The following is a 57,671-nucleotide window of genomic DNA, read 5'->3' as shown; positions in this document are numbered from 1 at the left end:
TCGAAGACCGCTTCCCGGAAGTCGACGCCGGCCAGGTCGGCATCGGAGAAATCCAGTTGTTGCAGGGTGGCTTTGCGAAACGACAGGCCGCGCAGGTGCGCGCCGACCAGCAGCGTTTCGACGAAGCTCAAACCCAGCGCCGTGCACGCCTCGAAATTGGCGCCGGTCAGCTTGCAGCTATGAAACGACGCCGAAGCCAGCTTGGCGCGCCGCCAGCCGGTATTGTTGAGATCGCTCGACTGAAACGCCGCGTCGACCAGATCGGCCGACGCGAAATCCGCCTCGCGGCCACGGCAACGGACCCAGCGGGTATGCGAGAGCGTCGCGCCGAAAAACGACGTCTCGACGATCGAGCAGCGGTGAAACTCGGCGCCGCGCAGATCGAGACGCGACAGGTCGACGCCTTCGAAATCGCAGTCTGTGAAATGAAGCGGCGCTTTATTGCCGGCAAGGCTTGCCGCGATGAGCCGTTCCACCTCCGCGCGCGTCAGCGCGGCGTCGGTCACGACGTGAGGTTGCGCGGCCGAAGCCGGCGCCGTTGAATCCATTGACATGAAGGTTCAGAATGAATTTCGCAGGACCCATAGCCTACCGGAACGCGCGCCCCGCTGGCGACCCGCGCCGATGGTTTATAGTAACGGCCCCGCCGGAACCCCCTTACGATGACTTCCAACGACGCCACCCATAGCCCGCTGTACGCCAAGTTGCTTGCCGAAACCGCCAAGATCGGCTGGATCGAACTCGAACGCTTCTTTGCGCGCGGCATTCTGCTGCGCGTCGCGCGCGACCTCGATCTGGTGAGCGTTGCCGAAGCCATCGCCAGCGACGACACCACGCAGGTCGCGCAATGGCTGTCCGCCGGGCTCGTCGAGCGCGTGCAGGCGGAAACCGCCGCCGACTTCGCCGAGCGCGACCCGAATCTGTGGGCCGTCGTCGTCTCTCCCTGGGTGTGCGTGCAGGAACGCAGTTGAGCGAGGCCGCGCGCGACGCCGACACGTCGGCAGCGGCACCCGCTGTTCCCGGGCACTGGCACCGCCGGGTGCTGGCGCTGGCGTTTCCCATCGTTCTCGCCAATCTGACACAGCCGATTCTCGGCGCGGTCGACACCGCTGTGGCGGGCCATCTGGACGGCGCGTCGTATCTTGGCGGCGTGGCGCTCGGCGGCCTGTTCTTCAACTTCGTGTTCTGGGGCTTCGGGTTTCTGCGCATGGGCACGACCGGTCTGGTCGCGCAATCGCACGGTGCGGATAACCACGTCGAGCTACGCAACAACGTCGTCCGCGCGCTGTTGCTGGCGGCCGCGATCGGCGCCGCGGTGCTGGCGCTGCAAATGCCGCTGATCGATTACGGGCTGCGCGTGATCGGCGGCAGCGACGCGGTGCAGCGCAACGCACGGCTGTACTGTCACGCGCGCATCTGGGCCGCGCCGGTCGCCCTCGGCAATTACGTCGTGCTCGGCTGGCTGCTCGGCACGCAACAGGTGCGGCTCGCGCTGCTCTCGCAGGTGTTCATCAACAGCGTGAACATCGTGGCCGTGCTCCTGTATGTGCACGGCTTCGATTGGGGCGTGGCCGGGATCGGCGCGGCCACGGCCACCGCCGACGCGCTCGGCTTCGTGCTCGGCGCCGCCCTGCTCTGGCACGGCAGGCCGCGCGGCCTGCCCGCGTTGAATCGCGCCGCCCTGTTCGACGCGGCGGCGCTCAAGCGGCTCGTGGTGCTCAATCGCGATATCTTCGTGCGGACCTTGTGCCTGCTCTCATCGTTTGGCTGGTTTGCGCACCTGGGCGCGAAGCAAGGTGACGCCACGCTCGCGGCCAACGCGCTGCTGCTCAATTTTCAGACGTTCATGGCCTACGGACTCGATGGTTTCGCGCACGCCGCCGAAGCGCTGGTCGGCGCAGCGATCGGCGCGCGCGACCGGCACGCGTTCACGCAAGCGATCAAGGTGACGGCGTTGTGGTCCACGCTTGGCGCGCTGGGGTTTTCGCTGGTGTACTGGGGCGCGGGCTCGTGGATCGTCGAACGTCTGACGGATCAGGCCGCCGTGCGCGCCACCGCCGAACTGTATCTGCCGTGGGCCGAGCTCTCGCCGGTGGTGTCCGTGTGGGGCTTTCTGCTGGACGGCGTGTTCATCGGCGCGACTCGCACGCGTGAACTCATGATGTCGATGGCGGTGTCGTTCGCGCTGTTCGTGGCGGCGTCGTGGGCCTTGTTGGCGCTGTACGGCAATCACGGCTTGTGGGCCGCGATGCTGCTCCTCATGGCGCTGCGCGGCCTCACGCTCGCGCGTTATGTGCCGGGCGTCGTGCGCGGCATGGCGGGCGCGGCGGCTTGAGCGCGCGGGCTTGCCCATTTCGCATCGCGGCACCCGGTTACGGCTTGAAACAAGCGCACACAAGTCACGCACGACGCTCGCCCTAGAATGACTTCAGCCCGCGCTCTCCGCGCGAACAGTCTGCGCGGGTCAGAAGCGCCGGCGTGCCCGCGCCGGTGCTTCGCCTCTGTTTTTCGTCACCGTTGCCGGAGCCGTTATCAGCCGCTGCTCAAGGCGAGACCGGTGGAGGCACCATCGTGGGCGGACGGCTGTCGGTGGGCACGCCGTGGTAGTCGGCCGGGTCTTGCGGCGGCGGACCGCCGTGATGGCCCGACGGACCATTCGCACAACCGGCAACGCCGGCAACCAGCAGCAACGCAATCATCGAAACGCGGATCATAAAAGAGTCTCTCGAAACAGAATGAAAGAGCGGCTTACCCGCGGTGAGCGGGCAAGCGCGAGCGCCCGGAGTCTAACCGCAAAGCGCATTCCGCGCCGCCGCGCCGACCCGCGTAACCCCTCCCCCATTTGGTTGCGCGTGACCTACTATAAAGTCACGGTCGCGTCTCATAGGAGGCTGCCATGGATGCTGAAACGATCGCGGGTCTGATCGGACTTGCAATAGGTCTGCTCGTGTTGCTCGTGTTGTCGATCTACGAATCGAGAACCTATCGGCGCGAACACGATGGCGAAGGCATGGTGCACCACTGGCTGACTCACCAGCACATGCCGCATTGGATGCGTCGCCGGCACTGACGGAAATGCAGGTGCCGACGGCGCCTGCACACAGTCCGAGTAGTTGAAGGATTGATGCGCCGCATCTCACGTGCGAGTCTGCGCTCGCACATCGACTCCTTGCGCGGTGACGCCTACGGCTGTCCACTATAGCCGCGCAAGTTTCTGCTGGCTGCCCTTTTCCTGACGCGTCGCTGGTCGCGATCGAAGCATCGAGTCGCCCGCCATTTTCCCTTCCGCCCAAGTTTGCTTTAGGCACATGCCTTGCTGATCGTAGGCGTGCAGGAAGCGCGCAGCTTGCGCGTCGAGCGTCCCGGCGCGTATGCGCCGGACCAACCAGACTAACTGGCTCAGGCCAGACAGGGAGAACTCGAATGACCATTGGAACCATACTGCTTATCGTGCTCATTCTTCTGCTGATCGGCGCGTTGCCGAGCTGGCCGTACAGCAGCGGCTGGGGCTATCGGCCGACCGGCGTGGTGGGCGTCGTGCTGATCATCGTGATCGTGTTGCTGCTGATGGGTCGCATATAACGCGGCCGACTCGCGCATTCGACCCGCCGTTTTGCTCCGGTGCAATTCGTGATTGACTCTGGCACCCAATGCCACGTAGAATCTCGGATTCGTCGGAGCGTAGCGCAGCCTGGTAGCGCATCTGATTTGGGATCAGAGGGTCGAAGGTTCGAATCCTTTCGCTCCGACCACGAAAAGCAACACGAAACCCGCGTAGCCTCCGGCTTCGCGGGTTTTTGCTTTTTGGGCTTTTTCAGGCTCGCGGGCTCTAGCCTGCGATATACCGGCGTGCTTATACGGTTACCCCGAGCCATTGCCTTGCGGCCCAACGAGTCCACGTGCGACAGTGACTGAAACCTGGCGCAGGCCTGATCGGGCTCAAGCGCCGCAAGCACAGTGAAGGAGACACGCATGGATCTGATTCTCTGGCGTCACGCCGAAGCCGAAGACTTCGCCAGCACCGACCTGGCGCGAGCGCTCACCACCCGAGGCCGCAAGCAGGCGCAAAACGTCGCCAAATGGCTGCGCACCCGCCTGCCCGACGACGCCGTCGTGCTCGCAAGCCCTGCTGTGCGTACCATCCAGACTGCCGAGACGCTGAGTGACCAATATCGCGTAGTGCGCGAACTCGCGCCCAACGCAAGCGCGGACGACGTGCTCAACGCCGCGGGCTGGCCCAAAGGCATCGCGCAAACGGTGGTGATCGTCGGCCATCAACCGACGCTCGGCCACGTCGCCGCGCGGCTGCTCGGCAATAGCGACGCGAGCTGGCCGCTGAAGAAAGCGGGCGTCTGGTGGATCGCAAGCCGCGAGCGCGACGGCGACGACCAGGCCGTGCTGCGAGCCGCCATGACTCCCGATCTCGTCTGAGCCGGATTCGCTTTAACCAGGCGGGGGTTGCGCCCATAAAAACCCACGCGTCACACGAAACGGCGCCGAAGCAGCCAAACCCATCACACGCGTCACCCACAGCGCCGGGACCTCACCATCCCGGCGCTTGACTCGCCCCCACCCGCTTCCTCAATCTCCCACGTTTCGCGCGGAAACAACACTCGTCGTCCCCACTTGCGATATTACAAGCCGCGGGCACGCAGCTTACGGGCAGTCATCCAATCGTCATGGGTTTGCCATGCGAGCGTCACCAGGCGTTACTACATTGGCGAAAAAAGAAATCTCCCTTTTTTCGACCAGGACCCCCCATGCGAGAACTGCCGACGCCTACCCTGCCCCTCGCTTCGATCTTCGAGTCGCGCCGTCTGCCGCGCGCCGAGGAAACGGTCACCGCCCAGCATCGCCTGCAAGTCACGTGGGCTCGCACCGACGAAGAACTGCGCGAAGCCCAGCGTCTGCGCTACCGCGTGTTCGCCGACGAAATGGGCGCGCGGCTGACGGGCCCCGCGGGTCTCGACGTCGATTCGTTCGACGCCTACTGCGATCACCTGCTGGTGCGCGATCTCGACACGTTGAAAGTGGTCGGCACGTACCGCGCGTTGCCACCGCATCAGGCCGCGCGTATCGGCCGTCTGTATGCGGAAAGCGAATTCGACGTGTCGCGTCTGACGCACCTGCGCGCCAAGATGGTCGAAGTGGGCCGTTCGTGCGTGCACCCCGACTATCGCAGCGGCTCGGTGATCATGTCGCTGTGGGCCGGCCTTGCCGCCTACATGAAGCACAACGGCTATGAAACGATGCTCGGCTGCGCGAGCGTGGCAATGGTCGACGGCGGCCACTACGCGGCGAATCTGTATTGCTCGCTGCGCGACAGCGCGCTGACCGCGCCGGAATATCGCGCGTTTGCGCACACGCCGCTGCCGGTCGATGAACTGCAAACGGGCGCCGAGGTGGCGCCGCCGCCGCTGGTGAAGGGTTATCTGCGTCTCGGCGCGAAGATTTGCGGCGCGCCGGCATGGGATCCCGATTTCAACACCGCGGACTTTCTGACGCTGTTCCGCTTGTCCGATATCAATGCACGTTACGCTCGCCACTTCCTCGGCGATGCGCTGCCGCGCTGAGCGGATTCGCGCGCAAGACGCGCTGTGACGCGCGTCGGCGAAGCAAAAACAAGCGGCCACAAAAAAGCCCGGCACCGGCCGGGCTTTCTCATTCATCCGCAGTGCGCCATGCGCAAGGCTTCATTCGTCCGTATAAACCACGCGATACGGAATGCCGACCTTCTCCCACTCCGCGGCTTCCTGAATCAGGCTGTAGTCCGTCAACGGATTGTTGGCCACCCACTCGTTCGGCAACCGCACCTCGTAACCGCCGTTGACCTGCGTCACCGAGATGCCCGGCAAGCCAACGTCGGCACGCCGGCGGCACAGCAGCGCCGCGAGCCGCAGACAGAACAGCAGCGGCCACTCCACTTCGCGCGTTTGCGATAGCTTGCCGAGCTTGCCCGCATGACCGAGCACAAGCGCGGCAAGCCGCGCCTGATCGGTGCGTGAAAAGCCCGGCATGTCCGCGTTGCTGGCGATGTAAGCCGAATGCTTGTGATACGCGCTGTGCGAGATCGACAAACCGATTTCGTGCAGCGCAGCCGCCCAGCCGAGAAACATGCGGTTCTCGACGCGGCGTTCTTCGTCGGGTTCCTCGAACTGTTCGTAGAAGCGCACCGCGAGTTCGCCGATGCGCCCCGCCTGCGCGCGATCCACGCCATAGCGGCGCATGAAGCCTTCCACCGTGACCGTACGCATGTCTTCGTGCTGCGAACGGCCTAGCAGGTCGTACAGCACGCCAAGGCGCAGCGCGCCGTCCGTCGTGTCGACGTAATCGACACCGAGTTCGTCGAACACTGCGATCATGATCGACAGGCCGCCGGCCAGCACCGGAATGCGATCGCCCTTCAACGCGACGAGCTTCAGCCGGTTGACGTTCTCCGCCTTGATCAGCGCGCGCTTGAGGCGTTCGAGCCCGCCGCGCGAGATGCCATGCGTGACGCCTGGATCGTTGAAGTTATTGGCCTCCACCAACTCGGCCAATGCGCGCGCGGTGCCCGACGAGCCGATCGCCTGCTCCCAGCCGGTCTTCTTGTACTCGGCGGAAATGATCTGGATTTCGCGGCCCGCGGCGAGTTCGGCCTGGCGCATCGTGTATTCGTCGACGTTGCCGGCAGGGAAAAACGCCCGGCTATGACTCACGCAGCCGATATACAGGCTCTCCATCTTGATGGGCGTGTAATGCGAGCCAATGATAAATTCCGTCGAGCCGCCGCCGATATCGACCACCAGACGTTTGCCCGGACTCGCGGGCACGGAGTGTGCAGCGCCCGCGTAAATCAGGCGCGCCTCTTCACGCCCGGCGATCACTTCGATCGGGAAACCGAGCGCGGCTTGCGCCTCACCGAGAAATTCGCCGGCATTCTTGGCGATGCGCAATGTATTGGTAGCGACCGCGCGAACGTGATCGGGATGAAAGTCGCGAAGACGCTCGCCGAAACGCTTGAGCGCGTCCCAGCCGCGCACCTGCGAAGCTCGGTCGAGCATCTTGTCGCGCGACAGACCAGCAGCCAGACGCACGGGCTCACGCAAGGCATCGACCTGGTAGATCTGGCTGCCCGCGTCGGTTTCCTCGACCCGGCCGACAATCAGCCGGAAGCTGTTCGAGCCGAGATCGACGGCGGCGAGGAGTTGCGGAGTATTGACCATCGAGTAAGCGGACTCCATGCGCACAAGCGCGGCGGCGTTGGATGCGGGAAACGCTCCGTGTCCATCGGGAGCCCTGGGCGCCTGACGGCCGGCCGCGCGGTTCAAAGACGCCATTCTAAGCGTACCGGGCCTCACGATGTCACCTCGCAGCAATGGGGGTGGCCGATGGTCCCATACAGACTGCGTCATATTGACGACACGAGGCGATTACGGCGTAGAATAAAAAATCGAGAATGTCATAACAACGTCATCATACTGTGAGAATTTCCGAGCGTCTTTCCGCCTCTCTTCCTGACATTCCATTCTCGCTGCCGATGTCCATCCGCTACCCCTTATTGAATCGCGAGCTGGGCATTCTGGGTTTCAACGAGCGTGTGTTGGCACAAGCTGCCGACCCAGCCGTCCCTTTGCTCGAACGCCTGCGTTTCATCTGCATCACCAGTAGCAATCTCGACGAATTCTTCGAAGTCCGCATGGCCGGACTGCAGGAGCAGATGCGCGACAACCCCGGCGCGCTATCGCCGGACGGCATGTCACTGCAGCACGTGTACGACCTCGTGGTCGAACGCGCGCAGAAGCTCGTGCATCGCCAGTACACCATGCTGCACGACACGGTGCTCACCGCGCTCGAAGCAGAAGGCATCTATTTTCACGGCACGGAAGCGTGGAACGAAGCGCAGACCGAATGGGCGCGCAACTACTTCTTCGACGAACTGCTGCCCGTGCTCACGCCCATCGGCCTCGATCCGGCGCATCCGTTTCCACGCGTGCTCAACAAGAGCCTGAACTTCGTCGTGGAACTGGAAGGCAAGGACGCGTTCGGCCGTCAGGCGATGATGGGCATCGTGCAGGCGCCGCGCGCGTTACCGCGGCTCGTGCGCATGCCGCAGGAACTGTCGGGCTACCCGCATGGCTTCGTGCTCCTGAGCTCGCTGTTGCAACGCTTTGTCGGCGAACTGTTTCCGAACCTGGTAGTGCGCAGTTGCAATCAGTTTCGCATCACGCGCAATAGCGAACTGTTCGTCGACGAAGATGAAATCACCAACCTGCGCGTCGCGTTGCAGGGCGAATTGCCGGCGCGGCATCTGGGCAACGCGGTGCGGCTCGAAGTGTCGGCGGAAACGCCCACGCATGTCGTGCGGCGCCTGCTCGACGAAAGCGGCCTGTCCGACAAGGATTGCTATTACGCCGACGGTCCCGTCAATCTGGTGCGGCTGATGCAGTTGCCCGAGATGGTGGACCGCCCCGATCTCAAGTTCGTGCCGCACATCCCCGCGATTCCGCCGCAGGTCGCCAACAGCGCCAGCATGTTCGACGTGATCGATCAAGGCGACGTGCTGCTGCATCATCCGTACGAAAGTTTTCAGCCGGTGCTCGAATTGCTGCTGCAGGCGGCCAAAGATCCGAACGTGGTCGCGATCAAGCAGACCATCTATCGCACGGGCACCGATTCGCCGCTGATGGACGCGCTGATGCAAGCGGCGCGCAACGGCAAGGAAGTCACGGTCGTAGTCGAACTGCTCGCGCGTTTCGATGAAGAAACCAACATCAACTGGGCCTCGCAGCTCGAAGCGGTCGGCGCGCACGTGGTGTACGGCGTGGTGGGCCACAAATGCCATGCGAAGATGATGCTGATCGTGCGGCGCGTGTCGGTAGGCGGCAAGACCACCCTCAAGCGCTATGTGCACCTCGGCACCGGCAACTACCATCCGCGCACAGCGCGTCTTTACACCGACTTCGGTTTGATGACCGCCGACCAGAAAATCTGCGAAGACGTTCATCACGTGTTCCAGCAACTGACCGGCATTGGCGGAGAACTGAAGCTGCACGAGTTGTGGCAATCGCCATTCACGCTGCATCCGAAACTCGTCGAAGCGATCCGCGCCGAAGCCGAGCATGCGCGCGCCGGCAAGAAGGCCCGCATTGTCGCGAAGATGAATGCGCTGCTCGAACCCACGGTGATCGCCGAGTTGTACGAGGCCGCGCAGGCAGGCGTCAAAATCGATCTGATCGTGCGTGGCGTGTGTTCGTTGCAGCCAGGCGTCGCGGGGCTTTCGGAGAACATCACCGTACGCTCGATCGTTGGGCGCTTTCTCGAACACCACCGCATCTTCTATTTCTACGACGGTGGCAAGGAACAGGTCTATCTGTCGAGCGCCGACTGGATGGACCGCAATTTCTTCCGGCGTGTTGAAGTTGCCTTTCCGATCAACAACCGGCGCTTGAAGCGGCGTGTGATCGCTGAAGGTCTGTCCGCGTTTCTCGGCGACAATCAATCCGCGTGGCTGATGCAAAGCGACGGCCATTACCGGCGCCGCCGGCCGGGCAAGTCCTCGCGCAACGCGCAGATGAGTCTGTTGGGGAAATTCTGTTCGTAGCGTGAGTGACTGCGCTCGCCTCGGCGGGCCGCCAACAAAAGTGGCACGCGTAAAAAAGCCCGCTATGTGCGGGCTTTTCTTCATGCCGATGCAGCCACGCTCAAGCCGGCGCCGGTTGCCGGCGCGCCGTGCGATACACCGGAAAACGCACGGTGAACGTGCTGCCTCGCCCTTCCTCGCTCTTCACATCAAGTTGTGCATCGTGACGTTGCAGCACATGCTTGACGATCGCAAGGCCGAGGCCCGTGCCGCCGGTATCTCGCGAACGGCTGCGATCGACGCGATAGAAACGCTCCGTCAGCCGCGGTATGTCCGCAGAGGGAATGCCGAGTCCGCTGTCCGTCACCGAAAATATCGCATTGCCGCCCTGCGCGTGCCAAACCACTCTGATCGCGCCACCGTCCGGCGTATAGCGGATCGCGTTCGTGACGAGGTTGCCGAGCGCGCTGAGAATTTCCGTCTCGACGCCGGTGACCGTGAGCCCTTCGTCTGCATCGAATGTGATCTTGTGATGATCGCTCGACAAGCTTTCCGCGTCGTCGTGCAAATGCCGCAACACCGCGCGCATATCGATCATCTGATCGCTCGGCGGCTTGTTGTCGCCTTCGAGTTTGGCGAGCACGAGCAAATCGTTGACGATGTGGCGCATGCGCGAAGCCTGCTGCTCCATCAGTTCGAGATAGCGCGAACGTTCGCCTTCGCTCAACGGCAACTCGCGCATAGTCTCGAGAAAACCCGACAGCACCGTGAGCGGCGTTTTCAGTTCATGCGACACATTGGCGACGAAGTCGCGCCGCATCGCATCCGTGCGTTCGAGTTCGGTGATGTCTTGCGACAGCACCAGTTTGCGATTCTCGCCGTACGGAAACACCTGCACCGACAGCACGTTCTGCCGCTTGTCGCCCATGCCGCGCATGATCAGCATTTCTTCGTAGCGATGCGAATTCAGATAGCGAACGAAGTCCGGCTGGCGCACCAGATGCGTGATGTGCTGGCGCAGATCGCGCTTCGCATCCAGGCCGAAATGGAGTTCGGAGATCGCGTTGCACCACTCGATCTGGTCGTGATCGTCGAGCATCGCCACACCGTTAGGCGAGGCCTGGATCGCCTGAATAAAGCGCGAGTGCTGTTGCTCGACCGAGCGCACCTGGGCGTGCCAGCGCTTCGCGAGCTTGTGCAGACGGTAGTAGATTTCGCCCCAGATGCCGGGGGCGCTCGGCACTTCGCCGTAGACCGGCGCGTCGAGCAGACGCCACAGGCGCTGCTTATGAAAGGTGCTGAAAAGGCTCTGCGCGAGCAGCATGACGATCGCGAGGACGAGCGCTGCCTTGACGTTCACGAGTGCGCCGACCACCGCGCACAGAACAGCCAGCAGCACGACCGACACGATGGAGCGCGCCCAGATGATGTTCATGGTCTAGCGATCGAAGAGAAAAGCCTATGCGCCGGGATGAAAATCGCGGCGCCTATGGTTGCGAACAGACGTACCCGACGCGGGCGGCGGGAACGCCGCCAATGCGCGCCTCAGGCGCTCTTCGCAAGCCGGTAGCCGCTGCCGCGTACCGTCTCAATCATAGCATCGCACCCGGCGGGCTTGAGCGCCGCGCGCAAGCGCTTGATATGCACATCGACCGTGCGCTCTTCGACGAACACGTGATCGCCCCACACCTGATCGAGCAGTTGCGTGCGGCTGTGCACGCGCTCCGGGTGCGTCATGAAGAAATGCAGCAGACGGAATTCCGTCGGACCGAGATCGAGCTTGATCTCGCTACCTTCCGCATGCGCGGCCACGCGGTGTGTGGCCGGATCGAGCTTGAGGCCGTTGATCGCGACCACGTCTTCGGTCAACTGCGGGGCGCGACGGCGCAACACCGCCTTGATGCGCGCCATCAGTTCCTTCGGCGAGAACGGCTTGGTGACGTAGTCGTCGGCGCCGATTTCGAGGCCGAGCACCTTGTCCTGCTCGTCGCCGCGCGCGGTCAGCATGATGATCGGGATATGCTTCGTGCGCTCGTTGTTGCGCAGATCGCGCGCGAACGCAATGCCCGATTTACCCGGCAACATCCAGTCGAGCAGGACAAGGTCCGGCAATACGTCGCTGATCAGGTTCTGCGCCTGCTCCGCGTTGTACGCGCGAATCGGGCAGTGTCCGGCGTGTTGAAGATTGACCGAAATCAATTCGGAAATGGCGGGCTCATCTTCAATGACGAGAATGCTGCTGGGCATCGGCACCTCTTGTCCTTATATCTGGATTAACTGAGTGCTTCGCGTTCGAGCGCGTCGCGCGACTTGTGCCGCACGTCCGTACCCTTCACGATGTAAATGATGAACTCGGCGATGTTCTTCGCGTGGTCGCCGATCCGCTCGATCGCCTTGGCGATAAACAGGAAGTCGAGGCCCACCGAGATCGAACGCGGATCTTCGGTCATGTACGAAATCAGCTTGCGCACGAAAGCGCGGAATTCTTCGTCGATCGCTTTATCGTCACGCACGATCTGCGCGGCGGCGACCGTATCGAGGCGCGCGAACGCATCCAATGCGCGGCGCAGAATCGACACCGCCATCTCGCCCGACAACTTGATTTCAGCGATGTTGATGGTGCGCGACGCGCCGTCTTCCATCAAACGCTTGGTGCGCTTGGCGATCTTTTCGGCTTCGTCGCCGGCGCGCTCGAGATTCGTGATGGTCTTCGAAATCGCGATCAACAGACGCAGGTCACGCGCGGCCGGCTGACGGCGCGCGATGATGTTGCTGCACTCTTCGTCGATGTCCACTTCCATCTTGTTCAGACGCTCTTCCGCGGCGATCACCTGTTCGGCGATGTCGAGATCGAATTCGTTGAGCGCCTGCATGGCCTTGACGATCTGCGATTCGACCAGGCCACCCATTTCGAGCACTTTGGAGGAAACCAGATTCAGGTCGGCGTCGAACTGGCTGGACAGGTGTTTGTCGGACATGTCGTACTCCCTTGTTTGTTCGGCGTGTTAACCGAAGCGGCCAGTGATGTAATCCTCGGTTTCCTTGCGGACAGGCTTGATGAAGATCTTTTCGGTGTCGCCGAATTCGATCAACTCACCGAGGTACATATAGGCAGTGTAGTCCGAACAGCGGGCCGCCTGTTGCATGTTGTGCGTGACGATTACCACCGTGTAATCGCTCTTCAATTCGGCGATCAGTTCTTCGATACGGCCCGTCGAAATCGGGTCCAGCGCCGAACACGGCTCGTCGAGCAGGAGCACTTCCGGACGGATCGCGATACCGCGCGCGATACACAGACGCTGCTGCTGGCCGCCCGACAAACCGTAGCCGCTCTGGCCGAGCTTGTCCTTCACTTCGTTCCACAGCGCGGCCTTGGTCAGCGCCCATTCCACGCGGTCGTCCATCTCCGAGCGCGGCAGCGTTTCGAACATCTTCACACCGAACGCGATGTTGTCGTAGATCGACATGGGAAACGGCGTCGGCTTCTGGAACACCATGCCGATCCGTGCGCGCAGCAGCGAAATATCGCGCTTGGAGGTCAGCAGGTTTTCGCCGTCCATCAGGATCTCGCCTTCAGCGCGTTGTTCCGGATAGAGCGCGTACATCTTGTTCAGCGTACGCAGCAGCGTGGACTTGCCGCAACCCGACGGGCCGATGAATGCGGTCACCTTGCCTTCGGGAATCTGCAGATTGATGTTCTTCAACGCGTGATACTTGCCGTAGAAGAAGTTCAGGTCGTTGATCTCGATCTTCGGGCGCGACGGCGCCTGCGACTGGCCGCTTTGGGCGGGATCGAAACCGGCGGGCGCGGTAGGACGCGCGATCGGATTGAGTTGAGTTTCTGCCATATTCATCGGATTACACTCCGCCCTTACTTGTTCGAGAAGATCGTGCGCGCGAGGATGTTCAGTCCCAGCACCGCGAGCGTGATCAGGAAGACGCCGGCCCACGCGAGCGATTGCCACTGCGCGAACGGGCTCATCGCAAACTTGTAGATCGTGACCGGCAGGTTCGCGACCGGCTGGCCCATGTCCATCGAGAAGAACTGATTCGACAGCGCCGTAAAGAGCAGCGGCGCGGTTTCGCCTGCGATACGCGCCACGCCGAGCAGCACGCCGGTGACGATACCCGCGATGGAAGCCTTCAGCGTGATCGACAGCACCATCTTCCACTTCGGCGTGCCGAGTGCGAAGGCTGCTTCACGCAGTGCGTTCGGCACCAGTTTCAGCATGTTTTCCGTGGTGCGGATCACGATCGGGATCTGCAGCAAGGCAAGCGCGAATACGCCGGCCCAGCCGCTGAAGTGGCCCATCTTCGCGACGACCAGCGCGTAAACGAAGAGACCCACCACGATCGACGGCGCCGACAACAGAATGTCGTTGATGAAACGCGTGACGCTCGCGAGCCAGCCCTTCTGGCCGTATTCGGCGAGATAGACGCCAGCCAGAATACCGATCGGCGTGCCGACGAAAGTCGCGAGTGCGACCAGCATCAGACTGCCGACGATCGCGTTGGCGAGACCGCCGCCATCGGTGTTCGGCGGCGGCGTCGATTGCGTGAACAGTTCGACCGACAAGCCGCCGATACCCAGGCGCAAGGTCGTGTACAGAATCCAGATCAGCCACAGCAGACCGAACGCCATCGCGGCGAGCGACATGGTCAGAGCAACCGCGTTCTTCATGCGGCGGCGGCCTTGCAGACGCACGCGCATTGCTTCGAGCGCGACGGCGTCGTTCGAACCCGGCATATTCAAAGTGGGCTGGCTCATTTCGCGCCCTCCCCTTTTTCGAGGCGAAGCAGCATGACCTTGGAGATCGCCAGCACGATGAAGGTAATCACGAACAGAATGAGGCCGAGTTCCATCAGCGCCGACGTATGCAGGCCCGGATCCGCTTCGGCGAATTCATTGGCGAGCGCCGACGTGATGCTGTTGCCCGGCGAAAAGAGCGACACGTTATCGAGCAGATTGGTGTTGCCGATCACGAAGGTGACAGCCATGGTCTCGCCGAGCGCGCGGCCCAGACCCAGCATCACGCCGCCGATCACGCCGCTCTTCGTAAAGGGCAGCACGATCTTCCACATCACTTCCCACGTCGTGCAGCCGATGCCGTATGCCGATTCCTTCAACAGGACCGGCGTGACTTCGAACACGTCGCGCATCACCGAGGCGATATACGGAATGATCATGATCGCGAGAATCACGCCCGCGCACAGGATGCCGATGCCGATCGGCGCGCCCTGAAACAACGCCCCGACAAACGGAATGCCGCCGAGCACGACGCCGAGCGGTTTTTCGAAGTACGTCGCGAAGATCGGCGCGAACACCAGCAGACCCCACATGCCGTACACGATCGACGGAATTGCGGCGAGCAGTTCGATCGCGATGCCGAGCGGACGGCGCAGCCACGCGGGCGCGAGTTCGGTCAGGAAAAGCGCGATGCCGAAGCTGACGGGCACCGCGATGATAAGAGCAATGATCGAGGTGGCGATCGTGCCGTAGATTGGCACCAGCGCGCCGAATTGCTTGCTGGGTGGATCCCAGTCGGCGGTCCACAGGAAGCTGAGGCCGAATTGCTTGATCGACGGCATGGACGCGACGATCAGCGAAACGATGATGCCGCCGAGCAGCAGCAAAGTGATGATGGCGGCGAAGCGCGCGAGACCGCCGAAGATCACGTCGCCGGCGCGGCTGGGCGCTTTCTGCTGCGACGCGCTGCCGGGCGGGGTCGACCTGCTCGCGCCGGACGCTAATTGGATATCGGACATGAGAGCCTGATGGACCTGTTTCCAGTTGCCGTACGACACGTGTCATGCGGCCGGTAATGCCGGGGGTCAAAGCCATTGGCCGTCCTCACAGGAGGACGGCCAACGTGTTACGTACTGCCGATGCCGGGCGCTTTGCTCATTGCCGCACCCGTTGCTTCGCTTACTCGGCGATTGCCTTGCCCGAAGCGTCCTTCACCTTCGCCTTCCATTGCGTGCGGATTTCCGCCACGACCGAATCCGGCAGCGAGATGTAGTCCAGATCGTTTGCGGCTTGCGTGCCGTTCTTGAACGCCCAGTCGAAGAACTTCAGCGTTTCTGCGCCTTGCGCCGGCTTGTCCTGCGCCGTGTGCAACAGCACGAAGGTCGCGCCGACGATCGGCCATGCATTCTTGCCCGGCTCGTTCGTCAGGATCTGATAGAACGACTTCGACCAGTCCGCGCCTGCTGCCGCTGCCTTGAAGGTCTCCGTCTTCGGCTCGACAACCGTGCCCGTCGAGTTCTTCAGCGCGACATACGTCATGTGGTTCTGCTTCGCGTACGCCCATTCCACGTAGCCGATTGCGCCCGGCAGACGTTGCACGAAGGCTGCGACGCCGTCGTTGCCCTTGCCGCCCGTGCCCGTCGGCCAGTTGACCGTGGAACCTTCACCGACCTTCGACTTCCAGTCTGCGTTGACCTTCGACAGATAGTTCGTCCAGATGAAGCTGGTGCCCGAGCCATCAGCGCGGCGAACCACGGCGATGTCGGTATCCGGCAGCTTGACCTTCGGGTTCAGCGCAACGATCGCCGGATCGTTCCACTTCTTGATCTTGCCCAGATAGATGTCGCCGAGCACTTCGCCCGACAGCGTCAGTTCAGCCGGCTTCACGCCCGGCACATTGACGACCGGCACCACGCCGCCGACCACCGTCGGGAACTGGAACAGGCCGTCCTTGGCGAGTTCGTCGTCCTTCAGCGGAGCGTCCGAACCGGCGAAGTCGACGGTCTTCGCGACGATCTGCTTCACGCCGCCCGACGAGCCGATGCCTTGATAGTTAACCTTGCCGCCGCCCGACTTCTGATACGAATCGGCCCACTTCGTGTAGATCGGTGCTGCGAAGGTGCTGCCCGCGCCGGTGATGTCTGCGGCTTGCGCTGCGATCGCGAAAAGCGCGCCAGCGACGCCAGCGAACACGGTTTGCATCAATTTCATGAGACCTCCAAAGGTGTGAGCGGTGTGAGCGTGTAAGACGAACACCGCGAAGCTTAGGGTCTCTTTGTGACAGTAACGTGACTTAACGTGAAACGGGTGTGACAGTAGGATTACACGGCTGAAAGCAGATTTGTCAGGGAAAACTTGGACTTCCGGCGAAAGCCGTGACGTTCTCTAGATTAGGCGAAGAAAGATGGGGCGCGAACGTTTGCGAGTGCGCGTTCGGGAAAAAGATGCGGCGTGGGTCGTGCGGCAATGGGCCGCGGGTGAGAGGGTCGTTCGGGCGTGGCTGTGAGCGTTGGGACTGGCTTTTGATTTTGTGTTTTTCGGCGCTGACCTACTTTGCGATGTGCCTTTTGTGCGGTTCGCCGAATGAGTCGGCGAAGCGTGTCACGTGGGGCGTGACGCGCTGCGGGCCATAGGTGCAAGTTGACGCGTGGTGATTGCGGAGCCGAACGCAGACTAAGCGCAGCGAGCGAGGGCGTCAGGACACGATACGCATCGTCCCAGCGTCCCGCCCGCCGCAAGCGCGTGTGGCTTACGCCGTGGCCTCTTTGACCGCGCCGGCAATCGATTCCGCATGATGAAGTGCGTCGGCGGCACTTTCCGCTTCCACCATCACGCGCAGCACCGGCTCCGTGCCGGACGCACGGATCAGCACACGGCCGCGGCCGTTCAGCGCGCTCTCCGCCTTGGCGATGGCGCGGCGGATCGCGTCGCTACTCTTCCAGTCCGCGCCAGGCTTCATGCGCACGTTGATCAGCTTCTGCGGGAACAGCGTGACGCCGTCGAGCAGGTCGGCGAGCGTTTTCTCGCTGCGCTTCATGGCTGCCAGCACCAGCAACGCCGAGACGATGCCGTCGCCCGTGGAATGACGGTCGAGCGAAAGAATATGGCCGGAGCCCTCGGCTCCCAGTTGCCAGCCGTGTTCGCGCAACTGTTCGAGCACGTAGCGATCGCCGACCGCCGCGCGCACGAACTTCACGCCGGCTTCCTGCAACGCCACTTCCACCGCCATATTCGTCATCAGGGTGCCGACTGCGCCGTCCACTTTGCCGTCGGTCGCGACACGATCCTTGACCAGGATGTAGAGCAGTTCGTCGCCGTTGTAGAGGCGCCCTGTCGCGTCGACCACCTGTAGACGGTCGGCGTCGCCATCGAGCGCGATACCCAGATCCGCATGATTCGCGCGCACGGCACGCACCAGCGCATCCGGCGCGGTCGCGCCGACACCGTCGTTGATGTTGAAGCCGTTCGGCGCGACGCCGATCGGAATCACTTCGGCGCCGAGTTCGTGGAACACGTGCGGCGCGACGTCATACGCGGCGCCATGCGCGCAGTCGACCACCAGCTTCAGGCCGTGCAGGTCGAACGCCGCCGGAAACGTGCTCTTGCAGAACTCGATGTAGCGGCCAGCCGCGTCGTCGAGACGCCGCGCCTTGCCGAGTTGCTCGGATGCCGCGCAGGCGAGCGGCAGATCGAGTTGCTCCTCGATCTGCGCTTCCACTTCGTCCGGCAACTTGTTGCCGTCGGCGGAGAAAAATTTGATGCCGTTGTCGTAGTACGGGTTATGCGATGCACTGATCACCACGCCCGCGGCGAGCCTCAACGCGCGCGTCAGGTAGGCGATGCCGGGAGTCGGCATCGGACCGGCCAGCATCACGTCCACACCCGCTGCGGAGAAACCTGACTCGAGCGCGGCTTCGAGCATGTAGCCCGACACCCGCGTGTCTTTGCCGATCAACACGGTTGGCCGCGTGCCACTTTTGGCCCAGCGGTCCGCGCCTGCCAACACCTTGCCGGCCGCATAGCCGAGCCGCAATACAAACTCCGGCGTGATAGGTCCTTCGCCGACTTTGCCCCGAATGCCGTCCGTTCCGAAATAACGACGTGCCATGTTTTATCTTCCTCCTTGGCTTGTGGGTTCAACCGCGCGCGCGGCTGTGCTTCGCCGCGTCGCGCATGGCTGCCCATACTTTCAATGCATCTACAGTTTGCGCGACGTCGTGTACACGCAGAATCGCAGCGCCCCGTTCAGCGGCGCACACGGCCGCCGCAATACTGCCCGCGACGCGTTCCGGCGCCGGGCGTTCCACCACCGCGCCGACCATCGACTTGCGCGACATGCCGGCAAGAATGGGATAAGGCGGCTCAGCTCGCGGCGCCGTGTCCGGCAGATGCGCGAGCAGCGTGTAATTATGCTCGACTACGGTCTTGCCGAAACCGAAACCTGGGTCCACGCTGATACGAGCACGCGCAATGCCCGCCTGCTTCAGCGCCGCGACCCGCTCCTCGAGAAAATCGCGAACCTCGCTCACCACATCGTCATAGACGGGCTCACCGACCTGCATGGTCTGCGGCTCGCCGAGCATGTGCATGAGGCACACGCCGCATTGACTGTCGCGCACCGCGTCGATTGCGCCCGGCATGCGGAAGCCCCAGATGTCGTTGATCAGATCGGCGCCGGCGGCCAGCGTATGGCGCATCACTTCAGGCTTGTAGGTGTCGATCGACAACGGCACATTCGCACCACGCAGTTGCTCGACGAGCGGGATCACTCGATCCAGTTCTTCGTCGAGCGACACCGGCGGCGCGCCCGGACGCGTCGATTCGCCGCCGATATCGATAATGTCCGCGCCGTCGAGCATCATACGCTCGGCCTGGCGCAACGCATCGCCGCGCATAGCGTATTTGCCGCCGTCGGAAAAAGAATCGGGAGTGACGTTCAGAATGCCCATGACCAACGGGCGTTCAAAGGTCAGCTTGAAACGGCCGCACTGCAGCGGCTCGGGAATAGGCAAAAAAGGGAATTCGACTTTCGACACGTGGAAGTGCTTCACGCAAACGGATAAATGCAAAACGGGCCGGTGTGAAAACACACCGGCCCGCACTTTCTACTGGTCGCCTATCAGGCCGGCGCGGTCGCGCTGCCCGGTTTGACCTCGGTGCCCGGGCTGCCGCCCGACGAGGCGTCGGTTGCCGACGGCGGCGAACTCTTCGGCGAACGCGGCGGACGGCCTGCCATGATGTCGTTGATCTGATCGGCGTCGATCGTTTCCCACTCCATCAGCGCGGCGGTCATCGCTTCGACCTTGTCGCGGTTTTCGTCCAGCAGGCGCTTCGCGAGATTGTATTGCTCGTCCAGCACGCGACGGATTTCGGCATCGACCTTCTGCTGCGTCGCTTCCGAAATGGTGCGCGTGAAACCGCGGCCAAACGGCGTGGCGTCGTTTTCGTCGTCGACGTAGACCATCGGTCCAAGTGCGTCCGTCATGCCGAAGCGGGCCACCATGGCGCGCGCGGTTTGCGTGGCCTTGTTGAAGTCGTCCGACGCGCCGGTGCTGAGCAGGTTCAGGAACAACTCTTCCGCGACGCGGCCACCGAACAGGATCGCCAGGCGATCCAGCAGGTAGTCCTTCGAATACGTTTCGTTGTCATGCTCCGGCAACTGCCAGGTCACACCCAGTGCGCGGCCACGCGGAATGATCGTGACCTTGTGCACCGGATCGGCCTTCGGCAACAGCTTGGCGATCACCGCATGGCCCGACTCGTGGTACGCCGTGGCACGCTTCGATTCTTCGCGGATCACGGCCGACTTGCGCTCCGGACCCATGAAGATCTTGTCTTTCGCGTCTTCGAAGTCGTTCATTTCAACGATGCGCTTGCCGCGGCGAGCCGCGAACAAAGCCGCTTCGTTCACGAGATTCGCCAGATCGGCGCCCGAGAAGCCCGGCGTGCCGCGTGCGATCACCGCTGCGTCGACGTCGTTCGAAATCGGCACCTTGCGCAGGTGAACCTTCATGATGTGCTCACGGCCGCGAATGTCCGGCAGACCGACGTACACCTGACGGTCGAAACGGCCCGGACGCAGCAGCGCCTTGTCGAGCACGTCCGAACGGTTCGTCGCGGCGATCACGATCACGCCCGAGTTCGCTTCGAAGCCGTCCATCTCGACCAGCATCTGGTTCAACGTCTGCTCGCGTTCGTCATTACCGCCGCCCATGCCGGCGCCGCGATGACGACCGACCGCGTCGATTTCGTCGATGAACACGATGCAAGGCGCATGCTTCTTGGCCTGCTCGAACATGTCGCGCACACGAGCCGCGCCGACACCGACGAACATTTCGACGAAATCCGAACCCGAGATGCTGAAGAACGGCACTTTCGCTTCACCCGCGATAGCACGCGCGAGCAGCGTCTTACCCGTTCCCGGCGGCCCGACCAGCAGCACGCCGCGCGGAATGCGTCCGCCCAGCTTCTGAAATTTCTGCGGATCGCGCAGGAAATCGACCAATTCGGAAACTTCTTCCTTGGCTTCGTCGCAACCGGCGACGTCGGTGAAATTGATTGCGTTGTTATTTTCGTCGATCAGACGTGCACGGGATTTGCCAAACGAGAACGCACCGCCTTTCCCGCCCCCCTGCATCTGTCGCATCATGTAGAACCAGAAGCCGATGATCAGGATCGTCGGTCCGAGGTAGTACAGCGCGGACACCAGCGCATTGGGTTCGTCATCAGCCTTGCCGCTCACCTGAACGCCATACTTCATCAGATCGCCGACCATCCAGATGTCGCCGGGCGACACGATCTGGTACTTCTGGCCGTCTGCTGGAGTGACCGTGAGGTTCCGCCCCTGGACAATGACGTTCTTGACTTTGCCGTTCTTCGCGTCGTCCATGAACTGCGAATAGGAAACGCCTTCCTGGACACGGGGCTTGTCGAACTGCTTGAACACCGTAAACAGCACCAGTGCGATAACCAGCCACACTGCTGCTTTCGAAAACATATTGTTGTTCAAAGCACCACTCCTTCACTTAGACGGGCGCCTACATTTGCCTTGCGGCACCACGAAAGCATTCTAATCCAGTCCGCAGACCCCTGCCATAAGGTTTCACTACCACAGAAATAGGACAGCAGGTCAGTGCCGCACCCATTTCCGAGGCCATGATCGCATTATCGGCAGATGCGGAACCGTCCTGCAGCGTCCTATGCGGGCCGCTTGAGATGCTTACCCAAAATAAACGTTTCTGACGATTTGTCCCGCGACGCTTTCGGCTTACGGGCCGCCACCACCTTAAATTGATGCTTGAACTTTTCGACAATCTGGCTGTAACCACTGCCGTGAAAGCATTTGACTAAAAGGGCACCATCCTGCTTGAGGTGATTTTGTGAGAATTCCAGCGCGAGATCGCACAGATGCTCGATTCGCGCGGCATCCGCCACCGCCACTCCCGACAGGTTGGGCGCCATATCCGAAATTACAAGATCAACCTGGCGTTCGCCGACCAATTCTTCCAGTTGACCGACCACGCTGTCTTCGCGGAAGTCGCCCTGAATGAAAGTGACGTCGGCAATCGGCTCCATCGGCAGCATGTCCAGCGCGATGATCGTGCCGTCGATGCCGCCTTCGCGCTCGGCGTCGCGCTGCGAACCCTTGGCAAGCTTATTACGCGCGTACTGACTCCAACTGCCGGGCACTGAACCGAGGTCGACGATCACCTGGCCGGGACGGATCAGCTTGTCCTGTTCGTCGATTTCCTTGAGCTTGTAGGCCGCGCGGGCACGATAGCCCTCCCGCTGCGCCATTTTTACGTACGGGTCGTTGATGTGATCATGCAACCACGCCGTGTTGAATTTGTTTTTTGCCATTAAGCGTTGAACTCTTGCTGCGTTATGACACGCTTTAGGGGATAATACGCGGTTAATTCGCGCGGACGCCGCCAAAACTGGCAGTCATCCGCGATTCTGTTGTTCTGACGCGCCGCCCTGCGCGATTGGCCGAATCTCTCGGTTATGCAGGTGCCGCCATTTTAGTCGAGTCTCCCACTTTCCATGCCCGCCCTCAAAGTCTCTTCCGACCAACGCGCCGAGTTGCGCTCCCAGGCACATGCGCTCAAACCGGTCGTGCTCGTCGGCGCCGAAGGCTTGACCGACGCTGTGCTCTCCGAGATCAAGGTGCACCTTGGCGCTCATCAGCTCATCAAAATCCGCGTGTTCGGTGACGAACGCGAAGAGCGCATCGCGATCTATGAAGAAATCTGTGACAAGCTGAACGCCGCGCCGATCCAGCATATCGGCAAGCTGCTGGTGATCTGGAAGCCGGAAGCCGCCCAACCGGCGGTGAAGACCAAACGCGGCGCCCTGCCGAGCGCCCGCGAAGCCGCTGTCGAAGCCAAACCGGGCAAGGGCCGCGCGCCGCGCGTCGTGACGGTCGTGAAGCCCAGCGAAATCCCGATGCGCAAACCCAAGGCCAAAGCCGTCGTGGTGCGTGGCAATGAACGCGTGACGCAAGGCGGCAACATCAAGCGCGCCAAGAAACGCCAGGCCAGCGCGAAGCGCTCGCATCAGTCGTCGAAATAAGCGAATGATGAAAGGTGCGGGCGGCGTCCGCACCTCGACGTGGGGCGGCTTGATCACGACTTCAAAACTTGAGATCGCTCAGCAAGCTCATCGCCTTCTGGCTCGCATACTCAGCGGCTGAAAGGAAAGCACCATGGTCGCCGGTGTCAGCCGGCCACGTTCCCTGCCGTGCCGCGAGCACCCTGCTCAGCCGACGCCACACCTGCGCCCGCAGGCAATTTCCACACTAGCGCCACACCAAGCAGGCTTTCGATCAGGTAAAACAGACTCGACACGCCGTGCAAAATGCCGAAGCGTGTTGCATACGCAGAATGTCCGACATCGCTGCCCGCTTCGAGCGCGGCAATGCGCATTGCATTCATAAACGGCTGCAACGCGAAGTAACCCACCAGCACGCACACCAGCATCCCCGCGATCAGCCAGCGCAAACGACGATACGCATCGCTGCCGCGCCGAACCAGCACGTTCGCGAGACCGAGTAGCAAAATGCCGCACACCGCACCCAGTACGCCTTCAATGCGGAACAGTTGCGCGGCCACCGCGCCAGCGGTCATCCGGTCGAGCGAGGTGAACAGCACAGGCGCGACCGCGTAGCCGATAGTCAGCAGACTACCGACCCACACCACCGTCAACAAGCGGAAAAAACGATGCGGCATCAGGGACACCGGAGCCGCCTTCAAACGTAGCTAACCGCGATGATTTCGTATTCGCGCACGCCGCCTGGTGCCTGCACCGACGCAACGTCGCCTTCCGACTTGCCGATCAGGGCGCGCGCAATCGGCGAGCTGATCGAGATCAAACCATGGTCGATGTCGGCCTCGTCGTCGCCGACGATCTGATATTTGACCGACGCTCCCGAATCCAGGTCTTCCAGTTCCACGGTCGCACCGAACACCACGCGCCCGTCCGCTTCCACTGCCGCCGGGTCGATCACCTGCGCGCCGGCCAGCTTCGATTCGATTTCAGCAATCCGGCCTTCGATAAAGCCCTGCTTTTCCTTCGCCGCGTCGTATTCCGCGTTTTCCGACAGATCGCCCTGGGCACGCGCCTCCGCGATCGAATTGATCACCGAAGGACGCTCAACCGATTTCAGGCGCTGCAATTCATCGCGCAACATTTCCGCGCCGCGCTTCGTCAATGGAACAGTGCTCATAAACAACTCTATGCAAAAAACAGCCGTAAAAAAAATCACCGCGGTTAAGTGCATTCCGCGGGGGCCAGAGCGCCGGGAAAAACCCGGCGCCAAGCACCTGCGGAACGCCGCTTAACCGCGGCACTTACATCTTGGACAGGTATTCGAAGCCTTAGTTTAGGCGAGCGTGCAGGCCTTGTAAATCATAGACTTCCAGATCCTTCAAATAGCGCAACCCTTCCACTGCGGCGCGCGCGCCGGACATGGTCGTGTAGTACGTGACCTTGTTCGCCTGCGCGCTCATGCGGATCGAACGCGAGTCGGCGATCGCGGCGCGGGTTTCGTCGACGGTCGTAAAGACCAGCGCGATCTCGCCGTTCTTGATCATGTCGACGATGTGCGGACGGCCGTCCTTCACCTTGTTGACGACCTTCACCGGCACGCCGGCCGCTTCGATCGCAGCAGCCGTGCCCTTGGTCGCGACGATCGGATAGCCGAGTTCGTGCAGCATGCGTGCGACTTCGACAGCCTTCGGCTTGTCGGCGTCCATCACGGTCAGCAGCACCGTGCCCGACTCCGGCAGACGCGAACCCGCCGCGAGCTGCGACTTGAACAGCGCTTCGCCGAAAGTCTGACCCACGCCCATCACTTCGCCGGTTGAACGCATTTCCGGTCCGAGCACCGGATCGACTGCCGGGAACTTGACGAACGGGAACACGGCTTCCTTCACGCTGAAGTATGGCGGATCGATTTCCTTCGTCACGCCTTGTTCAGCGAGCTTCTGACCGACCATGGCGCGCGCCGCGATCTTCGCGAGCGGCAGGCTGGTCGCCTTCGACACGTACGGCACCGTGCGCGAGGCGCGCGGGTTCACTTCGAGCACATAGATGACGTCTTCTTTCGAGCCGTCCGCCTGCGGCACCTGCTGGATCGCGAACTGCACGTTCATCAGGCCGATCACGTTCAGCGCCTTCGCCATCGCGCCGGTTTGACGCTTCAACTCAGCCACGGTTTCCTTCGACAGCGAATACGGCGGCAGCGAACACGCCGAGTCGCCCGAGTGCACGCCCGCCTGTTCGATGTGTTCCATCACGCCGCCGATGAACACGGCTTCGCCGTCGGAGATGCAATCCACGTCGCATTCGATCGCGTCGTTCAGGAAGCGATCGAGCAGCACCGGCGAGTCGTTCGACACCTTCACGGCCTCACGCATATAGCGTTCGAGGTCGCGCGGCTCGTGGACGATTTCCATCGCGCGGCCGCCGAGCACGTACGACGGACGCACCACCAGCGGATAGCCGATTTCGTCGGCGAGCTTGAGCGCTTCGTCTTCGGCGCGCGCGGTGCGGTTCGGCGGCTGACGCAGACCGAGGTCCTGCAGCAGCTTCTGGAAACGCTCGCGGTCTTCCGCGGCATCGATCATGTCCGGCGACGTGCCGACGATCGGCACACCGTTCGCTTCGAGATCCAGCGCGAGCTTCAGCGGCGTTTGACCGCCGTATTGCACGATCACCCCAACCGGCTTTTCCTTGTCGACGATTTCGAGCACGTCTTCGAGCGTGAGCGATTCGAAGTACAGACGATCGGACGTGTCGTAGTCGGTCGAAACGGTTTCAGGGTTGCAGTTGACCATGATCGTTTCGTAGCCGTCTTCGCGCATGGCGAGCGCGGCGTGCACGCAGCAGTAATCGAACTCGATGCCCTGGCCGATCCGGTTCGGGCCGCCGCCCAGCACCATGATCTTCTTGTTGCTGGTCGGGTTCGCTTCGCACTCTTCCTCGTAGGTCGAGTACATGTAGGCGGTTTTCGTGGCGAACTCGGCCGCGCACGTATCGACGCGCTTGTACACCGGGCGCACGTTCAACTCGATACGGCGTTGGCGCACTTCCGCCGGCTTCGCGCCGAGCAACTTTGCCAGACGACGATCCGAGAAGCCGCTCTGCTTCAGATACTTCAGCTCTTCCTTCGAGATGCTTGCGAGCGTGCGGCCCGCCAGCGCCTTTTCCTTCAGGATGATCTGTTCGATCTGCGCGAGGAACCACGGGTCGATCGAGGTTTCTTCGAAAATTTCCTGAGCCGTCATGCCGATACGGAATGCGTCGCCCACGTACCAAATACGGTCCGGACCGGCTTCGCCGATCTCGCGGATGATCTCGTCGCGGTTATCGGTCTTTTCGTCCAGACCGTCCACGCCGACTTCCAGTCCGCGCAGCGCCTTCTGGAACGATTCCTGGAAGGTGCGGCCAATCGCCATCACTTCGCCGACCGACTTCATCTGCGTGGTCAGGCGCGAATCGGCTTCGCGGAATTTTTCGAACGCGAAACGCGGGATCTTGGTGACGACGTAGTCGATGGTCGGTTCGAACGATGCGGGGGTCTGGCCGCCGGTAATTTCGTTCTTGAGCTCGTCGAGCGAGTAGCCGACCGCCAGCTTCGCGGCGATCTTCGCGATCGGGAAGCCGGTCGCCTTCGACGCCAGCGCCGACGAGCGCGACACGCGCGGATTCATTTCGATCACGACCATGCGGCCGTCTTTCGGATTGATCGAGAACTGCACATTCGAACCGCCCGTGTCGACGCCAATCTCGCGCAGCACCGCAAGCGATGCGTTACGCAGGATCTGATATTCCTTGTCCGTGAGCGTTTGCGCCGGCGCGACGGTGATCGAGTCGCCGGTGTGGATGCCCATCGGGTCCAGGTTTTCGATCGAGCAGACGATGATGCAGTTGTCCTTCTTGTCGCGGACCACTTCCATCTCGTACTCTTTCCAGCCGAGCAGCGACTCTTCGATCAGCAGTTCGCGCGTGGGCGACAGGTCGAGACCGCGCTTGCAGATCTCTTCGAACTCGTCGCGGTTATACGCGATGCCGCCGCCCGAGCCGCCCAAGGTGAACGACGGACGGATCACGACCGGATAGCCGCCGCTGCCCGTTTGCGACGCGATGTCCGCTTGCACCGCCAGCGCTTCTTCCATGGAATGCGCGGTGCCCGATTTGGCCGAACCGAGGCCGATCTTGGTCATCGCGTCCTTGAACTTCTGACGGTCTTCCGCCTTGTCGATCGCTTCCGGCGACGCGCCGATCAGCTCGACCTTGTACTTCTCCAGCACGCCGTGCGCGTGCAGGTCGAGCGCGCAGTTCAGCGCGGTCTGGCCGCCCATCGTCGGCAGGATCGCGTCGGGGCGCTCCTTGGCAATGATGCGCTCGACGACTTCCCACGTGATCGGCTCGATGTAGGTCACGTCGGCCGTGTTCGGGTCGGTCATGATCGTCGCCGGATTGCTGTTGACGAGAATGACCTTGTAGCCTTCCTCACGCAGCGCCTTGCATGCCTGCGCGCCCGAGTAATCGAACTCGCACGCCTGGCCGATGATGATCGGACCCGCGCCGATGATGAGGATGCTCTTGATGTCTGTCCGCTTGGGCATAACGCTCTCGCTAATGTATTCCTGTGTCCACCGGAATTGGCGCTTTAGCGCCTTACTCCGGTGCCATGCAACCTGGTTGCTATTCTTTCCGTCGGCGCGCGCCGCCGTGGCGTTGCGCGCGCTCTACTCTGTCCGGTGCGGCTCGCCGCGTGTGCGTCGCTTTACGCCATGTACGTCGCGTATGCGCCGGTCACGCGCGGCGCGGCGTGAGCCGTGCGCCGCCGGGACTTGTCTGCCGCTTTATGCCGCTGCGGTCTTGCCAGCCTTCTTCGTGTCCATCAACGCCGTGAAGCGGTCGAACAGATAGGCGATGTCATGCGGACCAGGCGACGCTTCCGGGTGACCCTGGAAGCAGAACGCCGGCTTGTCGGTCAGCGCGAAGCCCTGCAGCGTGCCGTCGAACAGCGAAACGTGCGTGGCGCGGGCGTTGGCAGGCAGCGTGTCGGCATCGACCGCGAAACCGTGGTTCTGCGACGTGATCACCACGCGGCCGTCTTCCAGATCTTTCACCGGATGGTTCGCACCGTGGTGGCCGGTCTTCATCTTCATGGTTTTGGCGCCGACCGCGAGACCCATGATCTGATGGCCGAGGCAGATGCCGAAGGTCGGAATGCCGCGCTCGATCAGTTCCTTGGTCGCCGTGATTGCGTAATCGCACGGCTCGGGGTCGCCAGGACCGTTCGACAGGAAAATGCCGTCCGGATTGAGAGCGAGCGCGTCAGCAGCGCTGGCTTGCGCCGGCAGCACGGTGACGTGGCAACCGCGTTCGGCCAGCATGCGCAGGATGTTGTACTTGACGCCGTAGTCGAACGCCACGACGCGGTACTTCGGCGCCTTTTGCGTGCCGTAGCCCTCGCCCAGACGCCATTCGGTCTGGGTCCACTCGTAGGTGTCCTTCGTCGACACGACCTTCGCGAGGTCCATGCCCGAGAGGCCCGGGAACGAGCGTGCGAGTTCGATGGCTTTGGCTTCGTCGTCCGAACCGGCGAGGATCGCGCCGTTCTGCGCGCCCTTGTCGCGCAGAACGCGAGTCAGCATGCGAGTATCGAGACCGGCGATGGCAACCACGCCTTCGTCCTTGAGGTATTGCGGAAGCGTGCGCTCCATGCGGAAGTTCGACGCGAGAACCGGCAGATCGCGAATGATCAGGCCGGCGGCATGGACTTTCGTAGCTTCGACGTCTTCGGCGTTCACGCCGACGTTGCCGATATGCGGATACGTGAGGGTCACGATCTGGCGCGCGTAGCTCGGGTCAGTCAGGATTTCCTGATAGCCGGTGATAGCGGTGTTGAACACGACTTCGCCGATGGTATGCCCGGGGGCGCCGATCGAGTAACCACGAAAGACCGTGCCGTCGGCGAGCGCGAGCAGAGCGGGAGAAAATGACGGCAACACGGGAGACTCCTTGGGGGAACACCCTGTTGCCGACCTGTCTATCCGACTGCGAGCCGCAGCGAAACGCATCCGGGATGCGCGCGCAGACTCGCTCGCGAACAGCCGTTGACGTTGCAAGGGGCGCGATGGGTCCATTGTGTGGACGGATCGGCTCGGGGCGTGGCCCTGCTTGCTACGCCGGTGGCGCGCGGCGGATGAACGGTATGGGAGAGGTAGGCGCTAGGGTGCGGGTTGATAAGCTCAAACCTCGGAATTATAGCGTGAAACTGCCCTTCCCTCCAAATCCGAGATGGCGTCGGCATATGGCGCAGTGCGGCTCGAAATCGCTGAAAGCGCTGTCGTGTCTGGCGCGGACGGTGATCTGGAGCGTTTCCGCCGGCGCAAATCAGGACAGTGCCGGGAGATGGGGCACCACCAGCGAATCAGCCGGCGCCAAGCGCCGTGACGACCGGCGAATGGGCGTGCCCGGCGGCAGACTGCAGGCTCGATTTTCCTTCAAGCGTCCTGTTCAGCGCGGACCTCGGCTGGATGAACCAGCTTACGGCCCGGCAACACGTACCAGATCGCGCTCGCCACCTGCAACGCCACGAGAATGCCCCAAGCCGTCAGATGCGCGGCCGCCGGATAATGGCCGCCGCTCGCCGGCCAATGCGACAGCACCGCGCCGACGCCGATCTGGAAGCCGAAAATCAGCAGGAAGATGATCAGCGTCAGCGTGGTATTCACGCGGCCGATCATCTGCGCCGGGAAGTGCCGCGCCATGACCGCGTAGCTGAGAATGCCGGTGCCGCCAAATATGCCGTACGCCGCCCACAACAGGCCCGCGGGCAGCGGCGCCTTGAACATGATGAGCAACTGGGTCACCACGTACAGCGCCATGCCGATACCGCAAAACGCGTAAAGCGAGATGCCGCGCCGTTCGAGACCGCGCGCCGCCGCGCCGAAGCCCACGCAGCCGGCCATCATCGCGAAGCCGAGAATCGAAACAAGCGCCGCGGCTTCGCGCGGCTCGAAGCCCTGCACGTCACGCAGCCATGCACCGACCCAAAGCGACTGCATCGCGTAGAAGACGCCTTGCGTGACCACCGAGAACGACGCGATCTTCCAGAACGCCGCGCTGCGCAGAATATGCAGCGTGCCTTTGAACTGGGCACCCAGACTCGCCTGATGATGCGATTCCTTCGTGTCCGGCGCGAGCGTCCATTGCGCCAGCGCGACTAGCACTGTCAAGATACCGAGCCCGACGCAGACGGTGCGCCAGCTGGCGAACGTCAGCGCCCACGTCAGCGGCGAGCCGACCATCACGCCGCCGAAGCCGCCGATCGCCATCACGAGGCCGTTCATCAGCGGCAGGCGCGCGGCGGCGAAGTGTTGCGCCAATGCCTTGAACGCGGCGCCAAGACACACGGAGACGCCGACGCCGATCAGCAGCCGCCCCACCATCATCACGCCGACGCTATGAGCGGCGCCGAACACCCAGATGCCGAGCGCGGCAAATAGCAGCGTGACGGCCGTGACTCGCCGCGCGCCGAAGTGATCGAGCAGGACGCCGGCCGGAATCTGAGCGCCCGCAAAGCCGAGAAAATAAAGACTCGTGAGCAAGCCCAGATCCGCAGCCGACAGACCGAGATCATGCGTAATGAACGGCGCAAAGCCGAGATTGACGCCGCGGAACACATAGGAAACGAAATAGCCGGCGGAGAACAGCAAGAAGACACGCAACTGGGTCGACGACATGAGTTTTGAGTTAGGCGGCTGGCCGAATGGGTTTGACCGAAGCACGAAAGATAAAGGAAAAGCGCCGGCTTTGCGCGAAACGATCTGCGGAATGAAAAACGCCGTCACCAGAGGTGACGGCGTTCGAAAAAGCGCGGTGTGCGTGATCGGAGCGCAGTTCATGCGCTGCCCCGCAGCGCGTGTGGTCACTACCGTGTGAGCCGCTATTGGTCTACTTACTCTTCTTCGCGCTGGCCGCGGTCTTCGGGCGGCCCTCTGCCGCAGCCTTCGACGCCTTGCTGGACGAGGAAGCCGACACCTTGGTCACCTTGCCCTTGCTGGCGCTGGACGCCGACGGCTTGGCGACCCTACCTGCCGGCTCGGAAACTCTCACTACCTCTGCCCGGCCACGACCCTTCTTTTTGTCGTAGCGCGATTCGCTTCGGGTGTCCGCGACGCGGGTGCCGATCTTCTGAACGCCGCCGCCTTGCACATCGGTCGCGATGCGTTCCGGACCCGGCTCGCTAGGCATGGCCTTGCCGACCGGCACGTGCAGCACGATCACCTGACCGCGCGAAACGGCGTCGCGATGCGTACGGTTCCATGCCTTCAACTGCCCGACCGATACGCCATAACGTACAGCGATGGCTGCCATCGACTGATTGCGGCGTACGCGGATCAGCATCTTGCGCGTATCGGGGACGTCGGGCTCCATAGCCAGCACGGCGCTTTCGGCGACGTCGGCGCTAATGTCCTCGTCGTCGTCCGAGCCGCGCGGCACCACGATCGTGGAGCCGGGTTTCAACCGCATGCCGACCGGAATCTTGTTCACTTCCATCAGCGTGTCGGCGTCGACACTGATCTTTTGCGCGATTGCCGCGGGTGTCGCGCGCTCGGTGACCGTGTACGTGGTCCACGACGAAAGCGAGCCGGAGTAAGTCTTCAGATTGCGCTCGAAGGCGCTGGCGTTGTCGAATGGCAGCAGGATCTGCGGCTGCGTGGCGCCGAGAATCACCGGTTTCCTGAACGACGGGTTCAGCGAGCGGAATTCGTCAATGGACAGATTGGATAGCTTGGCGGCCATGTCCACGTCGATGTCGTGCGAGGTGGTCACGGTCACGAAATACGGGTGGTTCGGAATGGTCGGCAGCGTGAGCCCGTACATTTGCGGGTTCATCACGATGTTCTTCACCGCCTGCAGCTTTGGCACGTAGTTACGCGTCTCGTTCGGCATGCGCAGGCTGAGGTAGTCGGTGGGCAAGCCCGCCGCCTCGTTGCGCGCAATCGCGCGCTGCACGTTGCCCTCGCCCCAGTTGTACGCCGCGAGCGCCAACTGCCAGTCGCCGAACATGTCATGCAGACGCGACAGATAGTCGAGCGCGGCGCTGGTCGACGCCAGCACGTCGCGGCGCTCGTCCTGCCACATGTTCTGCTTGAGGTTGTAGGTGCGGCCCGTGCCCGGCATGAACTGCCACATGCCGGCCGCCTTCGCCACCGACAACGCCTGCGGGCTATACGCCGATTCGATGAACGGCAGCAACGCGAGCTCGGTCGGCATATGGCGCGCCTCGAGCTCTTCGACGATGTGGTACAGGTACTTTTGCGAGCGCTCGGTCATGCGCTGCACGTAATCAGGACGCTGCGCGTACCAGTTCACCTGCATGTCGACGAGGTCGGTTTGCAGGTCCGGCATCTGGAAACCACGGCGAATACGGCCCCAAAGGTCGGCGTCGGCGCTCGTCAACTGAGTGACGGAGCCTTGATCGACGTTGATCGTCTCTTTGGCGGTGGCTGACTTGCGAAGGGCGTCTGCTACGGCTTGCTGACTGGCGGGGTTGGTTGCGGTGTTCGGAATGCTCGTCGTCGGTCCCTGGCTCGCGCAGGCGGCGAGCGTCAGGACCAGCAACGCACTAAAGATAAATCGCATGAAAATCTCGGCTTCCACAAGGGCTGGAATTTGCAGCCGATAGTACGAAACGGCAACGTTTACGTCAATCGGAAAATTACGAAAAAATCAAGTAAATCTTGGGCTTGGCGAATTTTTCCGATTCTTCGCGTGAGGATTGCCTTGCTTGGAGGCGGGTCAACGGAAGCGGTTTTTCCATTCGCGCATCAAGGTAAAGGCCGTTAATCGATCCGGCACCTTCTCGTGCAACTGCTCCTGCAAGGTCGCCTGAACCGCCGCAACGCCGGCGCGCAAAAACGGATTTACGGCGCGTTCATGGGCGATCGTGGTGGGCAGCGTGGGCACGTCGCGCGCGCGCAGTTCGCTCGCTTTGTCCCGCCAGGCTTGCAGTTCGGCGTTGCCGGGCTCGCAGGCGAGCGCGAAGCGGATATTCGACAGCGTGTATTCGTGGGCGCAGTGAACCTCGGTCGCGCCGGGCAGCGCGGCCAGCGCGTCCAGCGAGGCGAGCATCTGCTTCGGCGTACCTTCGAACAGCCGGCCGCAACCACAGGCGAACAGCGTGTCGCCGCAAAACACGTGCGGCGTGCCTTGCGGGTCGGCCGCCTGGAAATAGGCGATGTGGCCGCTCGTGTGGCCCGGCACGTCGAGCACGCTCAATTCGAGCGCGGGCGCGGCAATCGACACGTGATCGCCATTTTTGAGACGATGCGTGAGATGCTCGATCGCTTCACCAGCGGGGCCGTAGACGGGCACGGCCTGGCCATTCAGCAGATCGGCCACCCCGCCGACGTGGTCTTGATGATGGTGCGTGAGTAAAATAGCGCTCAGCCGCCAACCCCGTTTCGCCAGATAGGCTTTTACGGGGGCGGCCTCACCCGGATCGACGACCGCCGCGTGGTGTCCGTCGGAAACGACCCAGATGTAATTGTCATCAAACGCCGGGACCGGTACGTACTCGAGCGCATTCATAGGCGACGCATTCTTTGATATGACTGACCGAGCGATTATAGACTGGCCCGCCTGGACCGACTCGCCACCTGGCCGATACGTACTCGAGTGGGAGCAGACCCAACTCGACCGCGTGGTGTCGGACGTGTTCGGTTACCATGCGCTGCAACTTGGCTTGCCGCAACTCGACGCCTTGCGCGAGAACCGCATGCCGTGCCGCGGGCTCGTGCTCGACGCCGCGAGCGGAGCGAGCGCGCCGTACACGTATCCGCGCGGCGCGGGGCGTGCCGGCAATGGCGATCGCAACGGTTTGAACAACGGCGCCGCACAGAGCGGACTTGTGGGCCAGCCGGCACCGGCTGGACGGAGCGCCGTCTGGTGCGACCTGCTGGACCTGCCGTTCGAAGCGCAAAGCGTCGATCTGATCGTCATGCCGCACACGCTGGAATTCACGAGCGACCCGCACCGTCTGTTGCGCGAAGCCGAGCGCGTGTTGATGCCTGAAGGCCAGTTGATCATTCTCGGCTTCAATTCGCTGTCGCTGTGGGGCGCGCGGCAATCGGTCGGCAAGATGACCGGCCAGCCGTTCGTGCCGGCCGCCGTCGACCTGATCGCCTTCACGCGTCTGAAAGACTGGATCAAGCTGCTCGGCTTCGACCTTGAACGCGGGCGTTTCGGCTGCTATCGTCCGCCGCTTGGCAGCGAGCAATGGCTCGCCCGCTACGGTTTCATGGAAGCCGCCGGCGACCGCTGGTGGCCGATTTTCGGCGCCACTTACATGATCAAGGCGATCAAGCGCGTGCGCGGCATGCGTCTCGTCGGCCCGCTGAAAGTGAAGAAACCCGTCCTCGCCGCGGGCCTCGCGCCCGCCGCCACACCGAATACACGCAACCATACTCAATGACTTCCGATCTCATCGATATTTATACCGACGGCGCCTGCAAGGGCAACCCAGGCCCCGGCGGCTGGGGCGCGCTGCTGCGCTTCGGCGACCAGGAAAAAGAACTGTTCGGCGGCGAAGCCAACACCACCAACAACCGTATGGAGTTGATGGGCGTGATCGCCGCGCTCGAAGCGCTGAAACGCCCTTGCAAAGCGGTCGTGCACACCGACTCGCAATACGTGCAGAAAGGCATCAGCGAATGGATCCACGGCTGGAAGAAGAAAGGCTGGATCACCGCCGCGAAACAACCGGTCAAGAACGCGGATTTGTGGAAGCGGCTCGACGCGCTCGTCGCGCAACACGAAATTGAGTGGCGCTGGGTGCGCGGGCACAACGGCCACCCGGAAAACGAGCGCGCCGATCAGTTGGCCAATCGCGGCGTCGCATCGCTCGCGCAGATGTAACTCCTGCCGCGACAGCGCGCGCCGGGCCAGCTAGCCGCGTGCGCACCCTTTTTTCTGCAAATATCTTTAGGCAGGCTAATCCGACATGCGTCAACTCATCCTCGATACCGAAACCACGGGCCTGAATGCCCGCACCGGCGACCGTATCCTTGAACTCGGTTGCGTCGAAATGGTGAACCGTCGGCTGACGGGCAACAACCTGCACTTCTATATCAACCCGGAACGCGATAGCGATCCGGGCGCGCTGGCCGTGCACGGACTGACCACCGAGTTCCTGAGCGACAAGCCGAAGTTCGCCGAGATCGCCGATCAGTTTTGCGACTTCATCCAGGACGCGGAACTGATCATCCACAACGCACCGTTCGATATCGGCTTTCTCGATGCCGAGTTCGCGCTGCTGGGTTTGCCGCCGGTGAAAACCTACTGCGGCGAAATCATCGACACGCTGGCGCGCGCCAAGCAGATGTTCCCCGGCAAGCGCAATTCGCTCGACGCACTGTGCGACCGCTTCGGCATCAGCAACGCGCACCGTACGCTGCACGGCGCCCTGCTCGACTCGGAACTGCTCGCCGAAGTCTATCTGGCGATGACGCGCGGCCAGGAAAGCCTTGTCATCGACATGCTCGGCGAGTCGCACGGCGGCGGCGATTCGCATGCGCCGCGCGTGGCGATCAGTTCGCTCGACCTGATCGTGATTTCCGCCAGCGACGATGAACTCGCCGCGCATCAGTCAGTGCTCGACGGTCTCGACAAGGCGGTCAAGGGCACCAGCGTGTGGCGCCTCGAACCGGCGCCCGCTGCGGATGAGCAAACCGCTTAAAAAATACTGGACGAGCCCGAAAATTGCTGACATAATTCGGCTCTCTTCGGGTGGTTAGCTCAGCGGTAGAGCACTGCCTTCACACGGCAGGGGTCACTGGTTCGATCCCAGTACTACCCACCAGAATTTTGGTGTGTCGATCACCGAAGACTAAAGGGCTCACGTAGAAATGCGCGAGCCCTTTTTCATTTCTTGTTTGGCTTATGGAGCTGTGTGCGGAAACCGTACGGAATGCCAGGCAGATTCCAACGCTCAACGTCGGACCCGGTCGTCAACTCCGAATCTTCGTACGTTTGCGACCGCCTGAAACTACTGATATAGTTCGCACTCGGGCTTTCGCCCCGTCCATCTTTCCACTTCATTCGACCATAGGGAGGCGTCACATGTTTGCAATGCGTATCGCCGTCCCCGGCATGGTCTCGCGAGCGTTTTCGCGACCTTAATCTGTCCGATTAAGTCGCCGAATTGCCGTTCACGTGGTGTCGCCTGAATCAGGCACTCCGCGCATTCCCAGACAGTCCGCAGTTCAATCGCCGATGTATTCCGGCACGTTTTGACTGTCTCGCCCTTTCGCTTCTGACTGGAACCTCGCTGCGCTCATGCGCCACGGGGCGTGACAAATGACCAGAAAAAAACTCGACTTTCGCGGACAAGCCTTCAAGGACGTCCTCGGCTTTACCTTCCACCACTGGGCGCAGCAGCCCTGGCGCATCGTCGTCATCACGGCGCTGGTGCTGCTCTCGGCATTGGCCGACGTGCTCACGCCGATGTTCGCGGGACGCCTCGTGGACGCCATCGCGTCCGGCGCGGCGAGCAACGCCGTCGCCTGGCGTGCCGCGCTCACGGCCTTCTGCGTGCTGGGCGCGCTCGGCCTCGGCGCCACGTTGCTGCGGCAAGGCGTGTATTTCAACATCATCCGGCTCACGCTCAAGATGATGAGCGAGATCGCGGCCAACGCGTTTCATCGCGTGCAACGCTTTTCGACCGACTGGCACGCCAACAGCTTCGCCGGTTCCACCGTGCGCAAGATCACGCGCGGCATGTGGGCGCTCGACCTGCTCAACGACACGCTGCTGATCGCCCTGTTGCCGTCTCTCGTCATGCTGCTCGGCGCGACCGTTCTGCTCGGCTGGCGCTGGCCGATGATGGGCGCCGTCGTCGGCATCGGCTCGGTGCTCTACATCGTGGTGACGGTGGCCATGTCGCTGGGCTTTGTCGCGCCGGCCGCACGTCTCGCGAATGCGTGGGACACGCGCATGGGCGGCGCGCTCGCTGACGCGGTCAGTTGCAACGGCGTGGTCAAGGCGTTCGGCGCGGAAGAGCGCGAAGAAGCGCTGCTCGCGCGCGTGATCGCCAAGTGGCGGCACCGCACGCGCCGCACATGGATGCGCGGCACGATCAACGGCGGCGTCCAGGGCGGCATGCTGGTGGCGATCCAGACCGCGATCCTCGGCGCGGCGCTGCTGTTGTGGGCGCGTGGTGAGGCGGGCGTCGGCGACATCACGTTCGCACTGACCATGTTCTTCATGCTGCAAGGCTATCTGCGCGACGTGGGCATGCACATCCGCAACCTGCAACGCTCGGTCAACGACATGGAGGAACTGGTGTCGCAGGAAAGGCAGCCGCTCGATATCGAGGACCGCCCCGGCGCGGGTCCGATCACGATCGGCAAGGGCGAGATCCGGTTCGAGCACGTCACCTTCCACTACGGAACGAACGGTCAGCCGCTTTACGACAAATTCTCCGTGCGCATTGCGCCGGGCGAGCGCGTCGGATTGGTCGGACATTCGGGTTCGGGGAAGACCACGTTCATCAAGCTCATCCAGCGGCTCTATGACATTTCGGAAGGCAGGATCACGATCGACGGCCAGGACATCGCCCAGGTGCGGCAGGCGTCGCTGCGCAGCCAGATCGCGATCGTTCAGCAGGAGCCGGTGCTGTTTCACCGCTCGCTCGCCGAGAACATCGCTTATGCGCGGCCCGGTGCGAGCCGCGCCGAGATCGAGCGGGCCGCGAAGCTTGCGAGCGCGCACGGCTTCATCGAGGCGCTGCCCCATGGCTATGACACGCTGGTCGGGGAACGCGGCGTCAAGCTCTCGGGCGGCGAACGTCAGCGCGTCGCCATCGCACGAGCGTTTCTCGCCGACGCGCCGATCCTGATTCTGGACGAGGCGACGTCGAGTCTCGACAGCGAAAGCGAAGTGTTGATCCAGCAGGCCATGGAGCGGCTGATGATGGGCCGCACCACGTTGGTGGTCGCGCACCGTCTTTCCACCGTGCGCGCGCTGGACCGGCTGCTGGTGCTGGATAAGGGCAAGGTAATCGAGGAAGGCAGCCACGACGCGCTGATCAGACTCGAGAACGGCCTGTACCGGCGGTTGTTCGAGCGCCAGGCGCTGGAGTTGATCAAGGGTCTGGGTGAACCGGAACTCGCCACGACTCGGGCCGCGCGGCAGAGCGCGAGCCGGACCGACGATTCCAGCTTGCTGGTCGGGAAGTGAATTGGACTGGGCGTGCGGGACGTCAGCTAGAAATCGCGAGTAGTCAGGCGCGCTTTCGGTTGGCGTTCAACCGCCCGTTTTTTACGAGCGCGGGTGCGGGTTCTAACGCGCAAGCGTAAGTGCTCACCGGCGCGAACCGTCCAATCGCCTCGTCCATGCGCCGCGCGAATGCCGGGCGCTGCGAACTACACCACGCCCGCAGGCAACCCCACCCCGCGCGCCATCCCGGTCGCTGCAAACACCATCAACACCATCAAAATCGTCTGGATCACGCTATAGCGTGCGTAAGAGCGCGCCTTGTGCAGATCCGGCGCGGCGCCTTTCCTGATTGCGGCGCGCCATCGCATCAGCGCGAGCATCGACGGGACTTCGAGGATCAGAATGATCAAGAGCAGCGTCATCTTGAGATGAAAGAGCGGCTCGTGGAGATAGTAGTCGGCGCCCTTTTCGAAACCGCCGAAAGCGCGCATCAATCCGGTGACGATCAGCACCAATGCCGAGATGCCCCACCCTGTATCCGCCCGGAACACGGAGCGCAGCGCGGCGGGCACGGTGGCACGGCGCAACGCCCAGGTGCGCCGCAGAATCGACGCGAGTGCAAAGCCATAAGCAAGCAGATGGATGGCGGCAAGCAACCAGCGAACCAGCATGGCGACTCCTGCAAAGGACGCGACACGATCGTTGTATGTCTCACTCGCCCGCGCTGAAGCGCCGGGCGCCATGACTTCATTATCGACTACGGCTCAATCTACAACGTCTGCTTCGGCCACGGGGTGTGGCCGACTGCACAAATCGGCAGATTCAGACCTGCTGCAAGGATGTGTCAAGTGCGCGGGCGGCGACCCGATCGCCTTCGGTCGTCAGCGCGGTGCGGAACACGGTTTGACGGTTGTGGCCCGCAGCGGCCGGCGAATCCCACAGTAACTCGATCTTCGGACGGCGGCCGAAGGCGCCACGGGTCAACGACGGCGCAGCCGCCGCACCAAGCGACGCGCCGGATCCATTCGGCTCGCCGATGGCGCCGAACGCCACGGCGGGAGTGGGCGTCGGCGTCGGCGTGGCTCGTGCGTCGTGCCCCGCTGCCCAGCGCACGGTCAATTCGCGAGCGTCGTATTGCCCCACCTTGCGACGCTCCGCCCACACGATCACCGTCCGCGTGGCCGGATCGAGCGCGACCGCATAGCGGCCGATCGCGAAACGGCGCGCGGCGATATTGGTGCGCCACAGCGCGCGCGGCCGGCAGATCCACAGCACGGCCGCGTACAGCGCCGGCGCGGCCAGCAACCAGCCGTTGGAGGCCGCCACCGCATTGGCGGCACGCCGCCAGCCGGCGCTCGCGGCAAACGCGCCGACCGACCAGACCGCAAACAGGAACCCGAGGAAAGCAAACAGACGCAGCGCCTGCCGCAGCCATTGCGGCAGCGGATGAAACGGGCGCTCGGCCACGGCGCGCGCGCCCGGCAGGAAGATCAGCAGAAACAGGAAGACAAGGTTGATGCACGCCCACGGCGAGGACAGCATGGCCAGCAGCGACGCGCCCGCATCCAGATCCGCCATGGAAAATAGCCAGCGAGCGAGGATCACGAGACCGATGGCGCGCAGCGCGAAAATCGTTCCGGCGCCGGGCGCCGCGTTCGCACGCGTCTCTTTCGTTCTCGCCAAGGCATCCTCCTGTCGTCGGCGGCGCCGCAGCCAAATTTGCGGCACGGCCATTATAGGGATATTACGGACAGCGGCTCATTCTTACGGGCCGAAACCCGCACTTTCGTCGGTTGAAAGAAAAAAACGCGGCGCGCTTGCAACAACGCCCCGTGCGCGAATGGCGCACGGGGCGTTGCTGGCGGTCATCGAAACGCGTGAGCGCTTCTCGAACCGTTACGACTTTACCTGACGCACATTAGCTGGCGTTGACTTCGCGCAGCACCGTGCGGTGCTTCTGACGCAGCAGTTCTTCGTAAGTCGCGACGTAGTTCTTCGCCATGACCTTCGACGAGAAGCGCGACTCAAACGCCTTGCGCACACCGGCGCGCGACAGCGTGTGCAGACGCTTGACTGCGGCGACCGCGCTGATTTCGTCTTCCACGACGAAGCCCGACACGCCGTTTTCGATCACTTCCGGCACCGAACCGCGGTTGAACGCGATTGCCGGCGTACCGCACGCCATCGCTTCGATCATGACCAGACCGAAGGGCTCCGGCCAGTCGATCGGGAACACCAGTGCATGCGCGTTGCCGAGGAACTCACGCTTTTCAGCTTCGCCGATTTCGCCGATGTACTCGACGTGCGGGAGCGCCATCAGCGGCTTGATCACTTCTTCGTAATAGGCGCGGTCGGCCTTGTCGATCTTGGCGGCGACCTTGAGCTTCATGCCTGCCTGGCCGGCGATGCGGATCGCGCGGTCGAGGCCCTTCTCCGGCGAGACGCGGCCGAGGAAGGCGAGGTAGCCCGGCTCGACGTCGGGGATCGGCGTGAGCACGTTTTCCGGCAGACCGTGATAGACGGTTTGCAGCCAGTTCGCCTGTGGCAGCGGAATGCGCTGGTTGTCCGAAATCGACACCACCGGCACGTCGCTGAACGTATTGAAAATGGGTTGCAGTTCCGGCAGATCGAGACGGCCGTGGAGCGTGGTCAGGAACGGCACCGGCTGACGGGCGAACAGCGAGAACGGGTAGTAGTCGATGTGGAAATGCAGCACGTCGAATTCGTCCGCGCGGCGGCGCACTTCTTCGAGCAGCAGCATGTGCGGCGCCATGACGTCGCGGATGGTCGGGTCGAGGCGCAGCGCCTGCGGCCAGAAAGCTTCGAGTTTTGCCGAGGTTACCGAATCGCCGCTCGCAAAGAGCGTGACGTCGTGGCCCTGCTCGACCAAAGCTTCAGTCAGATAAGACACCACGCGTTCCGTACCGCCATACAGCTTGGGAGGAACCGCCTCGTGCAACGGAGCGATTTGAGCGATTCGCATATGAAAAACTCCTCGTAAAAAATCAGGCAAAGGTGCTGCGTTTGATAAAAGCGACTCGCTTGCTCGCCAGGGCAGTCTGGCCGGACTTGCCGGCGCGGGCCTGATTCTTTCGAGAAATCCTGCGATGGATCGCTTGGGTATGAGCCCAGACCCGTGATCAATGTCTGCGCATGTGCCGGTAAACGCACACATGACACCTACGTTGACAAACTGTCAGAAAATTCGGTGGGCCTACAGAGCACGCATTATCGATGCCGGGGTCCACGCTGCACCACAACATTTCAAAGTCTTTACGTTGTTACAAACGCGAAACACTTTGCAAACCCTTGTTTTCTAAGACAGTTCTACAGTGGCAACTGGCTTGCGGCACGGGACCGCCGAAGTGGTCCGGCAAGCTCCTGCGTCAACTTTGCCGGCAAGCGTTGAAGAAATGCCGCACTGCGGTTGAATGCAATTTGTAATTATATCCCGAAATTTTCCGCAACCCGCGCGGCCCTCGGCCTTTCAGACGGGTCGAACAGCCGCAGGTGGCGGACGTCTATCGCGAAATCAATCGCGCCACGGCCCGGATACACAGGGCGCAATCGCTTTTGCATGTTTACAATGCGAAGCATCGGCTTCGCGGCGAACCTTTTCATGTGGCCCACGCTTTGCATGCACAACCCGCAACATATCAACCTCACGATCAATTGGAACATTTAACCATCGCCCAGCGTAATGCCGAGAACGCAAAGCTCGCGAGCTATGCGCACCGGCCGCTTGCGTTCCTTTTCCGCTTCATCCGCCGCCATCCGCTCGCACATGCGATCGTCCTGTGCAGCGTGTTTGCGGCCGTGGGCTGCGCACTCGCTTCGCAGTACGCGATCAAACATCTGATCGACGTGCTTGGCGAGGGCCGGCACCATCCCGGCCCGCTGTGGGGCGCGTTCGCCATCCTGGTCGGCCTGATCGCCGCCGACAACCTGCTGTGGCGGGTCGGCGGCTGGGTCGCCGCGCATACGTTCGTCGCCGTGACCGGCGACCTGCGGCGCGACCTGTTCCAGTATCTGAGCGGACACTCGCCCACCTACTACTCCGAGAAGCAGCCGGGCATGCTCGCAAGCCGGATCACGGCGACCTCGAACGCGGTCTACACGGCCGAGAACACCACCGCGTGGAACGTGCTGCCGCCGTGTATCGCGGTGCTGGGCGCGATCGTCATGATCATCGCGGTGAATCCGCTGATGGCCTGCGGCCTGATGCTGTGTTCAGCCATCCTGTCGGTCGTGCTGTACAAGCTGGCCGGGCGCGGTTCCGCGCGCCATCACCATTTCGCGACCAAGGCGGCGTCGGTGGACGGCGAACTGGTCGACGTCATCAGCAACATGGGCCTCGTGCGTGCTTTCGGCATGACGTTTCGCGAGCAGCAGCGCTTCGGCGCAACGGTCAAGGCCGAGATGGACGCGCGCCAGCAGAGCCTGCTGTATCTGGAAAAGCTGCGCCTGCTGCACGCGGTGATCACCGCGCTGCTGTCGGCGGGCTTGCTGGGCTGGGCGTTGTGGCTGTGGGATCAAGGCAAAGCGACCTCGGGCGACATCGTGCTCGTCAGCTCGCTCGGCTTCACGATCCTGCACGGCACGCGGGACCTCGCCGTGGCGCTCGTCGACGTCACGCAGCACGTGGCGCGTCTTGCGGAAGCCGTACGCACGCTACTCGAACCGCACGGCATGCCGGACCGCGACGGTGCGACCGAACTCGTGCCGCAAGGCGGGCGCATCGATTTCGAAAGCGTGACGTTCGCCTATCCGCGCCGCCGCCCGATTCTCGATCACTTCGATCTGCATATCGAACCCGGCCAGCGGGTCGGCCTGATCGGCAAGTCGGGCGCGGGCAAATCCACCGTGCTGGCGCTGCTGCAGCGTTTCTACGAGACGCAAGGCGGCGCGATCAAGATCGACGGTCAGGACATCGCCACGATCACGCAGGACAGCTTGCGCCATGCGATCGCACTGGTGCCGCAGGATATCTCGCTGTTCCACCGCACGGTGTACGAGAACATCGCCTACGGGCGTCCGGAGGCGAGCCGCGAAGAAGTGCTCGCGGCCGCTCGCGAGGCGCGTTGCGCGGATTTCATCGAGGCGATGCCGGAAGGTTACGACACGATCGTCGGCGACCGCGGCGTGAAGCTGTCGGGCGGCCAGCGTCAGCGGATCGCCATTGCTCGCGCGATCCTGAAGAACGCGCCGATCCTGCTCCTCGACGAAGCCACCTCGGCGCTCGACAGCGCGTCGGAAGAAGCGATCCAGAAGGCGCTCGACCGGTTGATGGTCGGCCGCACCGTGGTCGCGATCGCGCACCGGCTGTCGACGCTGAACAACTTCGACCGGATCATCGTGATGAGCGCCGGCAAGGTCATCGACGACGGCAGTCCGGAAGAACTGCGCCAGCGTCCCGGCCTGTATCGCGATCTGCTGACCAAGCAGTATGGCAAGGGCCATACGCTGCACATCGGCGGCAAGAAGGTCGACGAACAGCACGTGGTGTAAGCCTGCGAGCGCGGCATGCTTCGAGCCGCGCGCCGTCGTCGCCATACGAAAGAAAAGCCGCTCGAGCGGCTTTTCTTTTACGCGCATTGCCACAACGGCAGTTCCGACCGCAGCCTACCCGGCCTGCGTCTCCCGTGCCGCCTTTTTCCCCGACACCGCGCGCGCCTTCCCGTTTCGGGTGCTCTTTGCACCAGCGACGCCCTGCAAATCGCGCATGAAGTTATCGCGCCACACCGACACATTGTTCTCGCGCAACTGCACCATCATGTCGCGATGACGCGCCTGACGCTCCGCGAGCGGCATGTCGAGCGCCCGTGCGAGCGCCTCGGCCATGCCGTCGATATCGACCGGATTGACGATCAGCGCGCCGTCCAGCTCCTGCGCGGCACCCGCAAAGCGCGACAGCACGAGCACGCCGGGATTTTCCGGATCCTGCGCCGACACATACTCCTTGGCGACGAGGTTCATGCCGTCGCGCAACGGCGTCACATAGCCAACGTGCGCGGTGCGGAACAGCGCGGCCAGCACCGAGCGCTCGTACTGCTTGTGGATGTAGAGAATCGGCGTCCAGTCCAGTTCGGCGAAACGCCCGTTGATCCGCCCCGACTCCCCTTCCAGCTGCAAGCGGATGTCCTGATACGCGTGCATGTCGGCGCGAGTCGGCGGCGCGATCTGCAGGAACGACACCTTGTTGCGTTGCGCGGTGGCGTGTTCGAGCAGTCGCTCGAACGCGCGAAAACGCTCGACCAGTCCCTTCGAATAATCGAGCCGGTCCACGCTCATGATCAGCTTGCGCGAATGCAGCGTCGCCTTCATGGTGCGCACCGGTTTGCCGCGCTCGCCCGCTTTCGCAAGTTCGGCGATCTCGTCCGGATAGACGCCGATCGGATACGCCGCAGCGCGCAGCGTGCGGCCGAACGCGTCGATCGTCAGCGGGCCTTTCGCCGATGCGTCGACCGAGCCGTTCGCCTCATTGATGATGTAGTCGCAAAACGCGCGCAGATCCGGCGCTGTCTGAAAGCCGAGCAGATCGAATGAACACAGCGCTTCCACCAGTTCGCGATGCGGCGGCACTGCCAGCAGCACCTGCGAAGCCGGAAAAGGAATATGCAGGAAAAAGCCGATGCGATTCTTCACGCCCGCGGCGCGCAACGCCTGCGCAAATGGAATCAGATGGTAGTCGTGGACCCAGATCACGTCGTCGTCGCGCAGCAGCGGCACGAGTTGTTGCGCCAGCCACGCATTGACGCGGCAGTAGCCCTCGAAATCGTGCCGGTCGTATTGCAGCAGATCGGCGCGATAGTGGAACGCGGGCCACAGCGTAGCGTTCGAGAAGCCGCGATAGTACTGATCGTAGTCGCGGCGCATCAGCGCGATGGTCGCGAAAGTCACCGGGCCGCGCTCCTCGACCTTGATCTGCGGCTGGCCCGAGCTGAGCACATCGCCGCTCCAGCCGAACCACATGCCGCCGGTTTCCTTCAGCGCGTCGTACACGCCGACCGCCAGACCGCCCGCCGCCGGGCCGCCCTCCGAGATCGGCGCAACCCGGTTCGATACGATGATCAGTCGGCTCATGTAGCGCGATTCCCGATGCACTGCCTGGTTTGCCTGGGGCGATGCGACGCGGCCATCATGCGGTGCGCGCCGCCGCGACGATCGATGCCAGCCAGTCGAGCAGATGCGATACCGAGTCGATACGCGTATGCGCCAGCGTCTCGCCCGAACCGACCTTGATCGACACGCCGCCGCGTTCGTTGACGACCGCGAAGCCTTTCTCGTCGGTCAGATCGTCGCCGGCAAAGACCGGCTTGCGGCCGACGAATGGCGGCTCGTCGAGGAACGCGCGCAACGCGCGGCCCTTGTCGACATCTTTAGGTTTGATTTCGTAGACCATCTTGCCGGGCTGCAGCACGTAGGAGCCGGCGTAATCGGCCACCAGCCGCTCGGTCGCCTCCCGCGCCACCGGCTCGCGATCCGGCGCATTGCGGTAATGCAGCGCCACGGCCGCACCCTTGATTTCGAGGAGCATGCCGGCGTTCTCGTTGACCACCTGCGCGAGCACCTGCTCCATGCGCAGCAGCCGCTCGTCATTGAAGCCAATGCGCTGCGTGTCGCCGTTCGCGTCGCGCCGCTCGGCGCCGTGCAGGCCGGCGATCGGCAAATCGGGCATGTGGAGAAAACTGTCGATGCTCTCAATCCCGCGGCCCGATACAACCGCGACCGCGCCGTTCGTCAAGCTGCGCAGTTCGGTTAGCAAATCAATCACGCGAGGTTCCACCAGCACGCCATCCGGCGTGGGAGCGAGTTCGACGAGCGTGCCGTCGAAATCGAAGAAAAATGCTGTCTCGCTCGGAGACAGAACAGCCGGAAGTGCTTGCATCGGTTAGTTTTGCCTTTCAGCCTTCTGCGGCCGGAAAAGTGTGCGCATCTTACCGCGCATCCATCAATTTTTCGAGAAAGTAAGGCTGGACACCAGCCCAGCGGGGCGTCGCAGCCACGGTCGACGGCGATTGCGTTCAAAGTGGGAACAATCAGGCTTCACCCGGCTTTCAGCCGCCTGCGTCAAATTGCCTCGCAAACCGTGCGCCCGTGGGCGCTGCGCGACGTCAACGGGAAATTTGCGCTAAAGTCGCAGCCACGCGAAACATTGCGGTTACGACCATATTTGCACACTATGACCGCGCAAGCGCGGCACGCGCATCGAGCGGCGCCGCAATTCAATCGAGTAACTGAACCCTGCTTTGTTCCCGATCTTCTCATCCCGGCACTCGCAACCGCTCTTCGCAATGTCACGCAGGCTGTGGTCCGCGCGCCTGCTTGCGCTGACGCTAACGCTGGGCGCGCTGACCGCGCTCGCCGGCTGCACGCATCGCACGGAAACCTGGCAGTTGACCAATGTGACCGGCCATCTGCCGGATCTCGACTTTACGCTGACCGGCGACGATGGCCGCCCCGTCACCGCCGATTCGTTCAAGGGGGGCACCTCGCTCGTCTATTTCGGCTATACGCATTGCCCGGACGTCTGCCCTGAAACGATGGGCCGGTTGATGCAGGTGCTCGGCAAGCTCGGCCCCGACGCGCAGAAGGTGCGCATCCTGTTCATCACCGTCGATCCCGCGCGCGACACGGCGCAGGCCTTGCACGATTACGTCGGCGCCTTCGACCCGAAACACGCCGAGGGGCTGACCGGCACCGACTGGCAGATCGAGTCGCTCGCCAAGCGTTATCGCGTCGCTTATCAGATGGAAAAGCGCGACCCTTCCGGCAACTATGAAGTCACCCATAGTTCCGCCGTCTATGTGTTCGACAGTCAAGGCCACGCGCGCCTGCTGGCTACCGACCACGACACGCCCGATGCGATCGCGCAAGACCTGCGCCGCATCATCGATGACCGTTCCTGACCTTTCCCGAGTTCAACCATGTCGATCAAGATCAAAACGTTCGCTGCACTGAGTTGCGCCCTCGCCCTTTCGTTCGGCGTCGCATCGACCGCGCAAGCGGCGGGCGCCTATGCGATCAGCGTCAAGGACGCGTGGGTCCGCTGGCTGCCCAACAACCTGCCCGCCGCCGGCTATGCGACGCTCGTCAACGCGAGCGACAAACCGGTCGACCTCGTCGATATTTCCAGCAACGACTACGGCGACGCAATGCTGCATCAGACCGTGTCGAACGGTTCGTCGCAGAAGATGGTGATGGTCGACAAGCTGACTGTACCCGCACACGGCCAGGTCTCGATCGCGCCCGGCGGCTATCACGTGATGCTCGAAGATGCGAAGCATAAGGTTGCGCCGGGCGACACTGTGCATCTCAAGCTCAAATTCTCCGACGGCGAAACGCTCGATACGCCGTTCGCCGTCAAGTCGCCGGCGCAAACCAAGTAACCGGGTAACGTGCCGCGATGAATCTGCTCTACTGGCTCGATCCCTGGGAGTTTTCGCCGACCGTCGTGATCGCCTTGCTGGTGCCCGCGACCCTGTTCGTGCGTGGCGCGCGTAAAGCGAAGGTGTCGGTCGCGCGGCGTATCTCCTTCTGGTTTGGGCTGGTGGCGTTATACGTCGCGTTGCATACGCGGCTCGATTATTTCTTCGAGCATGAGTTCTTCATGCATCGCGCGCAGCACCTGGTGCTGCATCACCTCGGGCCGTTTTTCATCGCCCTGTCGTATCCGGGCACCGCGTTACGTGCGGGTATTCCATTCAGCTGGCGGCAACGCTTCGTGCGGCCCGCGCTCGAAACTCCGGTCGTGCGCAAGTTCCTCGACGTGGTGATGCATCCCGTGGTCGCGGTGACGCTGTTCGTCGGGCTGATCTACTTCTGGCTGATGTCGCCGATTCATTTCGTGGCGATGCTCGACTGGCGGCTTTATCGCGTGATGAACTGGAGCATGGTGATCGACGGCCTGCTGTTCTGGTGGCTCGTGCTCGATCCGCGTTCCGCGCCGCCCGCGCGGCTGTCGCCGGGCAAGCGCGTGCTGGTGGTGATCGCCGCGATTCCGCCGCAGATCATTCTCGGCGCGTTCATTTTCTTCACGCCGCATGAGCTGTACCCGATCTACTCGATCTGCGGCCGCGCGTTCACGTGGTTGAGCCCGATGCGCGATCAGCAGATCGGCGGGCTGTTGCTGTGGATTCCGGGTTCGATGATGAGCGTAATCGGTGCGCTGCTCGCCTTGCGTCACTGGATGCGGCTGTCGGCGCGCGGACGTTTGCGTGGCGAACGGCGCGCGAACGCGAAGCAGGGGTCGGCGCCCACTGCTTCAGCGCCGGCGCGCGGTCAACGCTGACACCACGATTCGATTAACAACCTGGCGCGCCGCGCGGGGCTCTGATTGCAGTAGCCGCTTCAGGCCGACCGCATCCACACATGCGGGATGCCGTCTTCCTCGTGAATCTCCGAAACCGGCGTGAAGCCAAACGCACCATAGAAACCTTGCAGATGCGCCTGCGCATGCAACCGGATCGGCGTGCCAGGCCACTGCGCGCGAATATGCGTCAGCGACCGCTCGAGCATCGCATTGCCCAGACCGATGCCGCGGAATCCGGCAGTCGTGAGCACGCGGCCGATGCGGATATCGCTGTCGTCCGCATCGGGCAGCAGCACGCGCAGATAACCCGCGAGCGCCGGCCGTCCTTTATCGGAGCCGTAGACCAGCAGGTGCCACGCATCCATGTCGAGCCCGTCGATATCGCCGTACAGGCAATTCTGTTCGACGACGAACACCGCGGCGCGTGCGCCCAGCATCGTATAGACCTCGACGCCCGAGAGTTCATCGAAGAATTTCCAGCGCCAATCAAGTAGCGCGAGCCGCATGGCGGCCGTTTGCTGCGGTTCAGTCATGACAACGTTCTAAGAGAAGGGTCGCACCGCACTTGAAGCGGCGATGCGTGATTATGCCGCGCGTGGCGGCTTCGCCGCTCGTCCGCAAGCGTGTCGGGCACCATCAGGATTTCGTCGCCCAGAATCGCGTGCGCGCAGAACGATACGTCGCGCGAGGTCTCGCTCGCCTTCAGGCCGACGCATGCCTTGAACCATTGACCTTCCGCGTCGACCAGACTCACGAGCGCGATGGGCACGCTGAAGAGCCGCCTGGCGAGCCGGGTCAGACGATCAAAGCGCTCTTCCGGCGACGTATCGAGAATATGCAGCGCACGCAGGGCGTCGAGACGGGCGCTTTCGTTACTGGGCGTCGGTGGGACATGCATGTTGTATTCCCTGGCGCGGCCGGCGTGGCTGAAGTGGCTGGCAGGTAGTGTATAGCGACGTTCTTTACGCTGGGGCAAAACCGGGGCGCGAGAGTTCCCGCCGATTTCGTGTGCGCGCCGATGCTGGTTACATCGCCCTGACATGCTCGTGCGGCTATGGCTCTGCTACGGGTTTGCGAAGACCGGTTCGACAGGCTGCGCGAGACAGTCGATCAGATTGCCGGGACCGCACAGATGCAGCGCGCCGACGACCACCAGCGTGCGCTCCGGTCGCGTGAGCAACCCGGTCAGGCGCGCCGCCCATGCGCGATTGCGCGCGTCGAGAATCGCATGCCGGATGCCCGGCAGATTGAACATCGGCGACTCGATAGCGATCTGGTGCACGGCAAGCAGATCGCCATTCAGCCAGGCCGCGTGCATGCGCTCGAGCGTGCGCTGTGGTTCGGCGAGATCAGCCATGAGCAGGCCGAGCGCCGCGCCGACGGCATCGAGCGGAATCGATTCGAGCGCCGCCGCCACCTCCTCCGCGGTCTCGAGATACCGATAAGTTTTGGCCTGCGTGATCGCCGAACGCAGCATGCGCGGCTCGACACCTTCGACGACCTGCTGGAACAGCGTCGGCGCGACGATCAGCGCAGCCCACGGACGCAGATCCGCGAGCGGCGCCAGCGGTCCTTCAACGGGCCACGCCGCGTGAAGTTGCCGCCACGCGTCGGCGGACAGCAAGGGCTGCAGTTGCTCCGCACAGCTTTGCCCGTCGGCCTTTAGAAACGGCATGATCGTCGGCGGATCGGACTCGAAGACGAGCGCCTCGGCCCAGTCATAGGCCTCGGCGATCCACGGCGGCGTTCTGCGGCTTGTCGCCGGAAACAGATGCATCGAGCCGAGCAGGCGAACTTGGGTGCCGGTGAGTTGTAGGTACATGCAGCCTCGGTATTGATAGGCAATGACGATGTTCCAGCAGTTGTCGCGAGTGTGCCCGGCCCTGTGCTTTCGCGATACAAAGCATTGCCATCGATTAGAACCGATGACAAGCAATGCTTATGAACGCGAGAATGGCATTGCACAATCTACATTAATGGTAATTGCCGAATGCGCTGAATGCGTCGTTCTGTGTATTCAACGATGGGCCAAACAGGTTTGAAAGACTATGAAACGAAGGTGAAAGTGCGGGCAAGGCAAATGGTAAATAAGCATTTGATGCCGGTGGTCGAACCTGCCGCGCAGCACCGATCGCTCGCCCCCACTCGAAGCGCTGATGATCGCAAGTGAGCAACGTGCCCTGGGCTACCCTGTGGCCCTGCATCGAAACCAGCAACCACGCCAACGCCCCCATCCACTTCGCCAGCGAAACCGAGGCCGAAAAAAGAAAAGCCCCGACAAGTCGGGGCTTTTCTTTACATCAACTACTGGAGGCGCGAGCCGGAGTCGAACCGGCCTAAACGGCTTTGCAGGCCGCTGCATAACCGCTTTGCTATCGCGCCGCAAGCGGACTGGAACCTAGCAACAGATTCGCAGATTTTGTCTGGCGGGCAACCGGAAGAACCGGGCCACCAAACAAAAAGGGAAGCGTTGCTTCCCCTTATGTATGGAGCGGGAGACGAGGCTCGAACTCGCGACCTCAACCTTGGCAAGGTTGCGCTCTACCAACTGAGCTACTCCCGCATTGAACTGCTTCACAACGCGCTGCACTTCCACTTGCCAAACAATGCGCTGCTTTAAAAATCTGGAGCGGGAGACGAGGCTCGAACTCGCGACCTCAACCTTGGCAAGGTTGCGCTCTACCAACTGAGCTACTCCCGCATTGTGCTGCTTTTGCCGTGCTATCTGCTGCCTTGTTACTGCAAATGCTCGCTTACTGCCGCCGATGTTTCGAACTGCGTGCATCGGAGAAACGAGATTATGGAGAAACGACTGAAACGTGTCAACCCCTTTTGCGAATCTCTTTTACCGAACAGATTTCACTCATGCGGCAGCGAAGTTCGGACTTACACCGCACGCGCTCCACTACGACGAAAACTCAGGCCACGCCGCCCCGTTCGCGGATCTGAGGCCACGCGAGCTTCATGTAGTAGAGCATCGACCAGATCGTCAGGAACGCGGCCAGATAGATGAGCCACAGGCCCCACACGCGCGTGTCGACCACCACGCCGCCGCCAAACGACAGCGGGCCGTAGAACAGCAGCATGGGAATCGCCACCATCTGGCATACAGTCTTGAACTTGCCGAGCGAATTCACCGCCACGCTCTTCGATGCGCCGATCTGCGCCATCCATTCGCGCAACGCCGAGATCGCGATCTCGCGCCCGACGATCACGAGCGCAATCGCCGAATCGATACGCGTGAGTTGCACGAGCACCAGCAACGCGGCGGTCACCATCAGCTTGTCGGCGACCGGATCGAGGAACGCGCCAAATGCCGAGGTCTGATTCCACTTGCGCGCCAGATAGCCGTCGAACCAGTCGGTCAGCGCCGCCAGAATGAAGATGGTCGCGGCCGCCAGATTGCGGTGCGCGGGGCTCATCATCATGTCGGGCAAATAGAACACACCGACGACGAGCGGGATCAGGACGATCCGCAGCCAGGTCAGGAAAATCGGGAAATTAAACGGCATGGGCAGGCGCAGCGTCTGGCAAGGGAGATGCAATTGTGCCGTGTCATAAGGCCTGCCACAAGCAAAGCGGCGGCAAAGCGGCGCGCAGGCCTTGCCGTGCGCGCCGCCGCGGCGCTGCTCGAAAGCGGTTGAGCGGCCGGCCGCGACCGCCGCAATCAGTGCAATTGCCGGTAAATCTGCTCCGCGAGCGCCTGCGAAATGCCTTCGACGCTCGCCAGATCCTCGACACTGGCCGCAACCACGCCGCGCAAGCCGCCAAAGCGCGCGAGCAGCCGTTGACGCCGCTTCGCGCCCACGCCTTCCAGCTCTTCCAGCCGCGAGGTCTGGCGCGTCTTGGCGCGCTTCGCGCGCATGCCGGTGATGGCGAAGCGGTGCGCTTCGTCGCGGATCTGCGCGACCAGCATGAGTGCGGCGCTCTCCTTGCCGAGTTCGAGCGGCGCGCGGCCGTCGGCGAAAATCAAGGTTTCGAGGCCGACCTTACGCCCTTCGCCCTTCGCGACGCCGACCAGCATGCCGGTATCGAGACCCAGTTCCGTAAACACCTGACGCGCGATTTCGACCTGGCCCTTGCCGCCGTCGATCAGCACGATAGTCGGCAGGATGCCGCCGGCCGCGACCGGCTCCGCGGCGTCCGGCGTGAGCAACGGATCGGCGGCCGCATCGCTTTGCAACTCGGCGGCTTCGTCGGCGGCGTTCGCGGCGGCTTGCTCGACCATCTTCTCGTAGCGGCGCGTGAGCACCTGGCGCATCGCGGCATAGTCGTCGCCGGGTGTAATGCCGGTGATGTTGTAGCGGCGGTATTCCGACGACTGCATCTTGTGATGGTGATACACCACGCACGAAGCCTGGGTCGCCTCACCCATCGTGTGGCTGATGTCGAAGCATTCGATACGCAAATGCGCGAGATCGTCGCACTCCATGCCGAGCGTGTCCGTCAGCGCGCGCGTGCGGGCTTGTTGCGAGCCCTGCTCCGAAAGCAGGCGCGCGAGCGCGAGCCGCGCGTTCTGTTCGGCCATCGCGAGCCACGCGCGCCGTTGCCCTTGCGGCTGGCGCAGCACCGTGACCTTGTGGCCGGCTTGTTCGATCAGCACGTCGACCAGTTCGCGATCGGCGGGTGCGTGGCTGACCACCAGCACCGGCGGCACGCGGTTGCCCAGGTAATGCTGGGCGATGAATGCTTCGAGGACTTCGGATTCGATTCCACCGGTTGCAGCACGACCTTTGCGCGGCTTTGCGGGTTCGGAGCCGGCTTCGTCGGCTACGTCGGCTTCTTCGGCGGCGTCCTCTTCATCCTGCTCGTCCTCAGATGGCATCTCTTGCGCGAGCGCAAGAGCGTCACTGGCATCGGCCAACCCCGCCGTTTCATCGTCGATGACACTGTCTTGCGCGAGCGAGTTCGACGCGAGCGCGACATCGGCCAACGGCGCGCCGTCTTCTTCCAGTCCGCCCTCGTCGGCTGTCAGCGCGCTTTCCACGTGCGCCGGGAAATACGCCTTGTCGCCGAGATGCCGGCCGCCACGCACCATCGCCAGATTCACGCACACGCGGCCGCCCAGCGCGACCACCGCGAGAATATCCACGTCGCTGTCGCTGCCGACTTCGATCGCCTGCTGATGCAGCACCGTCGAGAGCGAACTCATCTGGTTGCGCACCGCCGCGGCCTGCTCGAACTTCAGCTCGCTCGCGAAGGCATGCATCTTCTGCTCGAGCTCCTTCATCACCTCGCCCTGACGGCCGAGCAGAAAGCGCGATGCGTTGGCGACGTCGCGCGCGTAATCCTCTTCATTGATCGCCGCCACGCACGGCGCCGTGCAGCGGCCGATCTGATGCAGCAGACAAGGCCGCGTGCGGTTGTTGAACACAGAGTCTTCGCACGTGCGCAACTGGAACACGCGCTGCAGAATCTGGATGCTCTCGCGCACCGCCCACGCACTCGGAAATGGACCGAAGTACTGATTCTTGCGATCCACGGCGCCACGGTAATACGCCATGCGCGGAAACTTGTGGCCGGTCAGCTTGAGGTAGGGATACGACTTGTCGTCGCGAAACAGAATGTTGTAGCGCGGCGCGAGTGCCTTGATCAGGTTGTTTTCGAGCAGCAGCGCTTCGGCCTCGGAGCGCGTGACGGTTGTCTCGATGCGCGCAATGCGCGTCACCATCATCGCGATGCGCGGCGACAGCAGCGTCTTGGTGAAGTAGCTCGATACGCGCTTCTTCAGATCGCGCGCCTTGCCCACGTAAAGCACCGCGCCGTGCGTATCGTAATAGCGATAGACGCCGGGCAGATGCGGCAGTTGGGCGAGCACTTTTTTCGGCTCGAAAACGTCGGTTGCTTCGGGTTCGGTCATGCAGAATCGGTCGGGTGGGACGGTCTCGCGAAGCGTTGCTCCGTTGCCGCGCGCCGCGGTGAACCGGAGGGCGCCATGCGCGCGCAATCGTGAACGAGTGCTTTAGAATCGCCAGTTTAGAACATTCCGCGCGCGTCCGAACCTTGTCGGCTCGAATCGGGACACGCATCGGCGGCAGCTTCGTCATCTTGCGGCAAAGTGCAATGCGGTCGGATCGTTCGCACTGGCTCGCTCCCCTCATCCGTTCGAATCCGCGACCCAGGCCATCATGTCTTCCGCTAAGTCCCAACCCGAGCAAGCCGCCGACACGCCCCCGGCAATCGCCTGCGATATCTTCTGCGCGGTGATCGACAATTTCGGCGACATCGGCGTGTGCTGGCGCCTCGCGCGTCAACTCGCGAGCGAACACGGCTGGCAGGTGCGCGTGTTCGTCGACGACCTGCATGCGTTCCAGAAGCTGTGCCCGTCGCTGACGCTCGACCATGCGCGTCAGACGGTGGGCGGGGTCGTCGTTGAACATTGGCACGAGCCGGCCCATGCGGGCGATACGCTCGAAGTGGCCGACGTCGTGATCGAGGCGTTCGGCTGCGAACTGCCGCCCATTTATATCGCCGCGATGGCGGCGCGCGAGCGCACGCCGGTGTGGTTGAACCTCGAATATCTGAGCGCCGAGGACTGGGTCGCGGATTTTCATCTGCGGCCGTCGCCTCATCCGCGCTATCCGCTGAGCAAGACGTTTTTTTTCCCCGGACTCGGCCCCGGCACCGGCGGCGTGCTGAAGGAACGGCATCTCGACGGCGCGCGGGCGGGTTTTGAAGCGTCGCCCAGCACGCGCGAAGCATGGTGGCGGCAAACCACCGGCCACGCGCCGCCGCCTGCCAGCGCGACCGTCGTCTCGCTGTTCTCCTACGAAAACCCCGCCGTCGACAGCCTGCTCGAACAATGGCGCGACAGCGCGGAGCCGGTTGTCCTGCTCGTGCCGGAAGGCCGCATTTCAGGCTCGGTAGCGCGCTTTTTCGACCTCCCGGCGTTCGGCGCCGGCTCGCATGCGGCGCGCGGCAACCTCAGCGCGCACGCTCTCGCCTTTACCGACCAGCCCGGCTACGACACGCTGCTGTGGGCGAGCGACCTCAATTTCGTGCGCGGCGAGGATTCGTTCGTGCGCGCCCAGTGGGCCGCCAAACCGTTCGTCTGGCACATCTACCCGCAAGCGGACGACGCCCATCTGCCAAAGCTCGACGCCGCGCTCGCGCACTACGCGCGCACCCTGCCCGCCGACGCCCGCGACGCGCTCGCGCGCTTCTGGCACGCCTGGAACGGCACGGGCCGACCGGACTGGACGGAATTCCGGCGTCACCTGCCGGCGCTCAGGCAACGCGCAGCGGCGTGGGCCCGCGAACTGGCTCAAGTGGGCGACCTCGCCGGAAATCTGGCCTTGTTCGCAAAAAGTCAGTTAAAATAAGCGGTTATCCAACGGCCGACGACGCAAGCGCGGCCCGATCGCAACGGCGCAATCCAAACAACTCGCTTTGGCGGCCCGTCAACCTTGGCTTCGAAAGAGGCCAGACATCTCCTGAATCAAAGCGTGATGGGGGAAATGTTAAAAAAGGGACGCATGTTGCGAATCGGCGCCACTCGTGTACACGCCCGCACAGGGTAAAAAAGCAGGTAACGGATTGCTGGGAGTGGCAGAGACCGCGCGTTTGCGGCGCTCCCGCCGCGCCCGGCGGCAAGCCGGCCACGCTTGACTCGCTCGCGACCCGCCGAGCCGCTTCGGCGGTGCGGCACGCAGTGAGCAAAGCGCCGAAGCCGCTTGCGCCGTATGCCGTTGAGCACAAGTTGAAGCTACTTAATTCGTACAGGACAGTTTTATGAAGACCGCACAGGAACTCCGCACCGGCAACGTCGTGATGATCGGCGCAGACGCAATGGTTGTGCAGAAGGCCGAATACAACAAATCGGGCCGCAACTCCGCCGTCGTCAAGATGAAGTTCAAGAACCTGCTGACCGGCGCAGGCATGGAAAGCGTGTACAAGGCCGACGACAAGTTCGACGTCGTCGTGCTGGAACGCAAGGAAGTCACGTACTCGTACTTCGCTGACCCGATGTACGTGTTCATGGACGCCGACTACAACCAGTTCGAAGTCGAAGGCGAAATGATGGGCGACGCCCTTCATTACCTCGAAGACGGCATGGCTTGCGAAGTCGTGTTCTACAACGAGAAAGCCATTTCGGTCGAACTGCCGACCACACTGGTCCGCGAAATCATCTACACGGAACCGGCTGTCAAGGGCGACACGTCGTCGGGCAAGGTGTTGAAGAACGCCAAGCTGAACACCGGTTTCGAACTGCAAGTGCCGCTCTTCTGCAACATCGGCGACAAGATCGAAATCGACACGCGTACGCACGAGTACCGCAGCCGCGCTTAAGCGCCCTGCTCGCCTGAATCCGGTGCCCCCACTGGGGCGCTGCGAAAAAAATGGCAAAAAGAAGCGCCCAATTTGGGCGCTTTTTCTTTTTTGCGCCGCCGTGTATGGTTAAGGAAAACTTTACCGGCAGTCTTCTCGAAATTGCCACACCGCGCACTCAAATTTTCCCGTATGCCATCGAGCAAACCATTGATAAGTCTATATAAATAGTCGTGGCACAGTCCATGCTTGTCTCTGGATACAGCCAATACGGCTTTATCTTCTTCAACTCTGGAGATGCGGCATGAATAACGACATCGCTGAAGGCAAGTGGAAGCAAATGGTTGGCAAGGCCAAGACCGCTTGGGGGGAATTGACCGACGACGAATTGACCAAGGCCGAAGGCCGTGCCGACAAGCTCGCCGGTTTGATTCAGGAGCGTTACGGCAAGACGCGCGAAGAGGCGGAACGCGAAGTGCGGCGTTTCTTCGACAGCAATCGGGATTTCTGACAGCCCGAGTGAAGGAAATACAGGCGCCGGTTCCACGCTTAAAAACGTTGGCACCGGCACTCAGTTTAAACACGCAAAGGACCCGAACCGCTTGAGTCGAATCGCCGCGTTGGTGCCGGTGCCGTGCTTGGTGTGCGCTCCGGCCAATCCGTCTGTGTCAGCTGGCGGCACCTGTATCGCAGCCGCGCTGGCCGAGGCTACGCACGCGGCACTGGATCCGACTCGGCATCCGACCGACAGTACCGGCCAGCATTGCGCTCGTGCCGCGCGCCAACGTATCGGCGCATCGCATCGGGTATTCCATTCATCTAAAAATTGCGCTCGCCATGCCACACGCCCTGATTGTTGAAGACGATCCTAATAGCCTGTCAGGCCTGTCGGCCATCCTCGCGGCCGACGGCTTTTCCGTCGACACCGCGACGACGATCGCAGAGGCCCGAGCCGCATTGGCGCGCTTCATTCCCGACGTCGTGCTGGTCGACCTGAATCTGCCGGACGGCAGCGGGCTCGACCTGCTGCAGCATCTGCC

50 protein-coding genes, 5 tRNA genes and 1 pseudogene (2 of these 56 only partly in view) are annotated in these 57,671 nt (G+C 62.6%); 22 read left to right on the top strand and 34 right to left on the bottom strand.

The features are described from left to right. Window positions 1–554 carry the 5' portion of a pentapeptide repeat-containing protein gene (locus B0G82_RS11675; protein ID WP_121307448.1) on the bottom strand. 175 nt of this gene lie to the left of the window's left edge, so 554 of the gene's 729 nt are visible here — the first part of the coding sequence; it begins with the start codon at window positions 552–554; its stop codon lies beyond the left edge, outside the window. 108 nt (window positions 555–662) lie between these two features. Between B0G82_RS11675 and B0G82_RS11670 the strand changes: the two genes are divergently transcribed. Together B0G82_RS11670 and B0G82_RS11665 are read left to right on the top strand one after the other, a co-directional pair. Continuing rightward, on the top strand, window positions 663–971 hold the full coding sequence (locus tag B0G82_RS11670) for a DUF2288 domain-containing protein (RefSeq protein ID WP_121307447.1): 309 nt from the start codon (window positions 663–665) through the stop codon (window positions 969–971). Beyond that, window positions 968–2,335, top strand: coding sequence for an MATE family efflux transporter (locus B0G82_RS11665; RefSeq protein ID WP_121307446.1), 1,368 nt, complete (start codon window positions 968–970; stop codon window positions 2,333–2,335). Before B0G82_RS11670 ends, B0G82_RS11665 begins: the two co-directional genes overlap by 4 nt. A gap of 208 nt (window positions 2,336–2,543) precedes the next feature. Here B0G82_RS11665 and B0G82_RS40045 read toward each other — a convergent pair whose 3' ends face one another. Next, window positions 2,544–2,714, bottom strand: a complete 171-nt coding sequence (locus tag B0G82_RS40045; protein WP_181916706.1) for a hypothetical protein — start codon at window positions 2,712–2,714, stop codon at window positions 2,544–2,546. 182 nt (window positions 2,715–2,896) lie between these two features. Between B0G82_RS40045 and B0G82_RS40040 the strand changes: the two genes are divergently transcribed. From B0G82_RS40040 to B0G82_RS11645, 5 genes are all read left to right on the top strand, one after another. Further along, window positions 2,897–3,070, top strand: a complete 174-nt coding sequence (locus B0G82_RS40040) for a hypothetical protein (protein WP_168794760.1) — start codon at window positions 2,897–2,899, stop codon at window positions 3,068–3,070. A 353-nt stretch (window positions 3,071–3,423) separates the two neighbouring features. Further along, window positions 3,424–3,582, top strand: coding sequence for a DUF3309 family protein (locus B0G82_RS11660; protein ID WP_106283697.1), 159 nt, complete (start codon window positions 3,424–3,426; stop codon window positions 3,580–3,582). Window positions 3,583–3,675: 93 nt separating this feature from the next. Continuing rightward, a tRNA-Pro gene (locus B0G82_RS11655) sits at window positions 3,676–3,752 on the top strand. Between the two features lie 220 nt (window positions 3,753–3,972). Next, window positions 3,973–4,431 carry a histidine phosphatase family protein gene (locus tag B0G82_RS11650; RefSeq protein ID WP_106283715.1) on the top strand — a complete coding sequence of 153 codons (459 nt, stop codon included), beginning with the start codon at window positions 3,973–3,975 and terminating at the stop codon, window positions 4,429–4,431. 329 nt (window positions 4,432–4,760) lie between these two features. Further along, window positions 4,761–5,573, top strand: a complete 813-nt coding sequence (locus B0G82_RS11645; RefSeq protein WP_106283716.1) for a GNAT family N-acyltransferase — start codon at window positions 4,761–4,763, stop codon at window positions 5,571–5,573. A gap of 120 nt (window positions 5,574–5,693) precedes the next feature. Here the strand turns inward: B0G82_RS11645 and ppx are convergent, their stop codons facing one another. After that, window positions 5,694–7,319, bottom strand: a complete 1,626-nt coding sequence (ppx, locus tag B0G82_RS11640; protein ID WP_121307445.1) for an exopolyphosphatase — start codon at window positions 7,317–7,319, stop codon at window positions 5,694–5,696. Window positions 7,320–7,519: 200 nt separating this feature from the next. On the opposite strand from ppx, the gene ppk1 reads away from it, so the two are divergent. Beyond that, on the top strand, window positions 7,520–9,583 hold the full coding sequence (gene ppk1 / locus B0G82_RS11635) for a polyphosphate kinase 1 (RefSeq protein ID WP_106283718.1): 2,064 nt from the start codon (window positions 7,520–7,522) through the stop codon (window positions 9,581–9,583). Window positions 9,584–9,683: 100 nt separating this feature from the next. Here ppk1 and phoR read toward each other — a convergent pair whose 3' ends face one another. From phoR to B0G82_RS11580, 11 genes are all read right to left on the bottom strand, one after another. Beyond that, entirely contained in the window at window positions 9,684–10,997 is a 1,314-nt protein-coding gene (phoR, locus tag B0G82_RS11630) for a phosphate regulon sensor histidine kinase PhoR (protein WP_106283719.1), read from the bottom strand. 110 nt (window positions 10,998–11,107) lie between these two features. After that, the gene (gene phoB / locus B0G82_RS11625) at window positions 11,108–11,809 is read right to left on the bottom strand and encodes a phosphate regulon transcriptional regulator PhoB (RefSeq protein ID WP_006051991.1); all 702 of its coding nucleotides are present in this window, start codon (window positions 11,807–11,809) and stop codon (window positions 11,108–11,110) included. A 26-nt stretch (window positions 11,810–11,835) separates the two neighbouring features. Continuing rightward, the gene (gene phoU / locus B0G82_RS11620) at window positions 11,836–12,540 is read right to left on the bottom strand and encodes a phosphate signaling complex protein PhoU (protein ID WP_106283720.1); all 705 of its coding nucleotides are present in this window, start codon (window positions 12,538–12,540) and stop codon (window positions 11,836–11,838) included. Window positions 12,541–12,567: 27 nt separating this feature from the next. Further along, the gene (pstB, locus tag B0G82_RS11615) at window positions 12,568–13,416 is read right to left on the bottom strand and encodes a phosphate ABC transporter ATP-binding protein PstB (protein WP_106283721.1); all 849 of its coding nucleotides are present in this window, start codon (window positions 13,414–13,416) and stop codon (window positions 12,568–12,570) included. Between the two features lie 17 nt (window positions 13,417–13,433). After that, complete coding sequence (gene pstA, locus B0G82_RS11610; RefSeq protein ID WP_106283722.1) at window positions 13,434–14,330, bottom strand: phosphate ABC transporter permease PstA; 897 nt, start codon at window positions 14,328–14,330, stop codon at window positions 13,434–13,436. Further along, a complete protein-coding gene (gene pstC / locus B0G82_RS11605) occupies window positions 14,327–15,328 on the bottom strand; it encodes a phosphate ABC transporter permease PstC (protein WP_121307444.1) in 1,002 nt (333 codons plus the stop codon). The genes pstA and pstC overlap by 4 nt, the downstream gene beginning before the upstream one ends. Window positions 15,329–15,488: 160 nt before the next feature. Continuing rightward, a complete protein-coding gene (gene pstS / locus B0G82_RS11600; protein ID WP_121307443.1) occupies window positions 15,489–16,520 on the bottom strand; it encodes a phosphate ABC transporter substrate-binding protein PstS in 1,032 nt (343 codons plus the stop codon). Window positions 16,521–17,058: 538 nt separating this feature from the next. After that, on the bottom strand, window positions 17,059–18,417 hold the full coding sequence (gene glmM / locus B0G82_RS11595) for a phosphoglucosamine mutase (protein ID WP_121307442.1): 1,359 nt from the start codon (window positions 18,415–18,417) through the stop codon (window positions 17,059–17,061). Window positions 18,418–18,445: 28 nt separating this feature from the next. Beyond that, window positions 18,446–19,345: a dihydropteroate synthase gene (folP, locus tag B0G82_RS11590; protein WP_121308662.1), complete on the bottom strand. Its 900-nt coding sequence runs from the start codon at window positions 19,343–19,345 to the stop codon at window positions 18,446–18,448. Between the two features lie 83 nt (window positions 19,346–19,428). Beyond that, on the bottom strand, window positions 19,429–21,318 hold the full coding sequence (ftsH, locus tag B0G82_RS11585; RefSeq protein WP_012433842.1) for an ATP-dependent zinc metalloprotease FtsH: 1,890 nt from the start codon (window positions 21,316–21,318) through the stop codon (window positions 19,429–19,431). A gap of 188 nt (window positions 21,319–21,506) precedes the next feature. Next, window positions 21,507–22,169: an RlmE family RNA methyltransferase gene (locus tag B0G82_RS11580; protein WP_121307441.1), complete on the bottom strand. Its 663-nt coding sequence runs from the start codon at window positions 22,167–22,169 to the stop codon at window positions 21,507–21,509. A gap of 183 nt (window positions 22,170–22,352) precedes the next feature. Between B0G82_RS11580 and B0G82_RS11575 the strand changes: the two genes are divergently transcribed. Beyond that, the gene (locus B0G82_RS11575) at window positions 22,353–22,880 is read left to right on the top strand and encodes a YhbY family RNA-binding protein (protein ID WP_106283727.1); all 528 of its coding nucleotides are present in this window, start codon (window positions 22,353–22,355) and stop codon (window positions 22,878–22,880) included. A 146-nt stretch (window positions 22,881–23,026) separates the two neighbouring features. On the opposite strand, the gene B0G82_RS11570 is transcribed toward B0G82_RS11575, so the two are convergent. From B0G82_RS11570 to gloB, 7 genes are all read right to left on the bottom strand, one after another. Next, on the bottom strand, window positions 23,027–23,536 hold the full coding sequence (locus B0G82_RS11570; RefSeq protein WP_106309784.1) for a DUF4149 domain-containing protein: 510 nt from the start codon (window positions 23,534–23,536) through the stop codon (window positions 23,027–23,029). 20 nt (window positions 23,537–23,556) lie between these two features. Beyond that, complete coding sequence (greA, locus tag B0G82_RS11565) at window positions 23,557–24,033, bottom strand: transcription elongation factor GreA (RefSeq protein WP_012433846.1); 477 nt, start codon at window positions 24,031–24,033, stop codon at window positions 23,557–23,559. 151 nt (window positions 24,034–24,184) lie between these two features. Continuing rightward, complete coding sequence (gene carB, locus B0G82_RS11560; protein WP_116139808.1) at window positions 24,185–27,439, bottom strand: carbamoyl-phosphate synthase large subunit; 3,255 nt, start codon at window positions 27,437–27,439, stop codon at window positions 24,185–24,187. Window positions 27,440–27,679: 240 nt separating this feature from the next. Beyond that, window positions 27,680–28,834, bottom strand: a complete 1,155-nt coding sequence (carA, locus tag B0G82_RS11555) for a glutamine-hydrolyzing carbamoyl-phosphate synthase small subunit (protein WP_121307440.1) — start codon at window positions 28,832–28,834, stop codon at window positions 27,680–27,682. Between the two features lie 495 nt (window positions 28,835–29,329). After that, entirely contained in the window at window positions 29,330–30,571 is a 1,242-nt protein-coding gene (locus B0G82_RS11550; RefSeq protein ID WP_106283828.1) for an MFS transporter, read from the bottom strand. A gap of 211 nt (window positions 30,572–30,782) precedes the next feature. Continuing rightward, window positions 30,783–32,477, bottom strand: coding sequence for a transglycosylase SLT domain-containing protein (locus tag B0G82_RS11545; protein WP_121307439.1), 1,695 nt, complete (start codon window positions 32,475–32,477; stop codon window positions 30,783–30,785). A 156-nt stretch (window positions 32,478–32,633) separates the two neighbouring features. Continuing rightward, window positions 32,634–33,425 (bottom strand): hydroxyacylglutathione hydrolase, encoded by a 792-nt coding sequence (gloB, locus tag B0G82_RS11540; protein WP_106283732.1) that lies wholly within the window; start codon window positions 33,423–33,425, stop codon window positions 32,634–32,636. Window positions 33,426–33,444: 19 nt separating this feature from the next. Between gloB and B0G82_RS11535 the strand changes: the two genes are divergently transcribed. The 5 genes from B0G82_RS11535 to B0G82_RS11515 all read left to right on the top strand — a co-directional run bounded on the left by B0G82_RS11535 (window position 33,445) and on the right by B0G82_RS11515 (window position 38,072). Continuing rightward, on the top strand, window positions 33,445–34,308 hold the full coding sequence (locus B0G82_RS11535; protein ID WP_121307438.1) for a class I SAM-dependent methyltransferase: 864 nt from the start codon (window positions 33,445–33,447) through the stop codon (window positions 34,306–34,308). Next, complete coding sequence (rnhA, locus tag B0G82_RS11530; RefSeq protein ID WP_106283734.1) at window positions 34,305–34,751, top strand: ribonuclease HI; 447 nt, start codon at window positions 34,305–34,307, stop codon at window positions 34,749–34,751. Before B0G82_RS11535 ends, rnhA begins: the two co-directional genes overlap by 4 nt. A gap of 85 nt (window positions 34,752–34,836) precedes the next feature. After that, window positions 34,837–35,571, top strand: a complete 735-nt coding sequence (dnaQ, locus tag B0G82_RS11525; RefSeq protein ID WP_121307437.1) for a DNA polymerase III subunit epsilon — start codon at window positions 34,837–34,839, stop codon at window positions 35,569–35,571. 48 nt (window positions 35,572–35,619) lie between these two features. Beyond that, window positions 35,620–35,694, top strand: a tRNA-Val gene (locus B0G82_RS11520). A 497-nt stretch (window positions 35,695–36,191) separates the two neighbouring features. Next, entirely contained in the window at window positions 36,192–38,072 is a 1,881-nt protein-coding gene (locus tag B0G82_RS11515; protein WP_121307436.1) for an ABC transporter ATP-binding protein, read from the top strand. Window positions 38,073–38,257: 185 nt separating this feature from the next. On the opposite strand, the gene B0G82_RS11510 is transcribed toward B0G82_RS11515, so the two are convergent. The 3 genes from B0G82_RS11510 to B0G82_RS11500 all read right to left on the bottom strand — a co-directional run bounded on the left by B0G82_RS11510 (window position 38,258) and on the right by B0G82_RS11500 (window position 41,034). After that, a complete protein-coding gene (locus tag B0G82_RS11510; RefSeq protein ID WP_121307435.1) occupies window positions 38,258–38,722 on the bottom strand; it encodes a DUF2214 family protein in 465 nt (154 codons plus the stop codon). Between the two features lie 151 nt (window positions 38,723–38,873). Further along, a complete protein-coding gene (locus B0G82_RS11505) occupies window positions 38,874–39,734 on the bottom strand; it encodes a hypothetical protein (RefSeq protein WP_121308661.1) in 861 nt (286 codons plus the stop codon). A 235-nt stretch (window positions 39,735–39,969) separates the two neighbouring features. Further along, a complete protein-coding gene (locus B0G82_RS11500; protein ID WP_121307434.1) occupies window positions 39,970–41,034 on the bottom strand; it encodes a glycosyltransferase family 4 protein in 1,065 nt (354 codons plus the stop codon). Between the two features lie 689 nt (window positions 41,035–41,723). Here B0G82_RS11500 and B0G82_RS11485 point away from each other — a divergent pair. Next, window positions 41,724–43,559 carry an ABC transporter ATP-binding protein gene (locus tag B0G82_RS11485; RefSeq protein WP_106283741.1) on the top strand — a complete coding sequence of 612 codons (1,836 nt, stop codon included), beginning with the start codon at window positions 41,724–41,726 and terminating at the stop codon, window positions 43,557–43,559. Window positions 43,560–43,673: 114 nt separating this feature from the next. On the opposite strand, the gene otsA is transcribed toward B0G82_RS11485, so the two are convergent. Together otsA and otsB are read right to left on the bottom strand one after the other, a co-directional pair. Continuing rightward, window positions 43,674–45,134, bottom strand: a complete 1,461-nt coding sequence (gene otsA, locus B0G82_RS11480) for an alpha,alpha-trehalose-phosphate synthase (UDP-forming) (RefSeq protein WP_121307431.1) — start codon at window positions 45,132–45,134, stop codon at window positions 43,674–43,676. A 55-nt stretch (window positions 45,135–45,189) separates the two neighbouring features. Beyond that, window positions 45,190–45,939, bottom strand: a complete 750-nt coding sequence (otsB, locus tag B0G82_RS11475; RefSeq protein WP_121307430.1) for a trehalose-phosphatase — start codon at window positions 45,937–45,939, stop codon at window positions 45,190–45,192. A gap of 406 nt (window positions 45,940–46,345) precedes the next feature. On the opposite strand from otsB, the gene B0G82_RS11470 reads away from it, so the two are divergent. From B0G82_RS11470 to B0G82_RS11460, 3 genes are read left to right on the top strand one after another with little or no spacing between them, the layout of a single operon-like run. Then, window positions 46,346–46,960, top strand: a complete 615-nt coding sequence (locus B0G82_RS11470; RefSeq protein WP_121307429.1) for an SCO family protein — start codon at window positions 46,346–46,348, stop codon at window positions 46,958–46,960. 18 nt (window positions 46,961–46,978) lie between these two features. Continuing rightward, window positions 46,979–47,440, top strand: coding sequence for a copper chaperone PCu(A)C (locus B0G82_RS11465; protein WP_121307428.1), 462 nt, complete (start codon window positions 46,979–46,981; stop codon window positions 47,438–47,440). A 17-nt stretch (window positions 47,441–47,457) separates the two neighbouring features. Further along, window positions 47,458–48,342, top strand: coding sequence for a cytochrome c oxidase assembly protein (locus B0G82_RS11460; RefSeq protein WP_121307427.1), 885 nt, complete (start codon window positions 47,458–47,460; stop codon window positions 48,340–48,342). Between the two features lie 59 nt (window positions 48,343–48,401). Here the strand turns inward: B0G82_RS11460 and B0G82_RS11455 are convergent, their stop codons facing one another. From B0G82_RS11455 to uvrC, 8 genes and pseudogenes are all read right to left on the bottom strand, one after another. Then, a complete protein-coding gene (locus B0G82_RS11455) occupies window positions 48,402–48,896 on the bottom strand; it encodes a GNAT family N-acetyltransferase (RefSeq protein WP_121307426.1) in 495 nt (164 codons plus the stop codon). An 8-nt stretch (window positions 48,897–48,904) separates the two neighbouring features. Beyond that, window positions 48,905–49,261 (bottom strand): annotated as a pseudogene (locus B0G82_RS11450) (GAF domain-containing protein); the annotation flags it as partial. A 165-nt stretch (window positions 49,262–49,426) separates the two neighbouring features. Then, window positions 49,427–50,185, bottom strand: coding sequence for a TraB/GumN family protein (locus B0G82_RS11445; protein WP_121307425.1), 759 nt, complete (start codon window positions 50,183–50,185; stop codon window positions 49,427–49,429). A 486-nt stretch (window positions 50,186–50,671) separates the two neighbouring features. Beyond that, window positions 50,672–50,745 (bottom strand) — tRNA-Cys (locus B0G82_RS11440). 105 nt (window positions 50,746–50,850) lie between these two features. Beyond that, window positions 50,851–50,926 (bottom strand) — tRNA-Gly (locus B0G82_RS11435). Between the two features lie 62 nt (window positions 50,927–50,988). Next, window positions 50,989–51,064, bottom strand: a tRNA-Gly gene (locus B0G82_RS11430). A 217-nt stretch (window positions 51,065–51,281) separates the two neighbouring features. Continuing rightward, the gene (gene pgsA / locus B0G82_RS11425; protein WP_121307424.1) at window positions 51,282–51,875 is read right to left on the bottom strand and encodes a CDP-diacylglycerol--glycerol-3-phosphate 3-phosphatidyltransferase; all 594 of its coding nucleotides are present in this window, start codon (window positions 51,873–51,875) and stop codon (window positions 51,282–51,284) included. A gap of 155 nt (window positions 51,876–52,030) precedes the next feature. Beyond that, entirely contained in the window at window positions 52,031–54,223 is a 2,193-nt protein-coding gene (uvrC, locus tag B0G82_RS11420; RefSeq protein WP_121307423.1) for an excinuclease ABC subunit UvrC, read from the bottom strand. Window positions 54,224–54,491: 268 nt separating this feature from the next. Here uvrC and earP point away from each other — a divergent pair, with 268 nt between their 5' ends. The 4 genes from earP to B0G82_RS11400 all read left to right on the top strand — a co-directional run. Beyond that, window positions 54,492–55,685: an elongation factor P maturation arginine rhamnosyltransferase EarP gene (gene earP / locus B0G82_RS11415; protein WP_121307422.1), complete on the top strand. Its 1,194-nt coding sequence runs from the start codon at window positions 54,492–54,494 to the stop codon at window positions 55,683–55,685. Between the two features lie 409 nt (window positions 55,686–56,094). Continuing rightward, a complete protein-coding gene (gene efp, locus B0G82_RS11410) occupies window positions 56,095–56,652 on the top strand; it encodes an elongation factor P (protein ID WP_012433870.1) in 558 nt (185 codons plus the stop codon). Between the two features lie 283 nt (window positions 56,653–56,935). Further along, entirely contained in the window at window positions 56,936–57,142 is a 207-nt protein-coding gene (locus tag B0G82_RS11405) for a CsbD family protein (RefSeq protein ID WP_012433871.1), read from the top strand. 326 nt (window positions 57,143–57,468) lie between these two features. Then, window positions 57,469–57,671: the 5' end (the start) of a sigma-54 dependent transcriptional regulator gene (locus B0G82_RS11400; RefSeq protein WP_121308660.1), read on the top strand. Its footprint extends 1,180 nt past the window's final position; 203 of the gene's 1,383 nt are visible here — the first part of the coding sequence; the start codon lies at window positions 57,469–57,471; its stop codon lies beyond the right edge, outside the window.

Source organism: Paraburkholderia sp. BL17N1, from assembly GCF_003634175.1.
Lineage (GTDB): Bacteria > Pseudomonadota > Gammaproteobacteria > Burkholderiales > Burkholderiaceae > Paraburkholderia.
This window is presented reverse-complemented; position numbering and strand designations above follow the sequence as displayed.

Coding starts and splice junctions, on each gene's coding strand:
- pgsA (WP_121307424.1), bottom strand. CDS start 51,875: ATGCCGTTTAATTTCCCGATTTTCCTGACCTGGCTGCGGATCGTCCTG.
- phoU (WP_106283720.1), bottom strand. CDS start 12,540: ATGTCCGACAAACACCTGTCCAGCCAGTTCGACGCCGACCTGAATCTG.
- dnaQ (WP_121307437.1), top strand. CDS start 34,837: ATGCGTCAACTCATCCTCGATACCGAAACCACGGGCCTGAATGCCCGC.
- B0G82_RS11575 (WP_106283727.1), top strand. CDS start 22,353: ATGCCCGCCCTCAAAGTCTCTTCCGACCAACGCGCCGAGTTGCGCTCC.
- pstA (WP_106283722.1), bottom strand. CDS start 14,330: ATGAGCCAGCCCACTTTGAATATGCCGGGTTCGAACGACGCCGTCGCG.
- B0G82_RS11445 (WP_121307425.1), bottom strand. CDS start 50,185: ATGTACCTACAACTCACCGGCACCCAAGTTCGCCTGCTCGGCTCGATG.
- greA (WP_012433846.1), bottom strand. CDS start 24,033: ATGAGCACTGTTCCATTGACGAAGCGCGGCGCGGAAATGTTGCGCGAT.
- B0G82_RS11405 (WP_012433871.1), top strand. CDS start 56,936: ATGAATAACGACATCGCTGAAGGCAAGTGGAAGCAAATGGTTGGCAAG.
- earP (WP_121307422.1), top strand. CDS start 54,492: ATGTCTTCCGCTAAGTCCCAACCCGAGCAAGCCGCCGACACGCCCCCG.
- glmM (WP_121307442.1), bottom strand. CDS start 18,417: ATGGCACGTCGTTATTTCGGAACGGACGGCATTCGGGGCAAAGTCGGC.
- B0G82_RS11500 (WP_121307434.1), bottom strand. CDS start 41,034: ATGCGAATCGCTCAAATCGCTCCGTTGCACGAGGCGGTTCCTCCCAAG.
- B0G82_RS11570 (WP_106309784.1), bottom strand. CDS start 23,536: ATGCCGCATCGTTTTTTCCGCTTGTTGACGGTGGTGTGGGTCGGTAGT.
- pstB (WP_106283721.1), bottom strand. CDS start 13,416: ATGAATATGGCAGAAACTCAACTCAATCCGATCGCGCGTCCTACCGCG.
- pstC (WP_121307444.1), bottom strand. CDS start 15,328: ATGTCCGATATCCAATTAGCGTCCGGCGCGAGCAGGTCGACCCCGCCC.
- pstS (WP_121307443.1), bottom strand. CDS start 16,520: ATGAAATTGATGCAAACCGTGTTCGCTGGCGTCGCTGGCGCGCTTTTC.
- uvrC (WP_121307423.1), bottom strand. CDS start 54,223: ATGACCGAACCCGAAGCAACCGACGTTTTCGAGCCGAAAAAAGTGCTC.
- B0G82_RS11550 (WP_106283828.1), bottom strand. CDS start 30,571: ATGTCGTCGACCCAGTTGCGTGTCTTCTTGCTGTTCTCCGCCGGCTAT.
- carB (WP_116139808.1), bottom strand. CDS start 27,439: ATGCCCAAGCGGACAGACATCAAGAGCATCCTCATCATCGGCGCGGGT.
- rnhA (WP_106283734.1), top strand. CDS start 34,305: ATGACTTCCGATCTCATCGATATTTATACCGACGGCGCCTGCAAGGGC.
- B0G82_RS11580 (WP_121307441.1), bottom strand. CDS start 22,169: ATGGCAAAAAACAAATTCAACACGGCGTGGTTGCATGATCACATCAAC.
- otsA (WP_121307431.1), bottom strand. CDS start 45,134: ATGAGCCGACTGATCATCGTATCGAACCGGGTTGCGCCGATCTCGGAG.
- B0G82_RS11660 (WP_106283697.1), top strand. CDS start 3,424: ATGACCATTGGAACCATACTGCTTATCGTGCTCATTCTTCTGCTGATC.
- B0G82_RS11645 (WP_106283716.1), top strand. CDS start 4,761: ATGCGAGAACTGCCGACGCCTACCCTGCCCCTCGCTTCGATCTTCGAG.
- B0G82_RS11510 (WP_121307435.1), bottom strand. CDS start 38,722: ATGCTGGTTCGCTGGTTGCTTGCCGCCATCCATCTGCTTGCTTATGGC.
- ppk1 (WP_106283718.1), top strand. CDS start 7,520: ATGTCCATCCGCTACCCCTTATTGAATCGCGAGCTGGGCATTCTGGGT.
- B0G82_RS11455 (WP_121307426.1), bottom strand. CDS start 48,896: ATGACTGAACCGCAGCAAACGGCCGCCATGCGGCTCGCGCTACTTGAT.
- B0G82_RS11465 (WP_121307428.1), top strand. CDS start 46,979: ATGTCGATCAAGATCAAAACGTTCGCTGCACTGAGTTGCGCCCTCGCC.
- gloB (WP_106283732.1), bottom strand. CDS start 33,425: ATGAATGCGCTCGAGTACGTACCGGTCCCGGCGTTTGATGACAATTAC.
- B0G82_RS40045 (WP_181916706.1), bottom strand. CDS start 2,714: ATGATCCGCGTTTCGATGATTGCGTTGCTGCTGGTTGCCGGCGTTGCC.
- B0G82_RS11515 (WP_121307436.1), top strand. CDS start 36,192: ATGACCAGAAAAAAACTCGACTTTCGCGGACAAGCCTTCAAGGACGTC.
- otsB (WP_121307430.1), bottom strand. CDS start 45,939: ATGCAAGCACTTCCGGCTGTTCTGTCTCCGAGCGAGACAGCATTTTTC.
- B0G82_RS40040 (WP_168794760.1), top strand. CDS start 2,897: ATGGATGCTGAAACGATCGCGGGTCTGATCGGACTTGCAATAGGTCTG.
- phoB (WP_006051991.1), bottom strand. CDS start 11,809: ATGCCCAGCAGCATTCTCGTCATTGAAGATGAGCCCGCCATTTCCGAA.
- B0G82_RS11545 (WP_121307439.1), bottom strand. CDS start 32,477: ATGCGATTTATCTTTAGTGCGTTGCTGGTCCTGACGCTCGCCGCCTGC.
- phoR (WP_106283719.1), bottom strand. CDS start 10,997: ATGAACATCATCTGGGCGCGCTCCATCGTGTCGGTCGTGCTGCTGGCT.
- B0G82_RS11670 (WP_121307447.1), top strand. CDS start 663: ATGACTTCCAACGACGCCACCCATAGCCCGCTGTACGCCAAGTTGCTT.
- B0G82_RS11650 (WP_106283715.1), top strand. CDS start 3,973: ATGGATCTGATTCTCTGGCGTCACGCCGAAGCCGAAGACTTCGCCAGC.
- ppx (WP_121307445.1), bottom strand. CDS start 7,319: ATGGCGTCTTTGAACCGCGCGGCCGGCCGTCAGGCGCCCAGGGCTCCC.
- B0G82_RS11460 (WP_121307427.1), top strand. CDS start 47,458: ATGAATCTGCTCTACTGGCTCGATCCCTGGGAGTTTTCGCCGACCGTC.
- B0G82_RS11470 (WP_121307429.1), top strand. CDS start 46,346: ATGTCACGCAGGCTGTGGTCCGCGCGCCTGCTTGCGCTGACGCTAACG.
- efp (WP_012433870.1), top strand. CDS start 56,095: ATGAAGACCGCACAGGAACTCCGCACCGGCAACGTCGTGATGATCGGC.
- B0G82_RS11535 (WP_121307438.1), top strand. CDS start 33,445: ATGACTGACCGAGCGATTATAGACTGGCCCGCCTGGACCGACTCGCCA.